The organism is Pseudomonas sp. SORGH_AS_0199, from assembly GCF_031453735.1.
Lineage (GTDB): Bacteria > Pseudomonadota > Gammaproteobacteria > Pseudomonadales > Pseudomonadaceae > Chryseomonas > Chryseomonas aestiva.
On sequence record NZ_JAVJAE010000001.1, the window covers coordinates 676,577 to 732,563 of the forward strand.

Below are 55,987 nucleotides of genomic sequence, written 5' to 3' on the forward strand. Positions count from 1 at the left end.
CCGGTTTACCGCTAGTCGCCGCACGCCTGACGCAACCCTTATCCAACCCCTTTCCCCCTCGCGGAAAGGGGCGTCGTCTGCAGGAGTCTCCAGATGCAACGCTATTCCGGCTTCGGCCTCTTCAAGCACTCCCTGAGCCATCACGAGAACTGGCAGCGGATGTGGCGCACCCCGACGCCCAAGCCGGTGTACGACGTGGTCATCGTCGGTGGCGGCGGTCACGGCCTCGCCACCGCCTACTACCTCGCCAAGCAGTTCGGCGTGAAGAACGTCGCGGTGATCGAGAAAGGCTGGCTGGGCGGCGGCAACACCGCGCGCAACACCACCATCGTCCGCTCCAACTACCTGTGGGACGAGTCGGCGCACCTCTATGAGCACGCCATGAAGCTGTGGGAAGGCCTGTCCCAGGACCTCAACTACAACGTCATGTTCTCCCAGCGCGGCGTCTACAACCTCTGCCACACCCTGCAGGACATGCGCGATTCCGAGCGTCGGGTCAGCGCCAACCGCCTCAATGGCGTCGACGGCGAACTGCTCGATACCCGCCAGGTGGCCGAGGAGATTCCCTACCTGGACTGCAGCAAGAACACCCGCTATCCGATCTTCGGCGCCACCGTGCAGCGTCGCGGCGGCGTGGCCCGTCACGACGCCGTGGCCTGGGGCTTCGCCCGCGCCGCCGACGCCCTGGGCGTCGACCTGATCCAGCAGACCGAGGTCACCGGCTTCCGCAAGCAGGACGGCAAGGTGATCGGCGTGGAAACCAACCGCGGCTTCATCGGCGCCCGTCGCGTCGGCGTGGTCACCGCCGGCAACTCCGGGCACATGGCCAAGCTGGCCGGTTTCCGCCTGCCGCTGGAGTCCCACCCGCTGCAGGCGCTGGTCTCCGAGCCGATCAAGCCCATCATCGACAGCGTCATCATGTCCAACGCGGTGCACGGCTACATCAGCCAGTCCGACAAGGGCGACCTGGTGATCGGCGCCGGCATCGACAGCTGGGTCGGCTACGGCCAGCGCGGCTCCTACCCGGTGATCGAGCACACCCTGCAGGCGATCGTCGAGATGTTCCCGATCCTCTCGCGGGTGCGCATGAACCGCCAGTGGGGCGGCATCGTCGACACCTCGCCCGACGCCTGCCCGATCATTTCCAAGACCCCGGTGGAAAACCTGTTCTTCAACTGCGGCTGGGGTACCGGCGGCTTCAAGGCCACGCCTGGCTCGGGCAACGTCTTCGCGGCGTCCCTCGCCTCCGGCGAGATGCATCCGCTGGCCAAGCCCTTCTCCATCGACCGTTTCCACACCGGCGCGCTGATCGACGAACACGGCGCAGCGGCCGTCGCGCACTAAGGAGCCCGAGCATGTTGTACATCCATTGCCCCCACTGCGGGGAATTGCGCTCCGAAGAAGAATTCCACGCCGCCGGCGAGGCGCACATCCCGCGTCCGCTGGATCCCGAGGCCTGCAGCGACGCGGAGTGGGGCGATTACATGTTCTTCCGCGACAATCCGCGCGGTCTGCGTCACGAGCTGTGGGTTCATGCTTCGGGCTGCCGCCAGTACTTCAACGCGACCCGTAACACCGAGACCTACGAAATTCTCGAAACCTATCCGATCGGCGAGCAACCCCGCTTCACCGCCGAGCGAGGAGAGCGCACATGAGCCAGGTCCATCGACTCACCCAGGGCGGTCGCCTGGACCGCAGCCAGGCCATCACCTTCACCTTCAACGGTCAGACCTACCAGGGCTTCAAGGGTGACACCCTGGCCTCGGCGCTGCTGGCCAACGGCGTGGACGTGATCGGGCGTAGCTTCAAGTACTCCCGCCCCCGCGGCATCGTTGCCGCCGGTGCCGAAGAGCCCAACGCCATCATGCAGATCGGCGCCACCGAGGCCACCCAGGTGCCCAACGTGCGGGCCACGCAGCAGGCGCTGTACCAGGGCCTGGTCTCCGCCAGCACCAACGGCTGGCCAAGCGTCAACAACGACCTCATGGGCATCCTCGGCAAGGTCGGCGGCAAGATGATGCCGCCCGGCTTCTACTACAAGACCTTCATGTATCCGCAGAACCTGTGGATGACCTACGAGAAGTACATCCGCAAGGCCGCCGGCCTCGGCCGTGCGCCGACCCAGGTCGATCCGGATACCTATGACAACTTCAACCAGCACTGCGACGTGCTGGTGGTGGGCGGTGGCGCTGCCGGTCTGGCCGCGGCCCTGGCCGCCGGTCGCAGCGGTGCGCGGGTGATCCTGGCCGACGAACAGGAAGAATTCGGTGGCAGCCTGCTGGATAGCCGCGAGCGTCTCGACGGCGCTCCGGCCGCCGACTGGGCCGCCAAGGCCGTGGCCGAGCTGCAGGGCCTGGACAACGTGGTGCTGCTGCCGCGCGCCACGGTCAACGGCTACCACGACCACAATTTCCTCACCATCCACGAGCGGCTCACCGATCACCTGGGTGATCGCGCGCCCCATGGCCAGGTGCGTCAGCGCCTGCACCGCGTCCGCGCCACCCGCGTGGTACTGGCCACCGGCGCCCACGAGCGGCCGCTGGTGTACGCCAACAACGACCTGCCGGGCAACATGGTGGCCGGCGCCGTGTCCACCTACATCCGTCGCTATGCCGTGGCCCCGGGTCAGCGCCTGGTGCTGTCCACCAACAACGACTACGCCTACCGCGTGGCCCTGGACTGGCTCGAAGCCGGTCGCCAGGTGGTGGCCGTGGCCGATGCGCGGCCCAACCCCCGCGGCGCCTGGGTCGAGGAAGTGCGCAAGCGTGGCGTGCGCGTCATGGGCGGTACCGCCGTGAGCGAAGCCCGCGGCAACACCCGCGTGACGGGCGCCAAGATCGCCACCATCGACCTGACCGCCTTCCGCACCCTGGGTGGCGGCGAGTGGGTCGACTGCGATCTCATCGCCACCTCCGGCGGTTACAGCCCGGTGGTCCACCTGGCTTCGCACCTGGGCGGTCGTCCGCAGTGGCGTGAAGACATCCAGGCCTTCGTGCCTGGTCCGGCGCCGCAGAAGCGCGTCTGCGCCGGCGGCGTGAATGGCGTCTTCGCCCTGGGCGATGTCCTCGCCGACGGTTTCGAAGCGGGCGCGACTGCCGCCGCCGAAGCTGGCGCCAAGGTGGTCAGCGGCGAACTGCCCCAGGCCGAATTCCGCCAGGAAGAGCCGAGTCTGGCGCTGTTCCAGGTGCCCCACGACAAGCCGTCGTCGCGAGCGCCCAAGCAATTCGTCGACCTGCAGAACGATGTGACCGCCGCCGGCATCGAGCTGGCCTGCCGCGAGGGCTTCGAGTCCATCGAGCACGTCAAGCGCTACACCGCCATGGGCTTCGGTACCGACCAGGGCAAGCTGGGCAACATCAATGGTCTGGCCATCGCCGCCCGGGTGCAGAGCAAGGCCATCCCGGAAGTCGGCACCACCATGTTCCGCCCGAACTACACGCCCATCACCTTCGGCGCCATCGCCGGACGGCATTGCGGCCACCTGTTCGAGCCCAAGCGCTACACCGCGCTGCACGCCTGGCACCTCAAGCAGGGCGCGCTGTTCGAGGACGTCGGCCAGTGGAAGCGCCCCTGGTACTTCCCCAAGGCGGGCGAGGACCTGCACGCCGCGGTCAACCGCGAGTGCCTGGCCGTACGCCGCAGCGTCGGCCTGCTCGACGCCTCGACCCTGGGCAAGATCGACATCCAGGGCAAGGATGCGCGGGAATTCCTCAATCGCGTCTATACCAACGCCTGGACCAAGCTGGACATCGGCAAGGCCCGCTACGGCCTGATGTGCAAGGAAGACGGCATGGTCTTCGACGACGGCGTCACCGCCTGTCTCGCCGACAACCACTTCCTGATGACCACCACCACCGGCGGCGCCGCGCGCGTCTTCGAATGGCTGGAGCTCTACCACCAGACCGAATGGCCGGAACTGGAGGTGTACTTCACTTCGGTCACCGATCACTGGGCGACCCTGACCCTGTCCGGTCCCAACAGCCGCAAGCTGCTGGCCAAGCTGACCGACATCGATCTGGACAACGCCGCCTTCCCCTTCATGGCCTGGAAGGAAGGTCAGGTGGGCGGGGTGCCGGCGCGGGTGTTCCGCATCTCCTTCACCGGCGAGCTCTCCTACGAGATCAACGTGCCGGCCAACTACGCCATGGGCGTGCTGGAGCAGGTGGTCGCCGCGGGCAAGGAATTCGACCTGACCCCCTATGGCACCGAGACCATGCACGTGCTGCGGGCGGAGAAGGGCTTCATCATCATCGGTCAGGACACCGATGGTTCGGTCACGCCCCAGGACCTGGGCATGGGCTGGGCGGTGAGCCTGAACAAGAGCTTCTCCTTCATCGGCAAGCGCGGCATGCATCGGGTGGACTGCGTCCGCGAGAATCGCAAGCAACTGGTCGGCCTCAAGCCCCTGGATGCCCGCGACGTCCTGCCGGAAGGCGCGCAACTGGTGTTCGAGCGCAACCAGCCGATCCCCATGGACATGGTCGGTCACGTGACCTCCAGCTACCACAGCGCGACCCTGGGCTACGGCTTCGCCATGGCCATGGTCAAGGGTGGGCTGGGCCGTATGGGCCAGACCGTCTACGCCCCGCTGGCCGATGGCCGCTACATCGCTGCCGAGATCGTCTCGCCGGTGTTCTACGACCCCAAGGGTGAGCGGCAGAACGTCGCCTAACGAGGATAGCGCCCCATGAACAACATCAATGTCTACGACCAATACTCCGCCAAGGCGCGCGCCGAATCCCCGCTGTTCCACGCCGAGTTGAACAAGCTCGTCGGTCGCGGCCCGGCCACCGCCGGGGTGACCCTGCGCGAGCGGGCCCTGCTGGGGCACCTGGTGCTGCGTGGCGACGCCCATGACGAAGGCTTCACCGGCGCCGTGCAGAGCGTGGTCGGCCTGGAAGTGCCCGGTCCGCTGGCGATCACCCATAAGGGCGAGAGCTCGCTGCAGTGGCTCGGCCCGGACGAGTGGCTGCTGGTGGTACCCGGTGGCAGCGAGTTCGCCACCGAGCAGGCCCTGCGCCAGGCCCTGGGCGAGCGCCATGTCGCCATCATCAATGTCGGTGGCGGCCAGACGCTGGTCGAGCTCAAGGGACCCAAGGTGCGTGAAGTGCTGATGAAGTCCACCTCCTACGACGTCCATCCGGACAACTTCCCGGTGGGCAAGGCCGTCGGGACGGTGTTCGCCAAGTCCCAGCTGGTGATCCGCCACACGGCGCCGGACACCTGGGAACTGGTGGTGCGCCGCAGCTTCGCCGACTACGTCTGGCTGTGGCTGCAGGACGCGAGCGCCGAGTACGGACTGCGCATCGAGGCCTGATCGGTCGCTGCGTTCAGACGCTCCATCGAACCCGACCTGCGTTGCGCGCAGGTCGGGTTTTGTGATTCTGGCTTCATCTCCATGCAAAGGAATTCATCATGAGCCGCACGCCCGATACCTGGATTCTCACCGCCCAGAGCCCGAGTCGCCTCGGCACCGTGGACGTGGTCACGCGTTATCTGTTCGAGCAAGGCTGCTATGTCACCCAGCACCACAGCTTCGACGATCGCGAAGCCCAGCGCTTCTTCATCCGGGTGGAATTCCAGGTACCCAGCGACTTCAACGAAGGCCTGTTCCGCGTCGGCCTGGACCTGCGCTTCACGCCCTTCGACATGACCTTCGAACTGACCCCGCCCGGCTATAGAGCCAAGGTCGCCATCATGGTCTCCAAGGCCGACCACTGCCTCAACGACCTGCTCTATCGCCAGCGCATCGGCCAGTTGCCCATGGACGTGGTGGCGGTGATCTCCAACCATCCGGATCTGGAGCCCCTGGCGGCCTGGCACGGCATTCCCTATCACCACTTCCCGCTGGATCCCCAGGACAAGCCGGCCCAGGAGGCCAGGGTCTGGCAGGTGCTGCAGGAGACCGGCGCCGAGCTGGTGATCCTCGCGCGCTACATGCAGGTGCTGTCGCCCGAGCTGTGCCGTCGCCTCGATGGCTGGGCGATCAACATCCACCATTCGCTGCTGCCAGGCTTCAAGGGCGCGCGGCCCTATCACCAGGCCTATGCCAAGGGCGTCAAGCTGGTGGGCGCCACGGCGCACTACATCAACAACGATCTGGACGAAGGCCCCATCATCGCCCAGGGCGTCGAGTCGGTGGACCACGCCCACTACGCCGAAGACCTGGTGGCCCGCGGCCGTGACATCGAGTGCCTGACCCTGTCGCGTGGGGTGGGCTATCACCTGGAGCGCCGCGTCTTCCTCAATGCCGGGCGGACGGTGGTGCTCTAGGCCTTTCCGCTACCTCTCCAGGCAGGCTGCGAGATCGCCAAGGCGCTCGCAGCCTGCCTGTCCTGCGCCACCTCGATCATCTTTCCTATCAGCTCAGCGGCGCCCATCGGGCGCTTGCTTAAAGACGCTCGCGCGTCCCTTGGCCGTACCCAGACGAACAGCGTCGGGCTGGGTGATGGCCGGGATAAAGATGTGGCTATGAATGAGGAGAGGGTGCCGGGATGGGAGCCTGGCTGGCCCTGCCGGCGGGGCAAGCAGGAAAGCGGTACGCACCCGCCTCCGCAGGGAGAGGCGGGTGGCGGGCCAGGCGGTCAGCCCGCTTGGGACAGGGTCGAGCGGACCGCGGGCGGGACGACGTCTTCGCCGGCCTTTTCCAGATTCTTGCCCAGCAGGGCGTGGTAGAGCTCCTTGTCACCGAGGATGCCCACGGCGCGGCCGTCGGTCTCCAGCACCAGCTTGTGCCCGGTGTGGTAGCGGATCTCCAGGGCGTCGCGCATGCGGATATCGGCCGGCGCCAGGGTCGGCTGGCGCTGCAGGCTGGTGACCGGCATGCCCGGGGTCCAGCGTTGCAGGGCCAGGCTCTCGCCGCCGCGGCGCAGGGCCTTGACCGTCTGGTTTTCCAAGGCCAGCCAGATGTCGTGGCTGCGTTCCAGGCAGATCTCGTTGCCCTCGCGGCCGCACTTGTCCAGGCCGCGCATCAGACTGTAGCCGCTGAGCACGTTGAGCGGATTGGTGTGGGCGACGAAGGTGCGTACGTACTCGTCGGCCGGATTGAGCACGATGTCCTCGGGGCGGCCGTGCTGGATGATGCGGCCGTCCTTCATGATGGCGATGTTGGTGCCGATCTTGAGGGCTTCGTCGAGGTCGTGGCTGACGAAGACGATGGTCTTGTTGACCTTGGCCTGCAGCTGCAGCAGTTCGTCCTGCAGTTGCTGGCGGATCAGTGGATCGAGGGCGGAGAAGGGTTCGTCCATCAGCAGGATGTCGGCATCCATGGCCAGGGCGCGGGCCAGGCCGACGCGCTGCTGCATGCCGCCGGAGAGGGAGTCGGGCTTCTTGTTGCGCCACTGGGTCAGGCCGACCAGCTCCAGCTTCTCGTCCACCAGCTTCTTGCGCTCGGCGGCCGAGCGGCCCTGCATTTCCAGGCCGAAGCCGACGTTCTCGGCCACGGTCAGCCAGGGCATCAGCGCGAACTTCTGGAACACCATGGCGATGCGCGTGGTGCGCATGTCCTTGAGCACGGTAGGCGAGCAGTTGGCGATGTCCACTTCACTGCCTTTGTGCTCGATCAGCAGCTTGCCGCGGCTCACGGTGTTGAGGCCGTTGATGCAGCGCAGCAGGCTGGACTTGCCCGAGCCGGACAGGCCCATCAGCACGCAGATCTCGCCCTTCTGGACCTCCAGGCAGGCGTCCTCGACACCCAGCACCTGGCCGGTTTCCTGGAGGATCTCGCTGCGACCCTTGCCCTGGTCGAGCAGCTCCAGGGCACGCTTGTTCTGCTTGCCGAAGATGACGTCGACGTGTTCGAAACGTATGGCGGTCATGACTTATTTAACCTCGCGAGGGGCGGGTTGCTTGCATACCCGGTCGAGCAGGATGGCGATCAGGACGATGGACAGGCCGGCTTCGAAGCCCAGGGCGATGTCCGCGGTGTTGAGGGCGTTCACCACCGGCTTGCCGAGGCCGTCGGCGCCCACCAGGGCGGCGATCACCACCATGGACAGCGACAGCATGATGCACTGGGTGATACCGGCGCCAATGCTGGGCATGGCGTGGGGCAGCTCGATGCGGGTCAGCAGCTGCCAGCGCGAGCAGCCGAAGGCCTTGCCGGCGTCCATCAGCTCGGCGGGAACGTCCTGGATGCCCAGGCAGGTCAGGCGGATCGGCGCGGCCACGGCGAAGACCACCGTGGAAATCAGCCCGGGTACCACGCCCAGGCCGAACAGCGTCAGGGTCGGAATCAGATAGACGAAGGTGGGGACCGTCTGCATCAGGTCCAGGACCGGGCGCAGGCCGGTGTAGAACCAGGGCTTGTGCGCGGCGATGATGCCCAGCGGCACGCCCACGGCGATGCACACCAGGGTGGCGAAGACCACCTGGGCCAGGGTTTCCATGGTTTCCTGCCAATACCCCAGGTTGAGGATCAGCAGCAGGGAGATGAGGGCGAAGATCACCAGGCCGATGCTGCGTTGCAGCAGATAGACCCCTACCGCGACCAGGGCAATGAAGGCCAGCGGGTTGAACCACATCAGGCCGGCGGTGAGGCCGTGGATGAGGCCGGACAGCACATCGGAGATCTTGTCGAAGACGCTGGCGCCATGCAGCGTCAGCCAGTCGATGAAATCGGCGATCTGCTGGCCGAGAGGGAGCTTGTGGTCGGTGATTAACATAACGGTGCCCGTCAGGTAGGAGTGGACAGGTCGAAGCACGAGAACCGCTGATTCGTGCTTCGGCTGTGGCAGTACCCGCCCGAACTGGCGCGGGACAGTCGAATGTTAGTGTTCGCTCAGGGGGCCAGGGCGGTCTTCGCCGCCTCCAGCGCAGGCTTGCCATCGCGGGTGGTCACGCCGGCCAGCCACTGGTCGAGCACCTGCGGATGCGCCTTGAGCCAGGCCTTGGCGGCGGCGCTCGCGGCTTGTTTTTCGTTGAGAACCTTGTCCATCAGCTGGTTTTCCATGTCCAGGGTGAAGGACAGGTTGGTCAGCAGCTTGCCCACGTTGGGGCATTCCTGGACGTAGCCCTTGCGGACGTTGGTGTAGATGGTGGCGCCGCCATAGTTGGGACCGAAGACGTCGTCGCCGCCCTGGAGATAGGCCATCTTGAAGCGGGTGTTCATCGGATGGGGTTCCCAGCCGAGGAAGACCACCCACTGCTGGCGCCGCTCGGCGCGCTGAATCTGCGACAGCATCCCGGCCTCGCTGGACTCCACCAGCTTGAACTTGCCGAGGTCGAAGGTGTTCTTGTCGATCATGCCCTGGATCAGGCGATTGCCATCGTTGCCCGGCTCGATGCCGTAGATCTTGCCGTCGAACTTGTCGGCGTTCTTGGCGATGTCGGCGAAGCTCTTGACCCCGGCGTCATAGACGTACTGGGGGACGGCCAGGGTGTACTTGGCGCCCTCCAGGTTGGCGCGCACGGTCTCGACGCTGCCATTGTCGGCATAGGGCTTGATGTCCGCCGCCATGCTCGGCATCCAGTTGCCGAGGAAGACGTCGATGTCCTTGTTCTGCAGGGACTTGTAGGTAACCGGTACGGAGATCATGTTGGTCGTGGTCTGGTAGCCGAGGGCGTGCAGCACCTCGCTGGTCACGGCCGTGGTCACGGTGATGTCGGTCCAGCCGACGTCAGCAAAGCGCACCTTGGCACAGGAAGCCGGCTCGGCCGCCTGAACAGCGAGCGGCGCCAGCAGGGCGGCACTCAAGAGCCAACGGGAACAACCTTTCATGGACACATCTCCTTGCGTTTGGCGGGGTACCTTTCGGTGCGCCCCACGTGTATTTATCTGTAACCCATCCCCCCAGGCTCGCCTACCGCCTGCGTCGCTACCAGTGTACGCGGCGTCGTAACCAGAAGCGGAAATGTCGTATCCAGCGTGAGCCCCAGGGCACGTCCGCGTCCGGCGCGCGGCGGCCGAGCGAGAGAGGCGGGCAGTTGCGCCCTGCGCCGCGGCGGCCCGCTACCCAGAGGTGTCGGCGACGGCTGGAGCGCTCGCGAATCAGTTGGCCAGACTGGCCTTCACCGCGGCGGTGCCCGGCGCGCCGCTGAGGGTGGCGACACCCTTGAGCCAGGCGTCGAGCCGTTCGGGATTGCGCTTGAGCCAGTTGCGCACGGCGCGGCGCGGATTGTCCTTTTCGTTGAGCACCCGATCCATCAGCTGGTTCTCCATGTCCAGGGAAAACTCCAGGTTGCCCAGCAGCCGGGCCACGTTGGGACACTGCTGGGCATAGCCCTTGCGCACCACCGTGTAGACCGTCGCCCCGCCCTGGTTCGGCCCGAAGTAGTCATCGCCGCCGTCGAGGTAGGCCAGCTTGTGCCGGACGTTCATCGGATGGGGTTCCCAGCCGAGAAAGACGATCCACTGGTGGTCCAGCAGCTCCTTCATCCGCACCTGGGTCAGCATGCCCTGTTCGCTGGATTCGTCGAGCCTGAAGTCGCCCAGGCCGAAGGCGTTGCTGGCGATCATCTTCTTGACCAGGGCGTTGCCATCGTTGCCGGGCTCGATGCCGTAGAGGGTGTGGTCGAAACGGTCGGCGAAGCGGGCGATGTCGGCGACGTTCTTCACCCCGGCGTCATAGACGTACTGGGGCACCGCGAGGGTGTAGCGGGCGCCTTGCAGGTTGGCGTGCAGGCGTTCGACCGCCCCCGCATCGACCAGCGGCTGGCTGAGCTTGGCCTGCGCCGGCATCCAGTTGCCGAGAAAGACATCGGCCTCGCCCGCGGCCAGGGCGTCGTAGGTCTGCGGCAGGGACAGGCGCAGCACCTCGGTCTCGTAACCGAGGGCGCTGAGCAGATAGCGGGCCGTGGCGTTGGTGATATTGAGATCCGACCAGCCGACATCGGCCAGGCGCACCTGCTGACAACTCTCGGCCTCGCCCGCCTGCACGGTCGAGCTCAGCAACAGACCGGACAACCACAGCGCTTGGAAGATTTTCATCCTGAACTCCAGGGTTCGCGAAGGGAAGGGCCCGGGCCACTGCACGTACCGGTCCGTCTGGCCCGGGCCTTGGTGGCTTTTCGCCACAAGTAGCCAGAAGGGCGACAGACGGTTGAAACGCCTGACCTACAACCGTGCCCACTGAGTCGCCATGCCACATTTTGGCGCGCGTCGGTTACGCCCCGGTGTTACCGATGGAATACATCTGGCGAAGTGCCATCGGCAAAAGGTCGGTCTCGGACCTGAAAGGTCGCAAATAAAAACCCTAGCTAATCAACGCCATTGAGCGCTGCTGAATGGGTTATTCGCCCCAGACAGCTTGCCCGTGTCGGGGTTCACCCATTTACGGCATGGGAATTGCGACATGACTTATGCGTCCGCGACACATCTTTCGCCCAACGTTGTCCGCCGCACCTCATTAGAGCCCAGCCAAGGGCCCCAGCCTGCGTGAAGGAGATTCAAACCATGTCGCCCATTCCCACCTCGTCACAGGCCCGTGCGATCCAGTCCATCGGCTTTCTGCTGCTGGACAACTTCACGCTCATTTCCCTGGCGTCGGTGGTGGAGCCGCTGCGCATGGCCAACCAGCTGTCGGGTCGGGAACTCTATCGCTGGTGCACCCTGAGCCTGGACGGTCGTCCGGTGCGCGCCAGCGATGGCCTGCAGATCACCCCGGACAGCGCCGTGAGTGCCGCCCCGGTGATGGACATGGTGATCGTCTGCGGCGGCGTGGGCATCCAGCGCAGCGTGTCCCGCGAGCATTGCACCTGGCTGCAGAGCCAGGCGCGCCAGGGCCGCAAGCTGGGCGCGGTCTGTACCGGCAGCTGGGCCCTGGCCCGGGCCGGCCTGCTCGACGGCTACGACTGCAGCGTGCACTGGGAAACCCTGGCGGCCCTGCAGGAAGCCTATCCGCGCGTGGTGCTCAGCACCCGGCTGTTCACCATCGATCGCAATCGCTGCACCGCTTCGGGCGGTACCGCGCCGATGGACATGATGCTGCACCTGATCGGTCGCGAGCATGGCCGCGAGCTGTCGGCGGCGATCTCGGAAATGTTCATCTACGAACGCATCCGCAACGAGCAGGATCATCAGCGCGTCCCGCTCAAGCACATGCTGGGCACCAATCAGCCCAAGCTGCAGGAAATCGTGGCGCTGATGGAGGCCAACCTCGAAGAGCCCATCGACCTCGACGAACTGGCGGTCTATGTGGACGTGTCCCGGCGCCAGCTGGAACGCCTGTTCCAGAAGTACCTGCATTGCTCGCCGTCGCGCTACTACCTCAAGCTGCGGCTGATCCGCGCCCGGCAGCTGCTCAAGCAGACCACCCTGTCGATCATCGAGGTGGCCTCGGTGTGCGGCTTCGTCTCCACTCCCCACTTCTCCAAGTGCTACCGCGAATACTTCGGCATCCCGCCGCGCGACGAGCGCCAGGGCCCGACCATCCAGCAGCCCATCGCGCTGATGCCGCTGTCCCAGGAGCTGTCGCTGATGCCGGCCTCGTCCGCGCTGGCGGCCCTGAGTCAGGCTCAGGGCGAATCCACCTTCGCCAGTGTGCGGCTGTAAGCCGCCTCCGGCCACCTAGGTTCTGTACGAAGCATCACCGAGCGTAGGCATTTTTCGTACAGAAACTAGCGACCGCTGGGCAGGCTGAGTAGTAGCGCTGCCGTCTGCAAGTCCGGCTGGCCATCGAAACGGCCCGGCCGGTACTTCATCTGGAAGGCGCCGATGACGTCGCGGGTAGCGGCATCGAGCACGCCAGTGCGCGGTACCGCATAACCGATCCGCGCCAGTTGATCCTGGAACCAGGCCGGCGGCGGCAGCACGCCGCCCAGGCTGGTCTGGCGCTGGGCGACCACCGCCGGATCCGGCCAGTTGATCAAGCCTGCTGCGGCCAGGCGCGCCCAGGGAAACAGCGGCCCCGGGTCCTGCTTGCGCCCCGGGGCGATGTCGCTGTGGCCGACGATGGCGCGGCGATCCAGGCCGTGGCGCTGCTCGATGTCCTTGAGCAGCGGAATCAGCGCCTTGATCTGGGCTTCGCTGAAGGGATACCACTGGCGCCCGCCCGGGGTGTCGCGAAAGCCCAGGTTGACCATCTCGATGCCGATGGAGGTGGAGTTGAGCCAGGTGCGGCCTTCCCATTCGCTCACGCCGGCGTGCCAGGCACGGCGATTCTCGTCCACCAGGCGATAGATGGTGCCATCGGTGTCGATCAGGTAGTGGGCGCTGACGCCGGCCTGGGTCAGCAGCTTGAGCGACTGCTGGGAGCCGGCCGCGGTGTAGTGCAGCACGATGTACTGCACCCGGCTGTCCTGATCGCGGGCGGTATAGTCGTCATTGATGCGCGGACCGCTGGAGCAGCCGGCCAGGAGCAGGCCGCAGAGCAGCCAGGGAAGGAGCTTGAAGGGCTTTCGCACGATTACCTCGCGAACGTGGAAGGGGTCAGGCCACGTCCAGGCGATCGCGTCCGGCGCGCTTGGCGCGGTAGAGCGCCTGGTCGGCACGCTCGAATACGGTATCGGCATCCTCGCCCGGCGCAAAGGCCGCGAGACCAGCGGACAGGGTGATCACCACCCGTTCGCCCTTGAAATGGAAGGGGCAGGCGGCGACCGCGGCGCGTAGCTGCTCGATCAGGGTGACCCCGCCGGCGACCGGCGTGGCGCCCAGCAGCATGACGAATTCCTCGCCGCCGAAGCGGGCGATGAAGTCGGTCTTGCGCAGGCGGCGCTGCAATTCGCTGGCGATGATCTTGAGCACCTTGTCACCGGCCAGGTGACCGTAGCCGTCGTTGATGCGCTTGAACAGATCGACGTCGAGCACCGCCAGCAGCAGGTCGCCGCCATGGCGTTGCCAGCGGGCCACCTCCAGCTCCAGGCGCTCGCTCCAGGCGGCGCGATTGGGCAGGCCGGTGAGGGGGTCGCAGAGGGCCTTCTGCCGTTGTTCTTCCAGATGGCCGCGATACTGCTGGGCCTCGCGCTCCATGCCGGCGACGCGCTCGGTCAGGGCGCTGAGTCTTTCGCTGGCTTCCTGCTCGCGGGTCTCGCGTTGGCTCTGCTGGTCGGCCAGACTGGTCAGCAGGCCTTCCAGGCGGCTGTCCAGCGACAGCTTGAGGCTGTCCAGGTCCGTCGCCTCCTGCACCTCGCTCTGCAATTCGCTGACCTGGCCGCGCAGAGCGTCGCCAAAGGCGCGCTCCTGGGTCTGGCCGTCCTGACGCCCGGCGTGGACGTCCTGCAGACCGGTCTGGAAGGCGGCGAGACGCTCATTGAGGCGGCGCAGGTAGAGCTGGAATTCGCTCTGCCCGGAATGGTTGAGGGCCAGAACCAGCACCGACAGGTCATCGAGCACGGGTACCAATTCGTACCAGTTCAGGCTGCCCTGGATGCGTTGGCGCAGGTGTTCGGCCTGGGGCTTGTGGCTGTCCGGCAGCGCCAGGTCGTCGAGCAGCCGCAGCAGGGTGGCTTCCAGATGCGGCGCTATGGCGCTGTAGCCGGGTTCGGGCACCGCGGGCAGGGCATAGGCCGGATCGGCCTGAACTGCCTGGGTCTCTGCTGAGAGCTCAGGCCGCGCGGCGGGCAGACCTTCGACCGGCAGCGGCGCTGGTTCGGGCGTTGCCGGCGTTTCCGCCGCTGGTGCGGCGGCTGTCGCCGGCGAGGCGTCTTCTACTGGCGGACTCGACGTCGCCGTCGGCGCCTCTTCCGCGGTCTCGCCACGACCACCCAGCAGGCGCTGCAGGAAACCGGCGCGGGCGGGCTGTTCAGGGTGCAGCTGACTCAGGGCCTGTTGCTGCAGACGACTGAATTCGCCGAGCAGCGCGGGCAGTTCCCCCGGTTGGTCGGCAGCGGCCTGGGCGCGCTTGGCAAAGCCCTTCAGCGCCTTGCGCTGGTCGCGTGGCAATTCCAGGGTCTGCAGCAACCGGCAGAGTTCGGCGAAGGCCTCGGCCACCTGGCGCGCGCGCAATTCCCGGCGCTGCTCGGAGTCGAGCACGGTGCGTTCCAGGCGCGGGATCAGCTTGGCGAGATCGGCGTCGCTGTCGTCACGGCGGAGGATGTCGCGCAATTCGACCAGGCAGGCGTCCACCGCCGCGTCGTTGCCTTCGGCGGCCAGGCTGCTGCGCACGAGGCCTCGACGCACCAGGTCCAGGCGGTTTTCCCACCGGCTTTCCAGGCGCTCGAGATTCTCGAGGCTCTCCAGGTATTTGCTTTTCCAGCGTTCGACGTCCGCGCGCTCCATCCGCCCGCTCCAGAGGCTTGAGGGTGGCCAGCAGGCAGGCGCGACAAGGCGGCCAGCCCACTTGATAGTCGCTAGGGTATCGGCGGTTACGGGGAAAGTTTGAGCAGGACGACCGGAGGCCGCTTGAGAGGGACGAGCTGAAGAGCCGCCGCCGCGGGGCGCGGCGGCGGGTGACGCTTACTTGGCGGCGCGTTCTTTCTGGATCAGGAAGTCGGCGACCTTCAGGGTCTCGTCCGGGCCACCCGAAGAGCCCAGGTCGAAGCGGTACTTGCCATTGACCACCATGGTCGGCACACCGGTGATCTGGTAGGCCATGGCCAGCTTCTTGTCCTTTTCCACCTGCCCCTTCACGGCGAAGGAGTTGTAGGTGCTGAGGAATTTTTCTCGATCCACGCCTTGGGTGGCAAGGAAGTCGGCCATCTCCTCGGGGGTGGCCAGCTTCTTGTGCTCCTTGTGGATGGCAGCGAAGACGGCGTCATGCACCTTGGCTTCCACGCCCATGGCTTCCAGGGTCACGAACAGCTGACCGTGGACGTTCCAGATGCCGCCGAACATGGCCGGCACGCGCTTGAAGGAGACGTCGTCGGGGAGCTTCTTGGACCAGGCGTTGAGGGTGGGCTCGAAGGCGTAGCAGTGCGGGCAGCCGTACCAGAACAGCTCAACCACTTCGATCTTGCCGGGTTCGGACACCGGAACCGGACTGCTCAGTTCGGTGTACTGCTTGCCGGCCTGGATGTCGTCGGCATGGGCGGCCGCGCCGAACAGACTGGCGGCGGCGAACACGGCGGAGAAAAGCAGGTTGCGCATGGGACTACTCCTGGAAGAAGGCACGCCCACCAACCGGGCATGACGGATTGCGGGCATTGTAGCCGGGTGCATCGCCGCGCCTAGTCGCCGCAGCGCCCGAGGCCGGCCATGTTCAGGCTTCGTTCAGGTTACCAGGGGCGCGGCTCTCGCCCGGCGCATCCGATATACTGCTGGCTTTGCCGCGCGCTCGCGAGTACCCCCATGTCCAGCTTCAAGAATCCCATCGTCGGTCTGTGCCAGCAGGCGTCCTTTCTCATCAGCGCCGCCAAGGTCGATCAGTGCCCGTTCGACAACGGTCGCGAAGTGGCCTTCGCCGGTCGCTCCAATGCCGGCAAGTCCAGTGCGCTGAACACCCTGACCCACGCCAACCTGGCGCGTACCTCGAAGACGCCCGGGCGTACCCAGCTGCTCAACTTCTTCACCCTCGACGACGAGCGGCGCCTGGTGGACCTGCCCGGCTACGGCTACGCCAAGGTGCCGATCCCGCTCAAGCAGCACTGGCAGGAGCACCTGGAGGCCTATCTGAGCAGCCGCAATTCGCTCAGCGGCGTGGTGCTGATGATGGATATCCGCCATCCGCTGACCGAATTCGATCGCCTGATGCTGGACTGGGCCCAGGCCAGTTCCATGCCGCTGCACATCCTGCTGACCAAGGCCGACAAGCTGGCCTTCGGTGCCCAGAAGAACGCCCTGCTCAAGGTGCAGCGCGACGTGCGCCAGGGTTGGGGCGATACCGCCAGCATCCAGCTGTTCTCGGCGCCCAAGCGCCAGGGGATAGAGGATGCCCAGCGCGTGCTGGCCAGCTGGCTGGGCCTCGACGAACCCGCCGCCGAGGCATAAAAAAACTCCGGACTTCCATCGGGGGAGGGGAGAAGTCCGGAGTTCAAGACTGGACCGCCAAAGCAGGGGTCCAGCATCTGCCAACACTAAACAGCAAAGGAGCAGAACGGTTATCCGAACCGTTCAGCAATTCAGACGGGGCGCCTTGAGAAAGGTTCGCCCCGCCAGGGAAGAAAGCCGGCGCCCTGACTAGCGGCCGCTGGCGAGCCCCAGACCCTCGTCGGTGCCCAGGTGCACGTTCATGCACTGGACCGCCGCGCCCGCCGCGCCCTTGCCCAGATTGTCCAGCCGCGCCACCAGCGTCATCCGCTCGGCATTGCCGAAGACGAAGAGATCGGCGCGGTTGGTGTCGTTGCTGGCCTGGACGTCGAAGAAGCCATTGTCCAGTTCCTCCTCGGCGGCCACCGGCGCCACGTGAATGAAGGCTTCGCCGTCATAGTGACGGGCCAGCGCCGCCTGCAGGTCGGCGGCAGTGGTACCCGGGCGCAGCTGGCTGGCGTGCAGCGGAATGGTCACCGCCAGACCCTTGAGGAAGGGGCCGACGATGGGGCTGAACACCGGCGCGGCGGCCAGGCCGCTCTGCACGCGCATTTCCGGCAGGTGCTTGTGGCCCTGGCCCATGGCATAGGGACGCGGACTCAGCAGGCGGGCGTCGCCGCCGGCTTCGTACGCGGCGATCATCTGCTTGCCGCCACCGCTGTAGCCGGTCAGGGAAAAGGCCGACAGCGGGGTATCGGGAGCCAGCAGGCCCGCGTCCACCAGCGGCCGGGCCAGCAGGATGAAGCCGGTGGCGTGGCAGCCGGGATTGGCGATGCGCTTGCTGGCGCGCAGCGCCTCGCGCTGACCGGGCGCCAGTTCCGGCAGGCCGTAGGTCCAGCTGCTGTCGGTGCGGAAGGCGGTGCTGGCGTCGATGATGCAGGTGTTGGGATTGGTCACCAGGCTCACCGCTTCGCGGGAGGCGGCATCGGGCAGGCAGAGAAAGGCCACATCGGCGGCATTGAGGAAGCGCGCGCGCTCGGCCGGGTCCTTGCGCTTGCTCTCGTCGATGCGCAGCAGTTCGATGTCCGAACGACCGGTCAGGTAGTCCAGCAGACGCAGGCCGGTGGTGCCTTCCTGGCCGTCGACGAAAACCTTTGAAGCTCATGGCGGTGCCTCTCGCGGATGGGCGCTGAAAGCCTCGATTGTAGCGATTCACGCCGACCAGGGGTACGTCGCGGCGGGAGATACAGTTCGCTCCCGATGAACCGGTGCAGAGTGGCGTCGCAGAGCGATCACCACGGGCATGTTCAGTACAGATAGACCTGCTATGAAGTTGTACGGGTACAGTATTCTCTGGCTGTAAGTGGTCTGCCTGCGCCGTACGGATGAAGCTTGAGGCTCCCTTGCTGCGCTGGAGATCGCCATGGACAGCCGGTCACTGCTTACCTCACCCACAGAATCATCGGGTTTTCGCTGCCGCTTTCACCCACTGCTCGCGCTGCTGGTCCGCTGGCACTGGCGCCTCGTCACACGCCGGCAGTTGCAGCGCCTGGACGCTCGCGCCCTGGCCGACCTGGGGCTGAATCTCGCCGATCAGTACCGGGAAGGCGGCAAACCCTTCTGGCGGGAGTGAAAATCTGCCTCGGGATGCGACTTCCTCGGGCTGGCGGTAGTCTCAGTCAGGCCTATCCAGACGGGAGTCCCCCATGAAAACCCTGCACCTGGGCGCCGCCGCGGCGCTGTTCTGCCTGTCCACCGCCGCCTCCGCGTCGAGCTTCTATGTCACCACCGACATCATCGTCAACGCCATCGATGCGACCTCGGACACCACCTCGTCCATCACCGGCTCCTTCAAGAACGACAAGCTGGTCCAGGAAGCCCGTGACGATGCGGCCACCTACGTCGGCAGCGCCGGCGACATCCGCGGCGTGCGCCTGGAAGCGGCGCTGGACCACCTGCGCAGCCAGGCGCCCGAACTGCGTCAGGCCAGCGATGACCAACTGGCCCAGGCGATTCTCGCCATCTGACGCGCAACACCGCGATACCCCCCGTACCCCGTGGCTGCTAGCCCGGAACGGGGGGCTGCGTTAGCCTTGGCGACCATCTGCCACCGGAGGGTCGCCATCCATGTATATCCGTCGTTCTGCCGCGCTGTTGCTCGGTCTCTGTCTTGCCACGCCGGTCCTGGCGTTCGACTCCACCACCGAGGGTCTGGTGAAGACCATCTATGGCACCAGCCAGATCACCACGGCGCCGTTCCAGAACAAGCTGGTCCTGGCAGCGCATGACGATGCCGCAGCCTTCGTTGCTACCGATGGCGCCCTGCGCGGCGCCCAGCTGGAGGAAACCTTCCGCGCCCTGCGCGCAGCCGATCCGGCGCTGCAGGCTTCCGACCGGGAACTCGCCGCGGCGATTCTGAGTCAGTAGTCCGTTTCAATTCCGTGACATCCCTGGAGTATCCATGCGCCGTTCCCTGCTTATCGCCGCTGCCCTGACCCTGGGCGTTTCGAGCCTGGCTCAGGCCCAGACCCTGGTGGCCACCAGTAACATCGTGGTGCGGGCGCTGCAGCGCAGCATCGACTTCACCTCCGACACCACCACCTCCATCCGCGACGCCAAGATGATCCAGGCCGCGCGTGGTGATGCCGCCAGCTTTGTCGCCAGCGACGGTGACATCCGTGGCGTCCAGCTGGAAGAAGCCTTCCGCAGCCTGCGCGACCAGTTCCCGGCCGCGCGTCAGGCCAACGACCTGCAGCTGGCCCAGGCCATCCTGGCGCTGTGAACAACCGCGCCGGCCGGCTGCGGCAGTGGCTGGTCGGCCTCGCGGCCGGCCTGGCCCTCGGCGGGGCCCAGGCCGCCCTGCACCTCGAACTCGATACCCAGGGCCTGACGCCCGCGCAGATCCAGGCCACCCAGCAGTTGCTGGATGAGGCCCAGGTGTTGCTGCCACCCAAATTCAAGGCGGCGCTGGACGAGCGCATTCCGGTGCGCTGGAGCAGCGAGCTACTGGAAGAAGCCTATGGCGAGGCGGATCGGCGCAACCTGCTGCTCAATCGTCGCCTGCTGCCCAGTCTGGTGGACGGCAGCGATACCCGCATCCAGACCGGTCGCCCCCACGGCACCCAGCACCGCGAACTGCTGGCCACGGTGCTGCACGAGCTGACCCACTTCTATGACCGCGAGCGCGTCTGGACGCCCGAGCAGCGCCAGCTGATCCTTTCCTGTGGCGGCCTGGGGCTGACCTCCGACCAGCTGCCGCTGAAATGCCAGGGCCAGGCCGGGCGCAGCTATACGCTGTCCGATGATCCGCGGCTGCTGGACCTGGCCGGTTGGCAGGTGAAGACGCGCAAGCACGGCAATCGCGAGTCGAAGAATCTCTTCATCGCGCGCAGTCCCGATCTCTATGAAGTCACCAACCCGAAGGAATTCGTGGCGGTGAACATGGAGTACTTCCTGCTCGACCCGAGCTACGCCTGCCGGCGGCCGGCGCTGCAGCGCTACTTCGCCGAGCACTTCGGCTGGTCGCCGGCGCACGATGCCTGTCCGGGGCGCTATCCCTATCTCAACGCCGGCAACGACTTCGGCGAGGCGCCCCTGGGCTGGCTCGATCCGGAGCGGGTCTATGCGGTCGACTACCTGCTGGCCGAGGGCAACGAGCAGGTCATGAGCCGCTGGGGCCACAGCATGCTGCGCCTGGTGGTCTGCGCCCCTGGTCGGCCGCGCGGCCCGGATTGCCGACTGGATCTGCAATACCATCTGGTGCTGTCGTTCCGCGCCTTCGTCAACGACGTCCAGCTCTCCAGCTGGCGCGGCCTGACCGGTTCCTACCCGTCGCGGCTGTTCGTGCTGCCGCTGGCCCAGGTGGTGGACGAGTACACCAAGGTGGAGCTGCGCGGCCTGCAATCCGTGCCGCTCAAGCTGACCCGTCCGGAGATCGCCGACTTCCTCGAACGGACCGCCCAGGTGCACTGGAGCTATGACGGCCAGTACTACTTCGTCACCAACAACTGCGCGGTGGAGACCTTCAAGCTGCTGCACGACGGGGTGGCGCGCCTGGCCGCTGCCCAGCTCGATGTCATCACCCCGACGGGTCTGATGGACGCCCTGAGGTTCAAGGACCTGGTGGACACCTCGGTACTCGACGATCCGCGCGAGGCCTTGCGCCTGGGCTATCGCTTCGACAGCTTCCGCGAGCGTTTCCAGGCGATGTTCAAGGTGGCCCGGGAGCGCCTCAAGCTGCCCCAGGCGGACGTCGAGGCCTGGCTGGCGCTGACCCCGCAGCAGCGTCGCGAGCAATTCCAGCGCGCCGACCTGCGCGCCAGTGCCGCCCTGCTGCTGCTGGAGCAGGCAGCCTATCGCCGGGCGCTGCTGCAGGCGCAGACCGAGCTCAAGGATCGCTACCTGGGTGAGGACGCGGTGGACAAGGCACGCTTTGGCAAGGCCGGCGGCGCCCTGGAGCAGATCCTCAAGGACAGCGGCTACCTGAGTCGTCCGGCCGAGTTGCTCGGCACCGACGGCTACGGTCTGCCGCAACCGGGGGAGTGGGAGCAGCTGACCGCCGAGAGTCAGAAGCGCCAGGCGCACCTGCGCAGCCTCAGGGACACCCTCAACAACGAGGTCCGCCAGCTGCTTTCGCCAGAGGCCCGCGATGGCCTGGACCTGACCGAAGCCAACCTGGATCTGCTCGGCAAGCACCTGCGCGAGCTGAACAAGGCTAGCGGCGGGTTGGAGTTGAAGTAGGGCGGTCGGGACGTTGTTGGGCTTCGCTGCGCTCAACCCGACCTACGGACCTGCGTAGGTTGGGTTGAGACGGCGCCATCATCGAAGCCCAACAGCCCCGGCAGCCGCTAGCGCTTCGGCGCCTTGCCCTGGGGTTTGGCGGGTGCCGCGGGTTGCGGGCGTTCCAGCAGGGCCAGCAGCTGTTCCGGCGGGACCTCCTGGCCGTTGAGCAGCAGCCGCCCGGCGCTGTAGTTCAGGGTGGCCACCAGATCCTCGCCTTCGGCCTTGAGCAGGCCGCTGTTCAGGCCGATGCCGGCCAGGGCTTCGGCGGTGGCCTGGGCCTGCTGCTGCATGGCTGGCTGGCTGCGCTGGGCGCCCGCCTGGAACAGGACGCCATCCACCAGGCTGCCCCGCGCCACCGACAGGCGCGCCTCGAGACCGGCCAGCAGTTGGGCCGCGAGTTGCTCCGGTGGCAGATCGTAGGTCGCCGGCTTGGCCAGGGTCAGGTCCAGACGCAGGCGGTTGCTGCCGCCGGGGGTGTCGAGACGCAGCTCGTCCACCACCAACTGGGGACGCGCGGCGAGCACATCGCCGAGATGCTGCTGCAGGGTCGCCTGGGTGGTGGGATCGAGACCTTGCTCGGTATCCAGCTGCAGGTGCTGCAACAGCGCATTGAGCTGAGCCAGGGCCGGGCTGTCAAGATTGCTGTAGTGACTGCGCAGGGTCGCCTTGCCCAGGGGCTGGCCGGCGATATCGAGCTGGCCGAGGCTGGCGTTGAGCGTGCCCGTCAGCTGCTGGCCCTGTTGTTGGGTGTCGCCCTGAAGCTGCAGATCCCGCAACTCGACCGCGGGCTTGCCGGGCATGGCCAGCAGCAGGCGGCCGAGGCGCAGCTGACCCGGGCCGAGCCAGAAGCCATCGGCATTGCGGCGATTGTCGCCGGTCAAGGCGAAGCCTTCGGTCTCCAGCTTGGCCCAGCCCTCCGGCGTGCGCACATTGAGGCTGAATTGGCCGACCGTGCTGTCCAGGCGCAGTCGGCTGGCCTCCATGTCGGTAGCGAAGGTGGCAGTCAGGCCGGAGAAGGCCACCGCGCCCTGGGGCTGGTCCAGGTGCAGGGCGGCCAGGGTCAGACCGCCGTCCACCGTGCGGTCGTAGCCCAGGGTGGCGTCGAGCCGCACGGGTTCGGCGCCCTTGGCCAGGGTGAAGAGATCGGCGGTGAGCGGCGTGCGCGCCAGGGTGAAGCGGTTGACCGCCATGACCGGCGCCAGCTGCAGGGATTTGAGGCGGGTCAGGGGGAAGGGGCCGTGCTGGATGTCGTCGAGCACCCGCAGCACTTCCACGGGCGGGCGGTCCTCGCCCTGCACAGTCAGGCTGAAGGTGGCGGTGCTGCTGAAGACACCGCGCTGCAGCTCGACCAGTTGCAGCTGCAAGGGGTACTCGGGCAGTTGCGCCTGCAGGGCCACCTGGGCCTGGCTCGCGGCCTGGCGCAATTCGCCTTCCAGCCGGGTACCGGTGTACCAGGCGCCGCCCACGGCGGTACCGACGACCACCAGGGTCACGCCGGCGAGGGTGGTAAGTAGCGGTTTCTTCATGGCGACCAAATCCCTTTGTATGAGGCACACGGCGGCGCGCGGCCGATTGGAAGCGGAGTGTACGAGAGCTCCGGGTAGATGCCGAGGGGGAGAGGCCGGGATCGGCTCGCCGGGCCGCAGACTGTGATGGCTTTCCGACGACGTCGGCGCCGAGTCGACGACCGCGGCGGTGGGTGCTAGCGTGCCGCGATCCCCACTGCCGGAACCTCCGCCATGACCGCTTTCCCGTGCCTGCCTGCCGTTTCCATCCGTTCACTGCCGGGGGTGCCGGCATGAGCAGTCAGCGTCCGGTCGATGGCCTGCAACTTCCCGCCGAACTCCTGGCCCGCGCCGAGGCGCTGCTGGCCCAGGGTGGACGTCGCCTGCTGGGCATCGCGGGCACTCCGGGCGCGGGCAAGTCGACCGTGGCCGAGTTGCTGGCGGCGGCGCTCGGCGAGCGTGCCGTGGTGGTGCCCATGGACGGCTATCACCTGGCCAATCGCGAGCTGGCGCGTCTGGATCGCGCGCAACGCAAGGGCGCGCCGGACACCTTCGATGCGCGCGGCTATCGCGCCCTGTTGCAGCGCCTGAAGACGCCGGTGGCCGGGGAAACCGTCTATGCGCCGCTGTTCAATCGCGAGATCGAAGAGCCCATTGCCAATGCCATTCCGGTCCACGCCGAGACCCAGCTGGTGATCAGCGAGGGCAACTACCTGCTGCTGACGCAGGCGCCCTGGAGCGATGTCGCCGAGGTGTTCGACGAGTGCTGGTATGTGCGCGTCGATCCCGCGGAGCGTCGCGAGCGGCTGGTCGCCCGCCACATGCATTTCGGCCGCAGCCGCGCGGACGCCGAGGCCTGGGTGGAAAGCACCGACGAGCCCAATGCGCGACTGATCGACGGCGATCGGGCGCGGGCGGATCTGGTGGTGGAGTGGCGGGGCTAGGGCACCGGGGACCCGGCTCCGCCTGCGTGTCGCCCGGGGCGCCCTGAAGGGCGGGTCAGAAACCCCCGCCGGCATCCAGCCAGGCCTGCTCCTCCGGCGTATTGAGCCGCCCCAGCGCCCGGTTGCGGTGCGGGAAGCGACCGAAGCGGGCGATCACCTCCAGGTGGGCCTCGGCATAGCGCCGGTAGTGCTCGATGCCCAGGTCCGCGAACAAGGCGAGCGAGCGCTGCTGATCGGCCAGGACTTCGGAGTGCTCGAACGGCAGATAGAAAAAGGCGCGCAACTCGGCTTCGACCTGCTGATCCAGACCGGCATCGAGCGCCTGTCGCGCCTGCTGCAGGGCCAGGCCGTCGGTGGCGAAGGCGTGGCCGCTGTGGCGGAAGATGTTGCGCGGGATCTGGTCGAGCAGCAGGCACAGGGCCAGGGCGCCTTCGGCACCTTCGATCCAGTCATCGCACTCACGGCGGCTGGCAGCGAAGTGCAAGGCCTCGAAACGCGCGCGGCACTCGGCGTCGAAGGCAGGGCCGCCATTGAACCACTGGCGCCGGCCGGCGGCGCGCCAGAAGGAGACGACTTCGGCTGGATTCATTGCTTGCTCCCTGTCTGATCGGGTTCCACGTGGAACCCCTCAGCCCCGGCCCACATAGGGCATCTTGGTCGCCATCACCGTGAGGGTCTGGACGTTGGCGTCCAGCGGCAGGCTGGCCATGTAGCGGACAGCATTGGCGACGTGCCTGACGTCCATGCGCGGCTCCACCGCGGTGCTGCCATCGGCCTGGAGCACACCGTTGGCCATGCGCTCGGTCATCTCGGTGGCGGCGTTGCCGATATCGATCTGGCCGCAGGCGATATCGAAGGCGCGGCCGTCGAGGGCCAGGGCCTTGGTCAGCCCGGCCACGGCGTGCTTGGTGGCGGTGTAGGGCGCGCTGAAGGGCCTGGGCGTGTGCGCCGAGATGGAGCCGTTGTTGATGATGCGTCCGCCACGGGGTGTCTGCGCGCGCATCAGGGCGAAGGCCGCGCGGCTGCAGAGAAAGACGCCGGTGAGGTTGGTGTTGACCGCCCGGTGCCAGGCGTCCAGATCCAGCTCGTCGATGGGCACCGCCGGGGCACCGACGCCGGCATTGTTGAACAGCAGGTCCAGGCGGCCGTAGGTGTCGCGGATGCGGGCGAACAGCGCCTCGACGCTGGCGGCATCGGTGACGTCGCAGGGTACCGCCAGGGCTTCGCCGCCCTGTTGCCGGGCTTCTTCGGCGAGCGCCTCCAGGGGTTCGGCGCGGCGGGCGGCAAGGACCACGCGGAAGCCGTCCTGCAGCAGACCGAGGGCGACAGCGCGGCCGATGCCCTGGGAGGCACCGGTGACGAGGGCGATGGGGTGGGCGGTGGTCATGGGCGGTCCTTGGGCGGGGGAGGGGCTTCCAAGGCTAGCAGGTAGGGGGGGGTGGGCGGCCCTCACCCTAGCCCTCTCCCGGGGGGAGAGGGGATGGTTGCGGTGGATTGGGAGAGGTGGGTAGTCACCCTGGGCGCGTGGACTCAGCGCAGCCTGAAGTCGGTCGCCACCAGGATCGCCTGGCCGGAGGGTCGCGCGCGCAGGCGGTCGAGGTAGGCGGCGAGGCGGGGCCAAGTCGTCTGCCAGTGGAGGTCCGGCAGGGGCTCCAGGTAGTCGAGCATGGGCGCCAGCAGGGCGTCGGGCAGGCTGAAGTCGGCGCCGCAGAGAAAGCTCTGGTCGCCCAGCTGGCGATCGAGCACGGCCAGGGTTGCGTCGACGTCGGCCAGGGCGCGCTGCTGCTCTTCCAGCGTCCGGAAGGGGGTGGGTCGTGGCCCGGCGACGCGCAGCAGATAGCGGCGGACCAGGCGGGTATCCACGGTGGTGAGCAGGGCGCTGCTCCAGGCGTCCTGCTCCGGATTGCCGCCGCGCTCCGGCGAGAGCCGACGATCGAGATGGCGGCAGATGGCGAGGGTCTCGAAGAGGCGCAGCTCGCCGTCGAGCAGCACCGGTACCTGGCCGAAGGGGTGCAGCGCCAGGTGGGCCTCGCTGTGCCAGGCGATGGCCTGGCCGTCAGGGGCGAGGCCACAGGGGAGCGCCAGGCCCTGTTCCAGGGCATGGAGGCGCACGCTGCGCACCAGGGTGCTGAAGGCGGGACCGAAGAGATAGGGCGTCATGCTGCAGGCTCCTTGCAAAGAAGGCTGCATGCTGGCAAAGGAGACCTTATGTTCAAGAACATAATCTGGAGTAGCCATGGCCTGGCCCCTTGATCAGCGCGAGCAGACCCGCCAGCGCATCCTCGACAGCGCCGCCCGCCTGTTCGCCCTCCGCGGCTTCGATGCGGTCGGACTCGATGACCTGATGGCCGATGCCGGTCTCACCCGCGGCGCCTTCTATCACCACTTCCGCACCAAGACCGAGGTCTATGACCAGGCCATCGCCTATGCTGCCCAGGTCGGCAGCGCCCGGCTCGACGGTCTCGGTAGCGAAGGCCTCGGGCAACTGGTCGAGCATTACCTGAGTCGCGAGCACGCCGAGGGCGAAGCGCTGCGCTGTCCGCTGGCCTTTCTCGCGGCCGACGTCACCCATCGGGAGGCCGCCATCCGTGGTAGCTATACCCGCTTCTTCGCGCGCTTCGTCAGCCGGCTGGAGCGGGATTTGCCAGGACCGCCGGCGCAGCGGCGCGCCCGGGCGCTGCAGCTGGCCACCACCCTGATCGGTGGTGTGGCCCTGGCGCGGGCGCTGGATGACGAGGGCCTGTCCGAGGAACTGCTGGCAGCCTGTCGCCAGGGCGCCCGGGGCCTGCTGGAAGAGGGCGATGATTTGGCAGCGGCGGCCGGCTAGGCGACACTGGCGACTCCTTCGTCCGCCGGAGTCACCCATGCAGATTCGCCCCCTCGCCGCCGCCGATTTCGACCAGGTCTGGCCGCTGATCCAGCAGGTCGCCCAGGCCCGGGAGACCTATGCCTACGACCCGGACATGAGCCGCGACGACGCCTGGCGCCTCTGGGTGGAGCTGCCGCGGGCAACCTTCGTCGCCGAGCGCGATGGCCAGATTCTCGGCAGCTACTACCTCAAGGCCAATGCCATGGGCCCGGGCGATCACGTCTGCAATTGCGGCTACATGGTCGCTCCCGCCGCCCGTGGCCAGGGCGTGGCCGGCGCCCTCTGCGAGCACTCCGTGCAGGTGGCTCGTGAACTGGGCTTCCAGGCCATGCAGTTCAACTCGGTGGTGGCCAGCAACCAGGTGGCGGTGCGGCTCTGGCAGAAGCACGGCTTCGAGATCGTCGGCACCCTGCCCAGGGCCTATCGCCATGCCAGCCTGGGGCTGGTGGATTGCCTGGTGATGTATCGCTGGCTGGCGGACTAGCGCCACTCGCTCAACACGGCCCGCAGCGAGGCCGGCAGCATGGGGCCGTGGCCCAGGCCTTCGAGCACCTCGTAGCGCACCCGGATGCCGGGGAGCTGGCCGAGGCGGTCGGCCAGGCGCCGGGTGGCATCGGCAGGGACCTCGCTCTGGAAGTGCGCGGGCAGCTCGCGTTCGGCGCCGCCCTGCAGCAGCACCAGACGGGCCGGATGGGCCTTGAAACGCTCCTTGAGCTGCTCATCACTCTGAGGTAGCACGGCGGGACTCCACCACAGCGAGGGACTCACGGCGTAGCCCTGGGCGAAGGCGTCGGGGCGGGTGAGCAGGGCGTGGAGGACGAACAGCCCGCCCAGGGAATGCCCCCAGAGCGCACGCTGGCCATGATCCAGGGGCAACTGCCGCGCCACCGCCGGCTCCAGGCGCTCCAGCAGCCAGGCGAGAAAGACGTCGGCGCCACCGGTGGCCAGCTCGCGAAAGCGTTCGCTGGTAGGCGCGGACGGCGTGTAGTCGTAGGCCCGTCCGGGGCCGTCGATGCGCTTGCCGCCCGTGTAGCCCACCGCGACCAGCACGGGCGGATGGGGCCGCCTGGCCAGGGTATCGAGCAACTCGGCGTTCAGCCCGCCCAGGGCGGCGTTGCCGTCGAGCAGGTAGAGCACCGGATAGCCGGCGGCCGGTGCCGGGGTGGCGGGTCGGGCGATCCATACCTGGTAGTGGCGGGCGCCATCGACGGAATCCAGCTGGAGTTCGCTGAAGGCATAGCCGTGGCCCGGCTGCTGCAGCACCTGGGCGTCCATGGGCTGATCGATGGGGCGGGCCTGGCCGGGAGCGGCGAGGGTGAGCAGCAGCGGCAGGGCCAGCCAGGCGCTGTGAGGGACGGAACGGAGCAAAGGCGGCATCGGCGAACAAGACTCATTTCCAATGGAGCGGTCGAGCCTACCGGTCTCTGCCCCCGCTCGCCATACTGGTCAGGATTTCCCGTTGCCAGGACATCCCATGCATCACCCTCATCTACTGTTCGATCTCGATGGCACCCTCACCGATTCGCGCCTGGGCATCACCCGGGCGATCCAGGTGGCGCTGCGCGCCGAGGGGATCGAGGAGCCCGATCTGCGCAGGCTGGAAGTCTTCATTGGCCCGCCGCTGCTGCAGAGCTTCATGACCCATTACGGCTTCGACGAGGCGCGGGCCTGGCGCGCGGTGGAGGCCTATCGGGGATATTTTCGCGCCACCGGTCTCTATGAGAACGAGGTCTATGCGGGCATCCGCGAGTTGCTGGCCGAGTTGCAGGCGGCCGGACGGCGGCTCTATCTGGTGACGGCCAAGCCGCGGGTGTTCGCCGTGGAGATCCTCAGGCACTTCGCCCTGGCGGAATTCTTCACCGCGCTGCATGGCAGCGAGCTGGATGGCACCCGCGCCGACAAGACCGAACTGCTGCGTTTCGTGCTGGAAACCGAAGGCCTGGCGCCGGAAAGCTGCCTGATGCTGGGTGACCGCGAGCACGACCTGATCGCCGCCCAGGCCAACGGCGTGGCGGCGGTGGCGCTGGGCTATGGCTTCGGCAGTCGGGAAGAGCTGGAGCGCCAGCGCCCGGCCTTTCACTTCCACAGCGTGGCGGCCCTGCGCCAGGGCTTCGGCCTCTAGCTGGGCGCACCGACCTGCGCGACGGTGGCCGGCAGGTCGTGGGGCGCGACGGGGATCAGCCGCAGGTGGCGGTCTGCACCACCAGGCTGGCGCTGGTGGTGATGGTCAGGCGCTGGGAATTGAAGTCCATGGTCATGGGGTCCTGTGGACGGACCACCCGGACGACCTGGGCACCGGCGCGCTGCCGGCCTTCCTCGGCCAGGGCCGGGGAGAGGGCCTTGCCGACCAGATCCTGGACCGCATCGGAGTTGCAACGGCCACTGCTGCTGACGGCGCCGCTCGGGGCCGAGGAGGCCGCCGCCGGGCTGCTCTGGGTTTCGTGCGAGCCGCAACCGGCCAGCAGGGTGAAGAGCGCGGCGCCAGCCAGCAGGAGGGGAGTCTTGGAGCTCATGAGTTCGCCTTTTCGATCGTGAGAGAAGGAACCTTAACCCGTACGGGCCTCCTCATGGACCCCTCAAGGGCGGGCATTGTTACAAAGCGCGATACAGAAGACGTTGAGAGACCTCGCTGACCAGTCGTCCTGCAGGGATAAAGTTAATAAAGATAACGTTCGGTAATCGGCCAGATTCAGCCCGGATGGCTTGATCCATTTCTGCCATCGACCATCATCGAGCCAGGGCCAAACCGCCCTCTGGTGACGACAACAACAACAAAGGGACACCCGCCATGTCAGCTCGCTATCCAACCACCCTCCCTCCTGACCGCTACCCGATCCGCGCCCGCTAGGCCCTGATCCGCGCGCCCCGGCGGCGCCTTCCGCTTCCCCAGTCAGGACGGTCATCTCATGTCTTTTTCGCGCTCGCTTCCGGCCCGCGCACGGGCCCGCTCGTGCCTCGCCTTTACCACGCTCGCCTTCTTGCTCGCCAGCCAGGGCCTGCTCGCCGCGCCTTCCACCACCCTGGAAAGCGCCCGGCCCAAGCCGCTCAACAGCCTGGAGACCGCGCGTCCCCTGCCGCCCGGACCGCCACGCTGGGCCGAGGACTATCGCTTTCTCGACGATCCGCAAAAGCGCACCGATCCCTTCGACGAGCTGCGCTACCAGCGCCTCGGCGACTCGGCCTGGCTGCAGACCGGCGGCGAAGCGCGCTATCGCTTCGACAGCATCCGCAATCCGGTCTTTGGCCGGCGCGGGGTGGCCACCGATCACTACATCCAGCAGCGCCTGCAGCTGCACGCCGACCTGCACCTGTTCGACGACGCCGTGCGCGCCTTCGTCCAGCTGGAAAACACCCGCGCCTGGAACAAGGCGCTCTACGGGCCCTACGACCAGAGCCGCACCGAGCTGCACCAGGCCTTCATCGACCTCAACACGCCGCTGGCCGGCGGCAAGCTGATGACCCGCATCGGTCGCCAGGAGCTGGGCTATGGCAACCAGGCCTTCGTCACCTACCGCGACGCCCGCAACATCCGCCTCAACTTCGACGGCCTGCGCCTGGCCTGGAGTCGCCCGGACGGCTACCGGCTGGACGCCTTCGGCCTGAGGCCCGTGGTGACCGGCGAAGACAGCTTCGACGATGGCTCCAACAACGCGGTCAAGTTCTATGGCCTCTACGGCACCCTGCCGCTGGCCGGGCCGCTCAAGCTGGATGTCTACGGCTTTGGCCTGGAGACCGACCAGCGCACCCTGGACGGCCTGACCGGCGCGGAAAAACGCTACACCGCCGGCTTCCGCCTGTTCGGCAACGCCGGTCCCTGGGACTGGAGCTGGGACCTGGCCGGGCAGGGCGGGCATCTGGCCGGCGCCCAGATCCGCGCCTGGGGCCTGAGCAGCGAAACCGGCTATCGCCTGGGCGGCGCCTGGAAGCCGCGGCTGGCCCTGCGGGTGGACGCCGCCAGCGGCGATCACGGGCTGGGCGACGACCGCGTCGGCACCTTCGATCCGCTCTATCCGAAGAACGGCTTCTATGGCGACTCCGGTCTCACCACCCTGGCCAACCTCTATCTGGTCGGCCCGCTGCTGACCCTGGCGCCGCGGCCGACCCTGCAGCTGGAAAGCGGGCTGTTCGGCGTCTGGCGGCAGAGCACCGAAGACGGCGTCTACCTGCCGGGCATGACCACGGTGCCGGGCACCGCGGCCAGCTCGGCGCGCAAGGCCGGCACCCTCTGGCGCAACAACCTGCGCTGGATGCCCACCGCCAACCTGACCCTGGATCTGGAATACAGCTACTTCCAGGCCGGCGCCGCCGTGCGCCAGGCCGATGGCGACGACACCAGCTTCCTGATGGTCGCCACCACCTTCCGCTTCTGAGGAGTCCACCATGCGCCTGCTCTCGACCGTTCCGCCCGGGGCCCGCCTGACCCTGCTGCTGTGCTTCATCGTCGCCCTGCTGGAGGGCATGGACCTCCAGGCCATGGGCATCGCCGCCCCGGCCATGGCCAAGGCCTTTGGCTTCCAGCCGGGGCAGATGGGCCTGGTGTTCAGCGCCAGCATCCTCGGCCTGCTGCCCGGCGCCTTCATCGGCGGCTGGTGCGCCGATCGCATCGGCCGTAAGAAGGTGCTGATCGCCTGCGTGCTGATCTTCGGGGTCTTCTCGGTGGCCACCGCCCATGTCTGGAGTCTGGAGAGCCTGCTACTGGCGCGGCTGCTCACCGGCATCGGCCTGGGCGGCGCCCTGCCCAATCTGATCGCGCTGTCCGCCGAGTCGGTGGACGAGCGCGCCCGCGCCACGGCGGTCAGCCTGATGTACTGCGGCGTGCCCCTGGGTGGCGCCCTGGCGGCGGTGGTGGGGCTGCTGGACGTCGGCCGCTGGCAGACGGTGTTTTATGTCGGCGGCCTGGCGCCGCTGCTGGTGGCGCCGCTGCTCGGACGCTACCTGGCGGAGACCGCCGGCTTTCTGCGCAATCGAGGCGGACCTCAGGCGAGCGGCTCGCGCGGGGCCTGGCTGGGCGCCATCCCGCTGTCGACCACCCTGCTGCTGTGGCTGGGCTATTTCTTCACCCTCACGGTGATGTACATGCTGCTCAACTGGCTGCCGTCGCTGCTGGTGGGCCAGGGCTTCAGCCGCGGCCAGGCGGTGGGGGTGCAGATCCTCTTCAACCTGGGCGGCGGCATCGGCTCGGTGCTGTTCGGCCTGCTCATGGATCGCTGGCGGCCACGGCTGACGGTGCTGGCCATCTACCTGGGCATCCTGCTGGGGCTGGCCGGGCTGGGTCTGGCCAAGGCCTATCCACTGGTGGCCCTGGCCGGTTTCGCCGCCGGGCTGTTCGTGGTGGGTGGCCAATTGGTGCTCTATGCCCTGGCGCCGCAGCTCTATCCGGCGGCGGTGCGGGCAACCGGAACCGGTGCGGCGGTGGCGGTCGGCCGTCTGGGCGCCATGGCCGGACCGCTGCTGGCGGGCCAGGTCCTGGCCCTGGGCGGTGGCGCGGCGACCCTGGTGGTGGCCACCACTCCGGCGGTGCTGGTGGCCGCGGGCGCGGTGCTGGCCCTGCTGCAACGGCGGACGCCGGCGCCCGCGGCGGCGGCCCGCGCCGAGGCGCCTGGTCATGCATAACGGCATGGGGGCGCTCTACGACGATGTCCTGCTGCTGGACGGCGTGCGCACGCCCTGGACCGATCTGAATGGCGCTCTGGGGCAGGTATCGCCCACCGACCTGGGCATCGCCGTGGCGCGGGCGCTGCTGGCGCGCGGGCATGCGGCCGGGGCGGTGGATTCCGTGCTGGCCGGCTCGGTGGCCCAGGCCAGCTTCGATGCCTATCTGCTGCCACGCCATATCGGCCTCTATGCCGGGGTGCCCGAGGCGGTGCCGGCGCTGCAGCTGCAGCGGGTCTGCGGCACCGGCCTGGAGCTGCTGCGCCAGGCCGGCGATCAGTTGCAGAGCGGCCAGGCCAGCCGGGTGCTGTGCGTGGCGGCCGAGTCCATGACCCGCAATCCCATCGCCGCCTATACCCACCGCAGCGGCTTTCGCCTCGGCGCGCCGGTGGAATTCCACGACTTTCTCTGGGAGGCGCTCAAGGACCCGGCGGCCGGGCTGGACATGATCGCCACCGCCGAGCGTCTGGCGCAGCGCCACGGCATCGCCCGCGAGGCCGTGGATGCCTGGGCGCTGCGCAGTTTCGAGCGGGCGCTGGCAGCCCAGCGCCAGGGCTGGTTCGCGGCAGAGATCGTGCCGGTGGCGGCGGCGCGCTTCGAGGCCGCGGGCCTGGCGCCGCGGGAGTTGCGCCTGCCGCGGGGCTGCGCGGTGGTCGAGCATGACAGCCATCCACGGGAGACCTCGCGGGAGGCCCTGGCACGGCTCGCGCCGGTGCATCCGGGCGGGGTCCAGACCGCCGGCAATAGCTGCGCGGTGGCCGACGGCGCCGCCGCCGTGCTGCTGGCGCGGGGCGCGGACGCCGCGTCGGCACGGGCACTGGCCTGGGTGCGCGGCAGTTGCGTGGTAGGCGTGCCGCCGGACGTCATGGGCAGCGGCCCGGTACCGGCCATCCAGGGCCTGCTCGAGCGCGCCGGCCTGGCGCTGGAAGCCATCGACCGCCTGGAGATCAACGAAGCCCAGGGCGCCCAGCTGCTGGCGGTGCAGCGCGCCCTGGAGCTGGATCCGGCGCGACTCAATGTGCACGGCGGCGCCATCGCCCTGGGGCATCCGCTGGCCGCCACCGGCCTGCGCCTGGCCATCACCCTGGCCCGTCAGCTGCGCGCCGAGGGGCTCAGGTACGGGGTAGCGGCGGTGTGCATCGGCGGTGGGCAGGGGATGGCGGTGCTGCTGGAGAATCCGGGGTGGCGGGGGTAGGGCGGAACAGCAGGGTTTCGATCGCGCCGAAGCCTAGCCTCTCCCTCGGGGGAGAGGCTAGGCTTCGGCGTGTTGGGCTTCGCGGGGCTCAGCCCAACCTACCGATGGCGCACGTCGCGCCTGACAGCCCCCTCTCCCTCGGGGAGAGGGTTGGGGTGAGGGTAGCTTTCCACCCAACCTACGAAGGCTCCACCGGCGGCACGACCAGGGGCGGGAAATGGATGGCCACCCGCAGGCCCTGGCCACCTGCCGCGGTCGCCAGTTCGATGCCGGCATCGTGGGCGGTGGCGATGTCGCGGACGATGGCCAGGCCCAGGCCGGTGCCATGGATGCCGCTGTCGAGGCGATAGAAGCGCTCGAAGATGCGTTCGCGCTCCGCCTCGGGAATGCCCGGGCCGTCGTCTTCCACCTCCAGTACCGTGGCCCCGGCCTGGCCACGCAGCCGCACCGTGACCTGACCGCCGCGCGGACTGTATCTGAGGGCGTTGTCGACCAGGTTGTCGAGCAGGTCGCGCAGCTGGAAGGCATTGCCCTGCACGGTCTGCGGCTCCAGTTCGTAGCCCAGGTCGATGCCGTGGCCATCGGCCTGGGACAGCTGGCTGGGCATGGCTGCGCCGATCAGTTCGTCCAGCCGCAGGGGCCCGCGCGGCGGGCTTTCCAGCCGCGCGGTGGCGGCGCGGGCCAGGGTCAGCAACTGGTTGGTCTGGCGGGTCATGCGCTCGGTGGCGGCCTGGAGTTGCGCCAGGGCGGCGGCGCTTTCGGCATCGCCGGCATGGCGCTGGCGCAGCCACTGGGTCAGGGTGCTGATGCCGGCCAGCGGGGTGCGCAGCTGGTGGGCCATGTCGTCGAGAAAGGCGCGCTGGTTGCGCGCGCCCTCGCGGATGCGCAGCAGCAGACCGTTGAGCGCGGTGACGAAGGTGCCCAGTTCGCGCGGCGCGCCCTCTTCGCGCAGCGGCGCCAGGTCATCGTAGTGGCGGCTGTCGAGCTGACGCTCCAGCCGTTCCAGGGGCTTGAGGCCCCGGCGTACCGCCCAGAGCAGCTGGGCGGCGATCAGCAGGGCGACCAGGATCTGCACCGCCACCAGGGTCAGCACCATGCGCTGCAGGGCGGCGGTGTGGCGACTCAGGGTCTGGGCCACGCTGGCCACCACCGGTTGCCCGGCCACCACGCCCAGGCGGCCGACCATGAACACCGAGCGATCGTTGATGCGGGTGCGCAGGGCGGTGGTATGGCCGTCGCGCATCTCGTCGGTGATCTCCTGGACCGGCATGGCGGCATCGCCGAACAGCAGCTGGCCGTCGAGGCTGCGCACTGCCAGCCAGACGTGGTCGTGGCTGTTGTGGCGCAGCAGGTAGTCGGCTTCCGTCGGTAGCCACAGGCGGCCGTTGCCATCCACTTCCAGCTGTTCGAGCAGCAGGATCGCCGCATCGGTGAGATCGCCGTCCAGGGCGCTGAACGCCGGTTTGCGGGCGAACTGGTAGCTGACCACGGCGCCGCCGAGATTGACCAGCAGCACCGGCAGCACCAGCCATTTCAGCAGCCGCCGGCGCAGGCTGGGCGCGGTGGCGGTCATGGCGCGGCTTCTTCCAGGCGATAGCCGAAGCCGCGCACGGTGCGGATGCCGACCCCGGAGTCGGCCAGTTTCAACCGTAGCCGCGAGACGTAGACCTCCACGGCGTTGTGGGTCAGGTCCTCGCTGCCCCAGGGGGCCAGGGCGTCGATGATCTGCTGCTTGGAGACCACCTTGCCGGCCTGGCGCAGCAGGTGTTCGAGCACCGCCCACTCGCGGGCCGAGAGATCCAGCGGGGTGTCGCCGAGGCGCGCCTGGTGGGCGGCGGTGTCCAGGCGCAGGGCGCCGAGGGCGAGGTCGGCGCTGTTCTGGCCACCGGCGCGGCGGACCAGCGCCTTGATCCGCGCCACCAGCTCGGGCACGGCGAAGGGCTTGACCAGGTAGTCGTCGGCGCCCACCTCGAAGCCGTGCACCCGGTCGTCGATGGCGTCGCGGGCGGTGAGCAGCAGCACCGGCTGATCGCTGCCACGCTGGCGCAGGCGGCGGACCACCTCGAAGCCGTCCAGGCCACCGGGCAGGCCGATGTCCAGCACCACCACGGCGAAGCGGGTGGTACGCAGCCAGGCGTCGGCCTCGGCGCCGTTGCGCAGGAGGTCGACCTGCATGCCATGGCCTTCCAGGACGCGGCGGATGCCGTCGGCCAGGGTGGCGTCATCTTCGACGAGCAGGATGTGCATGGGGAGTCCTCGGATTCAACGCGGTTCGGTCGCCGTGCCGCCGATTATGCACAGGCTCTCAGCGGGGCAGGGTGCAGAAATCGCCCAGCGCCCGCACCAGGGCCAGGCGGTGGAGAGCATCGGGGTGTGCGGTGGCGAGATGGGCGGCGAGGGCGCGATCCAGCTGCGCCGGGCAGTCCGCGGCGGCGCGCACTTCGCCGGTGGCGGCGAGACCGCCGAGCAGCCTGGCCTGGAGTTCGTTCAGCTGGGTCCTGAGTGCCGTTAGGTCCGTCGTGCTGGCGGGCAGCGGCTGTTCGTTGCGCCGCCAGGCCTGCAGCAGGCCGTATTGCACCAGCTTGTTGGCTTCCATCTGGGCGGCGAAAAAAATCTGGGCGGTGGCCGGGGAGACGCTGGCAGCGGGCGCGGCCTGGGCGACGTCCTGCAGCACCTGGCGTTCGCGGACTTCGTCCAGCACCGGCTTGCCGCTGTCGTGCTTGCTGCGGGCGACCTGATCGGCCAGCGTCAGGCGCTGGGCCATGGCGTCCAGCAGGGCCGGCAGCGGCACCGCCGCGGCCTGGGCGCCGAGGGCGATACTCAAGAGCGGCAGGAAGAGCCAGCGAGCACCCGACATGACGGACCTCCAGGACAGGGAAAAGGGCACCGAAGCTCGCACGGGGCCGCGGAGTGGTCAAGATGAGAGATGGCAGGGCGGTTGCGCGGGAATGAGGGAGAGGGGTGGCCCTCACCCCAGCCCTCTCCCCGAGGGAGAGGGGGCGGATCGGGCGTCCTGCGTAGGGTGGAAAACCGCGGAGCGTTTTCCACGCGGGTGCCGTGCCTCCGTGGATGAGGCTGCGCCGTCATCCACGCTACGGGATCGACCGCAGGCGGTAGGTTCTGGCGGAGTCGAGCCTATGCCGGTGGCTTCGGGCGGAGCGGTTCCCTCACCCCAACCCTCTCCCAGGGAGAGAGGGGGCGGCGCGGGCGTCCGGCGAGGGTGGAAAACCGCGGAGCGTTTTCCACGCGGGTGCCGTGCCTCCGTGGATGAGGCTGCGCCGTCATCCACGCTACGGGATGGACCGCAGGCGGTAGGTTCTGGCGGAGTCGAGCCTATGCCGGTGGCTTCGGGCGGAGCGGTTCCCTCACTCCAACCTTCTCCCAGGGGGAGAGGGGGCGGAGCGAGCGTCCGACGTAGATACCGTCTTCGCCCCTCAGTGTGCAATCGCTAAAGCAGGGTCGAAAGGCTTGCCCGATTTGAGCACGCCATAGGCGATGGTCAGCAGCTTGCGCATGGCGGCGCAGACGGTTTGTTTACCTTTCTTCCCTCTGGTTTTCAGACGCTCGGCTTGCGCCTTGATAGCCGGGTTGTAGGTCAGCGCCACGACGGCGGGTAGGTATAGCGCACTTCGTAAGCGGACCGATCCCATGCGCGAGATGCCGGTATGGCCGCGGTAAAGACCTGATTCCTGTAGGCGTGGGTTCAAACCGGCAAAGGCGGTCACGGCGCGGGCATCAGCGAAGCGACCGATATCGCCGAGCTCCGCCAGGATCAGGGCGGCGGTCTTGTCGGCGATACCGTCTATGCTCACCAGCAGATCACGTTTGCCGCTCAGGTCCGGGTCATCGTCGATATGCCGTTTGATCTGTTCGAGCGTCCAGGCGATCTGCTCATCGAGCCGCTGCACGACCGCTCGAATCGAGTCCTGGACTTTTTCCGGGCTGACCTCGAGCCGATTGAGCTCCATCTGCCGTAGCGATTGGAGATCCTCCAGGCGCCGGGTCAGCGCGCGAAGCGTGCGGATGGACACAGGCTCCGGGTGCCAGGCCCGCAGGCTGTCTTCATGCCGCTGGCCATAGGTGGCGATCAGCTTGGCGTCGAGTTTGTCCGTCTTGCTGCGCTGCAACTGGCTTTGCGCATAGCGAGCGATCTGTGCCGGATTGAGCACGGCGATTCGGTAGCCCAGCGCATGGAAATGCTCGGCGAGCGCTTCGTGATAGGTGCCCGTGGCCTCCATCACGATCCAAGCGCCTGGCTCGGCATGCTGTTGCAGCCAGTCGGCAAAGACCGCGAAGCCTGACGGATCGTTGCTCAGCCTGCCCTTGGTCCGGTGCTTGCCATTGGATTGCAGGACCGCCAGATCGAAGCTGCGCTTGGCGATATCAACACCGATTACGGCCATGATGTCTCCTCCTTCAGATGCGACACGATCACGTCATCCCGTCCAACCTTGTGCAATACGAGCTCTGGAGGCTCTAGATACCGTTCGGACTCGGGGATGGGTGTGGAGGAGGCAGCCTATCTACGTTGCAAGCTCAAAGGCTTAAGGGTGGACACGGCCTGCCATCCTCCCCCGATGATCAGTCGGGGACTATGCCCCCTGAGGAGGCTGTCGTCGAGATACAAGGGTGGAAAACCGCGGAGCGTTTTCCACGCGGGTGCCGTGCCTCTGTGGATGAGGCTAGGCCTCCTGCGTCGCCCGTACCTCGGCGGTCAGGGCCTGGAGGCGGGCGTCGAGGGCGGTCAGGGCGCCGGCGTCGGCGGCGGTGTCCAGGCTCAGGCGCAGGGCGGCCAGCACCAGCAGCTCGATGGCATCACCGCGGCGGCGATCGCCCTGGATGGCGACCAGTTCGTCGCGCAGGCGGGCGGCGGCCTGTTGCAGGGCGGCGCGGTCGCCTTCGGCCACCTTGAAACGGTAGCGGCGACCAAGCACCTCCACCTCGTCGTCCGCGTTGGCGGTCGTCACTCGACGCTGGCCGCGTGGCGCTGCTCGGCGTCGGCGGCTACCGCCTGCTCGACGGACTGGGCGGAGAGCAGGGCCAGCAGGCCTTCCACGCGCTGGCGGGTGCTGGCGCCGTGTTCTTCCTGCTCCAGCAGACTCAGTTGCAGGGTGTCGTTTTCCTCGCGCGCGGCCAGCAGGGCCTGCTCCAGCTCCTGGGTGCGGGCGGTCAGGCGCTGGTTGTGCTGCAGCAGGCCGCGGATGGCGGTTTCCAGTTCGCTCAGGGTGTTGTCCAGCATGGGCGCGGTCGTCTCTCGTGTCAGGTTCGGGACTGCCAAGGCGGCAGGGGTCAGCATTCTAGGCCTCCCACCGACCACCGGCACCCCCTTCGTCACGGTCTAAGCCCTTGTTTTGCCAAGAGGTTCACGGGGGTGGCGAGCGAGCTGACCGGCTGTCAGGCAGTTGTCAGGTTGCGCTAAGGGGGCCGTAAGGCAAGACGCCTTAGCCTGGGCTCATCGCGTCGGCTGTCCTGTCCCGGCGCCCCTCGCTTCGGATGAGCCGCCATGACCGATCTGTCCCAGAGCACCGCCCCGCGTCAGCTGGACGAGCCTTTCCTGCCGTTCTCGCGGCCCAGCATCGGCGCCGAGGAAGTGGCCGCGGTAAGCAAGGTGCTTACCTCGGGCTGGATCACCACCGGGCCCCAGGCCAACCTGCTGGAAGAGCGCTTCGCCGATTCAGTGGGCGCCGCCCACGCCGTGGCCCTGTGCTCGGCCACGGCCGCCATGCACGTGACCCTGCTGGCGCTGGACATCGGCCCCGGCGACGAGGTGATCACCCCCTCGCTGACCTGGGTCTCCACCGCCAACATGATCACCCTGATCGGCGCCACCCCGGTGTTCGTCGACGTCGACCGCGACACCCTGATGGTCTCCGCCGAGCAGGTGGCCGCCGCCATCACCCCGCGCACCAAGGCCATCGTGCCGGTGCACTACGCCGGCGCCAGCTGCGACCTGACCCCGCTGCGCGCCCTGGCCCGCGAGCATGGCGTGGCCTTGATCGAAGACGCTGCCCACGCCGCCGGCACCCGCTACCAGGGCGAGTCCATCGGCCAGCGCGGCACCGCCATCTTCAGCTTTCACGCCATCAAGAACCTGACCTGCGCCGAAGGCGGCATGCTGGTGACCGACGACGCCACCCTGGCCGAGCGGGTGCGCCGGTTGAAATTCCACGGCCTGGCGGTGGATGCCTTCGACCGTCACGCCCTGGGCCGCAAGCCCCAGGCCCAGGTGCAGGAGCCCGGCTTCAAGTACAACCTCTCGGACATCCACGCCGCCCTGGCACTGGTACAGCTGGATCGCCTGGGCGACATCAACAGCCGCCGCCGGCTGCTGGCCCAGGCCTACACCCAGCGCCTGGCGCACCTGCCGGTCGCCCCTCTTTCGCTGCCCGACTACGCCCAGACCCACGCCTGGCACCTCTACATCCTGCGCATCTGCCCCGAGCGGTGCGGGATGGAGCGCGAAGCCTTCATGGCCGGCCTCAAGGCGCGCGGCATCGGCACCGGCATCCATTTCACCGCCACCCACCTGCACCCCTGGTACCGCGAGCGCTGGCCGGAGCTGGCGCTGCCCAACAGCGAATGGAATTCGGCCCGGCTGTGCTCCATCCCGCTGTTTCCCGACATGACCCTCGCCGACGTCGACCGCGTGGTCGGCGCCATCGAAGACCTGCTGGAGAAAGGTGCATGAAGCCCTACGCCATCGACCGGGTATCCGTGGTGATCCCCGTCTACAACGAAGAAGCCAGCCTGCCGGAACTGCTGCGCCGCACCCGCGCCGCCTGCCGCCTGCTGGATTGCCAGGTGGAGATCATTCTGGTCGACGACGGCAGCCGCGACCGCAGCGCCGAACTCCTGCAGCAGGCCGCCAGCGAGCCGGACAGCCCGGTCGTGGCGGTGCTGCTCAATCGCAACTATGGCCAGCACTCGGCGATCCTCGCCGGCTTCGAGCAGGCCCGGGGCGATCTGATCATCACCCTGGACGCCGATCTGCAGAATCCGCCGGAAGAGATCCCGCGCCTGGTGCACACCGCCGCCCAGGGCTACGACGTAGTGGGCACCGTGCGCCAGCAGCGCCAGGACTCCTATCTGCGCACCCTGCCGTCGCGGCTGATCAATCGCGCCGTGCAGCGTTCCACCGGCGTCGCCATGCGCGACTACGGCTGCATGCTGCGCGCCTATCGCCGCCAGGTGGTGCAGTCGATGCTGGCCTGCCACGAGCGCAGCACCTTCATCCCGATCCTGGCCAACAGCTTCGCCCGCCACACCACCGAGATCGAGGTGGCCCACGCCGAGCGCGAACACGGGGATTCCAAGTACGGCTTCCTCAAGCTGATCAACCTGATGTTCGACCTGCTGACCTGCATGACCACCACCCCGCTGCGCATGCTCAGCCTGTTCGGCGGTGGCCTGGCCATCTTCGGTTTCCTCTTCGCCGCGCTGCTGCTGGTGCTGCGCGTCACCCACGGCGCCGAGTGGGCGGCCGATGGCGTGTTCTCGCTGTTCGCCGTGCTGTTCATCTTTACCGGCGCCCAGTTCGTCGGCCTCGGTCTGCTCGGCGAGTACCTCGGCCGGGTGTACCACGACGTCCGTGCCCGGCCCCGGTTCCACGTGGAACAAGTGATCCGCGCCGCCACCCTTTCTCCTTCGCCGGCGCCGCTGCGCCAGGTCCAGTAACAGGAAAGCCCCTGATGAAAACCGCCATCGTCTTCGCCTACCACGACATCGGCTGCGCCGGCCTCGCCGCGCTGATCCAGGCCGGCTATCCCATCGCCGCCGTCTTCACCCACCCGGATGACCCGAGCGAGAACCGCTTCTTTGGTTCGGTGGCCCAGCTCTGTGCCCGCCACGGTATCCCGGTGCATGCCCCGGAAGACGTCAACCACCCGATCTGGGTCGAGCGCATCCGCGCCCTGGAGCCGGATTTCATCTTCTCCTTCTACTACCGCAACCTGCTGTCCAACGACGTCCTGGCCTGCGCCAAGCGCGGCGCCTACAACCTGCACGGCTCGCTGCTGCCGCGCTATCGCGGTCGCGCCCCGGCCAACTGGGTGCTGGTCAACGGCGAGACCGAGACCGGCGTGACCCTGCACCGCATGGTCCAGCGCGCCGACGCCGGCGCCATCGTCGCCCAGCAGCGCGTCGCCATCGCCGCCGACGACACCGCCCTGACCCTGCACGCCAAGCTGCGCGAAGCCAGCCAGACGCTCCTGCGCGACAGCCTGCCGGCCCTGGCCGAAGGCCGCCTGACCGAGCGCGAGCAGGACGAGAGCCAGGCCACCACCTTTGGCCGCCGCAGCGCCGCCGATGGCGAGCTGGAGTGGAGCCGTCCGGCGGTGGAGCTGGGCAACCTGGTGCGCGCCGTGACCCAACCCTATCCGGGCGCCTTCGGCTGGATCGGTGATCGCAAGCTGATCGTCTGGAGCGCCCAGGCGCGCCAGGAAGCCCATGACCAGGCCCCCGGCAGCGTGCTGAGCCTGGAGCCGCTGCGCATCTCCTGTGGCGAAGGCGTCCTGGAAATCCAGGCCGGCCAGCTGGGTGACAACGGCCTCTATCTGTCCGGTCCGCAACTGGCCCGCGAAGCCGGCCTGGTGGCCGGTGCCCGCCTGCACCGCCAGGATCGCCGCGCCAAGCGCCGTACCCGGGTGCTGATCCTCGGCGTCAACGGCTTCATCGGCAACCACCTCTCCGAACGCCTGCTGGCCGACGGCGAGTACGAGGTCTATGGCCTGGACATCGGCTCCGACGCCATCGAGCGGCTCAAGGCCGATCCGAATTTCCACTATGTGGAAGGCGACATCTCCATCCACACCGAGTGGCTGGAATACCACATCAAGAAGTGCGACGTGGTGCTGCCGCTGGTGGCCATCGCCACCCCCATCGAATACACCCGCAATCCGCTGCGCGTGTTCGAACTGGACTTCGAGGAAAACCTCAAGATCGTTCGCCACTGCGTGAAGTACGGAAAGCGCGTGATCTTCCCGTCCACCTCCGAGGTGTACGGCATGTGCCAGGACGAGCGCTTCGACGAAGACCGCTCCAACCTGGTGGTCGGCCCGATCAACAAGCAGCGCTGGATCTACTCGGTCTCCAAGCAGCTGCTCGACCGGGTCATCTGGGCCTACGGCGCCAAGGGCCTGAAATTCACCCTGTTCCGCCCGTTCAACTGGATGGGTCCGCGTCTGGATCGTCTGGACTCGGCGCGCATCGGCAGCTCCCGCGCCATCACCCAGCTGATCCTCAACCTGGTGGAAGGCACCCCGATCAAGCTGGTCGACGGCGGCGCCCAGAAGCGCTGCTTCACCGACGTCGACGATGGCATCGAGGCGCTGTTCCGCATCATCGAGAACCAGGGCGGTCGCTGCGACGGCCAGATCATCAACATCGGCAACCCGGACAACGAAGCGAGCATCCGCGAGCTGGCCGAAGAGCTGCTGGCCCAGTTCGAGGCCCATCCGCTGCGCCGTGAATTCCCGCCCTTCGCCGGCTTCCGCGAGGTGGAGAGCAAGAGCTTCTATGGCGACGGCTACCAGGACGTGGCCCACCGCAAGCCCAGCGTGGAGAACGCCCGCCGCCTGATCGACTGGCAGCCGAGCACCGCCATGGCCGCCACCGTCGGCAAGACGCTGGACTTCTTCCTGCGCGAAGCCATGGCGCAGCGGGAGGCCTGATGAACACCCTGATCCCGGCCAGCCTGCGCATCGACGTGGACACCTATCGCGGTACCCGCGAAGGGGTACCGCGGCTGCTCGACCTGCTGGACGAAGCCGGGGTCAAGGCCACCTTCTTCTTCAGCGTCGGACCGGACAACATGGGGCGCCACCTCTGGCGCCTGGTGAAGCCCACCTTCCTTTGGAAGATGCTCCGCTCCAAGGCCGCCAGCCTCTACGGCTGGGACATCCTGCTGGCCGGCACCGCCTGGCCGGGTCGGCCGATCGGCCGCGACCTCGGTCACCTGATGCGCGAGACCCGCGCCCGCGGCCACGAGGTCGGGCTGCATGCCTGGGACCACCACGCCTGGCAGGCCCATACCGGCAGCTGGAGCCTGGAGCGCCTGGGCGCCGAATTCGGCCGTGGCCTGCAGGCCCTGGAAGACATCCTCGGTGGCAAGGTGGACTGCTCCGCCGCCGCCGGCTGGCGCGCCGATCCGCGCGTGGTGCTGGCCAAGGAAGCCTTCGGCCTCAGGTACAACAGCGATTGCCGCGGCAGTGCGCTGTTCCGCCCGCGGCTGGGCAACGGCGGCCACGGCACCCCCCAGGTGCCGGTGGACATGCCGACCTTCGACGAGGTGGTCGGTCCGGAGCTGGCCGCCGGTGACTGGAACAACTATCTGCTCAAGCGCTTCCGTCCGGGGGCGCTCAACGTCTACACCCTGCACGCCGAGGTGGAAGGCATCGCCTTCGCCGAGGACTTCCGCGCCCTGCTCAAGGCGGCGCGGGAGGAGGGCGTCCTGTTCCTGACCCTGGGCGACCGCCTGCCGGCCGATCCGCGCCAGTTGCCCGCGGGCAATCTGGTGCGTGGCAGCCTGGCCGGACGCCAGGGCTGGCTGGGCGTGCAGGCATGAGTCGGCGGCGCCTGTGGATGCTGCTGCCGCTGGCGCTGCTGGCCTATGCCTTACCGCTGGCCTGGCGCGGCCTGTGGATTCCGGACGAGTCGCGCTATGCTCAGATCGCCCAGGAACTCTGGCGGCGTGGCGACTGGGTGGTGCCGCACTTCCTCGGCCTGCCGTATTTCGAGAAACCCATCGGCGGCTACTGGACCCAGGCCATCGCCCAGGCCTGGCTCGGTGATTCGCTGTTCAGCGTGCGCCTGGTGCCCTTGCTGGCCAGTCTCGCCACCGCCGCCCTGGTGGCGCGCCTGACCCGGCTGATCTGGCAGGACCGCCCGCTGGCGCTGCTCGCCGGGGTGGTCTATCTGTCCTGCGTGGCCGTGGCGGGGCTGGCCACCTACGTCACCCTCGACGCTCAATTCGCCTTCTGGATGGCGTTGGCGCTGCTCGCCCTCTGGCAGGCCCAGGCCGCCGAAACCCGTAGCGCGGCCCTGGGCCAGTGGGCGCTGCTGGGACTGGCCTGTGGCTGCGGCCTGCTGACCAAGGGCTTTCTCGCCCTGGTGCTGCCGGTGCTGGTGGCCGTGCCCTTCTTCCTCCTGCAGCGGCGCCTGGGCGAGTTGCTCCGCCGCGGCCCCCTGGCGGTGCTGGTGGCGATCCTGGTGGTAGCGCCCTGGGCACTGCTGGTGGCCCGGCGCGACGCGGATTTCTGGAATTTCTTCTTCTGGCACGAGCACATCCAGCGTTTCGCCGGCCAGGATGCCCAGCACGAGCGGCCGTTCTGGTTCTATGGCCCGGTGCTGCTGCTGGCCATCCTGCCCTGGGCCGGCCTCTTGCCGCGTACCCTGGGCCGGACCTGGCAGGAGCGCCGCCATGCCGGTACCGCCTTCCTCGGCATCGCCGTGGTCGGCCAGTTGCTGTTCTTCAGCTTCAGCCGCGGCAAGCTGCCCACCTACCTGCTGCCGACCCTGGCCGCCCTGGTGCCGCTGCTGGCGCGCACCCTGCTGGAGGCGGGCCGGCGCGACGCCACCGGCGCCCTGCGGCTGAACGGTCTGTGCAATCTGCTGCTGGGCCTGGCCGGCGTTGCCGCCCTGCTGATCTATGGCGGTCGCCTCTATGAGAGCGGCGAAGGCCTGACCCGCGCCCTGGCCCTGCTGGCGCCCCCTGGCACTGCTGCTGGCCGGCCTGGCCACACTGGTCTGGCCGCGGCGCACCCTGCTGGCGCCGGCCCTGGCGCTCTGGGTGCTGCTGCCGCTGCTGTCCATCGCCCTGCCCAACAGCCTGGTCGACAACAAGCTGCCGAGCAGCTTCATCCAGGCCCAGCTCGGTCATTTCAAGAATGCCGGCCTGCTGGTCAGCAACGACCTCGGCGTGGCCGCCAGCCTGGCCTGGGCCACTCACCGCGACGACGTGGTGCTGGTGGGCGGTCCGGGCGAGCTCAAGTACGGCTTCGCCCGCGAGCCGGCCAGCGGTCGCCTGATCGAAGAGCGCGACCTGGCCGCCTGGCTCGCCGCCCATCGCGACCAGGGTCCGGTGGCCATCCTGCTGCGGGTCGACGGTCCCAGCGATCGTCAGCTGCTCGACAGCCTGCCCGAGCCCGGCGAAAGCATCGCCAGCGAGCGCCTGGTGCTGCTGGTCTATCCGAGGCCGGCGCCATGACCGCCCTCGACGGCCTGCTGATCGCCGTGGTGATCGGCCTCACCTGCGCCGGCCAACTGGGCCAGAAGCGCGCGGTGACCGCCGGCAATGCCCTGGCCGCGCGACTGCGCTCGCCCTGGCTGTGGGGCGCCCTGGTCTGCCTGGGCCTGGCCCTGCTGGTCTGGTGCGCGGTGCTGCAGCGGGTGCCGGTGGGTGTCGCCTATCCCTTGCTCTCGCTCAACACCCTGGCAGTGACCCTGCTGGCGCGCCTGGTGTTCGGCGAGCGGGTGGATGCCCGCGCCTGGTGCGGCTGCCTGTGCATCGTCGCCGGCGCCGCGCTGCTGGGGGGGCAGCTATGAACGGCCTGTTGCCACTCGGCCTGAGCATCCTGCTCACCACCCTCGCGCAACTGTCTCTGCGCGCCGCCCTGGTGCGGCTGCCGGCGATGGCCACCTGGCTGAGCACGCCGTCGGCGCTGTTCGGCGCGGCCGGGCTGCTGCTGGCCCTGGGCATCCTCTGCTATGGCCTGTCGCTGCTGGCCTGGCTGGCGGCCCTGGCGCGCCTGCCGCTGGGCCGCGCCTATGCGGCGCTCGGCCTCTCCTACGTCTTCGTTCACCTCGGCGCGGCCTGGCTGCCGGGCGCCGCCGAATCCTTCACCCCCTGGAAAACCCTGGGCGTCGCGCTGGTCGTGGCCGGCGTCGCCCTCGTCGGCGGGCCCCGCGCCAGCGCCGCTCCCACCCTGAGGAATACCCTATGAACATCAGCGTTTTCGGCATCGGCTACGTGGGTCTGGTGCAGGCCGCCGTGCTGGCGGAAGTCGGCCACCAGGTGGTGTGCATGGACATCGATCGCGCCAAGATCGACAAGCTCAAGCGCGGCGAGGTGACCCTCTATGAGCCGGGTCTGGAAGAGCTGGTGCGCAGCAACCTGGCCGCCGGGCGCCTGGTGTTCACCCACGAGGCCGCCGAGGCCGTGGCCCATGGCGCCGTGCAGTTCATCGCCGTCGGCACCCCGCCGGCGGCCGACGGCTCGGCCGATCTGTCCGCCGTCTTCGCCGTGGCCGGAACCATCGCCCGCCTGCGGCGCGAGCCGCTGATCGGCCAGCCGGTGTCCCGCGATCCGCTGCTGGTGGTGAACAAGTCCACCGTGCCGGTGGGCACCGGCGACCGCGTCCGCGCGCTGATCCACGAGGTGCTCGCCGAAGAGGGTCGCACCCTGCACGTGGAGGTGGTCTCCAATCCGGAATTCCTCAAGGAAGGCGCCGCCATCGCCGACTGCAAGAAGCCCGATCGCATCGTGGTGGGCACCGATTCGCCGGTGGCCCGCGACGTGATGCGCGAACTCTATGCGCCCTTCAACCGCAACCATGACCGCATCCAGTGCATGGACCTGCGCAGCGCCGAGCTGGCCAAGTACGCCGCCAACAGCCTCTTGGCGGTCAAGATCAGCTTCATCAACCAGATCGCCGAACTGGCCGAGCACGTCGGCGCCGACATCGAGGCCGTGCGCCAGGCCATCGGCGCCGATCCGCGTATCGGCCACCACTTCATCTATCCGGGCTGCGGCTACGGCGGCTCCTGCTTCCCCAAGGACCTGCAGGCGCTGATCCGCACCGGCGAGGAAAACGCCGTGGAGCTGGATCTGCTGCGCGCCGTGGAAGCCATCAACGTGCGCCAGAAGACCAAGCTGTTCGAGCGCATCAACACCTACTTCGACGGTGACCTGCGCGGCCGTACCTTCGCCCTCTGGGGGCTGGCCTTCAAACCCAACACCGACGACATGCGCGATGCGCCAAGCCGGGTGCTGATGGAGGCCCTCTGGGAGGCCGGCGCCAAGGTGCGCGCCTTCGATCCGGTGGCCATGGCCGAGGCCCAGCGCCTCTATGGCCATGACGAGCGCCTGGCACTGATGGGCACCCCCGAAGCCGCCCTGGCCGGGGCCGATGCCCTGGTCATCTGCACCGAATGGCAGCAGTTCAAGGCACCGGACTTCGATCTGATCGCCCGCCAGCTCAACCAGCCGGTGATCTTCGACGGTCGCAACCTGTTCGATCCCGAGCGCATGGAGCGCCGCGGCATCGAATACTTCGCCATCGGGCGTGGCGCCGCCCTGGGCGGTCCCCAGGTCGCCCGCCGCGTGGATGCCGCCTGATGGTCTCGCCCATGCCCCTGACCCCACGCAGCGCGCCCCTCTACGCGCTGCCGGCGGCCAGTCGCCTGCGCCGCGAAAGCCTGCTGCTCGGGGTGGTCGCCACCCTGATGTTCACCCTCGGCATCTGGAACCAGGCGCCCCAGGGCTTCGACGGTCGCTGGGCGGTCTTCCTCGGCGAGATGTTTCGCCATGGCCCGTCCTTTTTCGCAACCACCTACGGCCAGCCCTATCCGGACTATCCCGGCACCGCCACCTGGCTGAGCTGGCTGGCCGCGCGGGTGATCGGCGCGCCCAATCACCTGGCCAACGTCCTGCCTACCGCCCTGGCCTCGGCCGCGGTGCTGGCGCTGACCTATCGCCTGCTGGCCGACACCCGCCGCGCCTGGGCGCTGCTCACGGTGCTGCTGGTGGCCCTGACCCCGCAATGGCTGGAAAAGGCCCGCGCGGTCTGCCTGGACCAACTGGTCGCCCTGGTGGTGCTGCTCTGCTTCTACCTGCTCCATAGCGCCGATCGCGACGGCCGCCCGCTGCGCCGTCTGCTGGTACTGCCGCTGTTCGCCCTGGGCTTCGCCATCCGCGGCCCGCTGGGGCTGATCGAGCCCTGTGGCGTGGTCTGCCTCTACTGGCTGGTGGTCGCCTGGGGCGAGCCGGCGCGGCGCCCCCTCGCCGTGCAGCGCCTGCTGGGCTACGGCCTGGCCGGCCTGGCCTTGCTCGCCCTCGGCTGGTGGACGCTGATCCAGCTGGCCCATCACGAGGGCGGGGCGGACTTCGCCGCCGAGGTCTGGCACATGCAGGTCACTGGCCGACTGGACGAAAGCGGCAAGCCCTTCTGGTTCTATTTGCAGCTGGGGCTGTATCGCTATCTGCCGGTACTGCCGCTGGCGCTGCTGGTGCTGCTGGCCGAGCGCCGTCGTCTGCTGGCCTGGCCGCACACCGCCCAGCGCCGCCTGCTGCTGGGCCTCGCCGGGAGCGGTCTGCTGATCCTGGTCGGGTTGTCCATCCCGCACTTCAAGCGCGCCTACTATGTGGTGCCCATGGTGCCCTTCCTGGCCGCCATCGCCGCCCATGGCCTCCTGCGCGCCGAGGGCTGGTTCCGCCGGGTCGCGCCGCTCTACACAGCGCTGGTGCTGGCGCTGCCCGGGCTGGCGCTGGTGGCCATGCTGGTCTGTCGTCACCTCTGGCAGCGCCATGGCTACTGGCCGGATGTCTCCCTGGCATTGCTGGTACCGGTCTTCGTCGCCCTGCAGCTCGCCGCCCTGGTCAGCTGGCGCCGGCTGCACGGCAACCGCCGCCTGCTCACGCTGAGCGCCCTGGCGCTGGCCGCCCAGTGGCTGATGCTGGTCACGGTGGTGGAGCCGGCCCAGGACCTGCAGTACGACACCCGCGGCTTCGTCCAGCAGGTGGAGGGTCTGCGCCAGCAGCAGCCGGGCCCCCTGGTGTTCTTCGGCCTCGGTCAGGACAGCTGGGCGATCCGCTACATGATGAATCTGGACCACGACGAGCAGCCGATCTTCATCGCCCGGCCGCAGGTCGCGGACCTGGCGCACCTGCCGTCCGGCGCCTGGATCATCCTCGCCCGTGATGACCGTGAATTGCTGGCCAGCACCCCGCTGGCCGATCTCACCCCAGTGCTGGGTCGCCGCCTCAACGGCAATCCCTGTCTGGTGTATCGCCTGCCCTGAGGTACCCGGAGCCGCTCGCCCTAGCGGTCGGCTCCGGCTTCTCGCGACAACTCCAGGATGCGGTTGCGCCCCTGCTCGGCGACCAGGTAATGACCGTCGCCGCGGCGGATCAGGGTCTGCGCCGAGCGCAGGTGTGAGAGCACCGTGACCAGCTGGCCGTCGGGCTGCACCAGCAGCACCCGGGCGCCGTGGGTGGCGTCTTCGGTGATCCACAGGCCGTCGGCCGAGCACTGCACGAAGCCCGGCGCGTCGAGACCCGCGGCGACCAGGGTATCGGTACCCCCGGGCTGCCACTGCTTGACCCAGCCCTTGGCCTTTTCGGTATAGAACAGCCGGCCATCCGGGCAGCGCGCCACCCCTTCGCCTTCTTCCAGGCCGTCGCGCAGCACCGCCAGGCGGCGTTGCAGCGGGTCGTAGCTGAGCAGACGCCCGCGCGGCAGGTCCTCGATGGCATAGAGGGTCTGGCCATCGGTGGCGACGCCCTCGACGTCGTTGCCGTCGAACAGGGCCTGGCGCTGGCCATCGCGCAGGAGAAACACCGGCAGCGGCCCGCCTTCCTGGCTGACCACCAGGCCGCCCTGGAACATGACCAGGCCATCGGGCTTGGACAGTTCGCCCAGCACCGGCTGGCGTTCGCCGCTGGACAGCAGCCGCAGCAGGCTGCCGCGGCGACTGGAGAATTCCTGGGTGACGAACAGGCTGCCATCGGCATCCAGGGCCAGGGCGCTGACCATGGGGATGTCGGCGGCGAATTCCCGATAGCGCCAGCCCTCGGCCGCACTGACCGGATGGAAATGTCGCCAGGCCGGATAGGCAAACCCCGCCGCCAGCACGGCGACGCCCAGCGCCAGACCCTGGCGCCAGCCCAGGCGCGGAACACGTCGCATGGCGACCTCTCGAGGTTGGATAATGACCCTGCAGTCTAGCGGCCCGCACGTGAAGATTCCGTCGCCGGCACCCCGGGTGAGGGTGCCGACGAGGCGGCGCCTCAGACGGTGAGGAAGGCCTCGGTCAGCTTGACCCAGTAACGCGCGCCGACCGGCAGCAGGGCGTCGTTGAAATCGTAGGCCGCGTTGTGCAGGTTGGCGCTCGGGCCATTGCCGACGAACAGGTAGCAACCGGGCACCTGCTGCAGCATGTAGGCGAAGTCCTCGCTGGCCGGGATGGGCGCGAAGGGATGCAGGGCCTCGGCGCCGAAGTGCTCGACCGCCACCTGGCGGGCGAAGGCGGTGGGGCCGTCGTGGTTGACCAGCACCGGATAGCCGCGCTGGTAGTCCAGTTCGGCCGTGGCGCCGAAGCTTTCCGCCTGGGCGCGGACCAGGGCGCCGATACGCTGCTCCAGCAGGTCGCGGGTGCTGTCCTGGAAGGCGCGGATGGTGAGCTTCATCTCCACCGCATCGGGGATGACGTTGGAGGCCTCGCCGCCGTGGATGCTGCCCACGGTGATCACCGCGGTGTCCAGCGGCGCCACGTTGCGCGAGACCACGGTCTGCAGCGCCATCACCGTGGCCGCACTGGCGACGATGGGGTCGACGGCCTTGTCCGGCACCGCGCCGTGGCCGCCCTGGCCGCGGATGCGCAGGAGGGCGGTGTCGGACGAGGCCATGGCGGCGCCGTCGACGAAGCAGAACTTGCCGGTGGGCACACCGGGCATGTTGTGCAGGCCGAACACCTGGTCGCAGGGGAACAGCTCGAAGAGGCCGTCCTGCATCATCTTCAGGGCGCCGCCCAGGCCTTCCTCGGCCGGCTGGAAGATCAGGTGCAGGGTGCCGTCGAAGGCGCGGGTCTCGGCCAGGCAGCGGGCGGCGGTGAGCAGGGTGGTGGTGTGGCCGTCGTGACCGCAGGCATGCATGCGGCCCGGGTGCTGGCTGGCGTAGTCGAGCCCGGTGGTTTCCAGGATCGGCAGGGCGTCCATGTCGGCGCGGATGCCCAGCACCTTGCTGCCGCTGCCGGCGCGCAGGGTGCCAACCACCCCGGTGCCGCCCAGGCCGCGATGGACTTCGTAGCCCCAGCCCGCGAGGGCGGCGGCCACCAGGTCGCTGGTGCGCTGCTCCTGGTAACCCAGTTCGGGATGGCGGTGGATGTCGCGGCGCAGGGCGACCATTTCCGGCAGGTAGCCGGCGATATGACGGGCGGTGGCGTCTTGATCCGCAGCAGTGGCAAGGCTCATGGCGATCTCTCTCAATCCAGGTGGCGTTCGGGATAGCTCAGCAGTGCCAGCCATCCTATCAGCAGCATGACGATCAGGTACCAGGCCGGGGCGAGCGGGCTGCCGGTGGCCTCGATCAGCCAGGTGGCGATGAACTGGGCGGTGCCGCCGAACAGGGTCACCGCCAGGGCGTAGGTCATGGCCAGCCCCGTGGCGCGCACCGGCCGCGGCAGGCCGGCGAGGATCAGCAGCAGCCCGGCGGTCATGTTGACGCTCATGGCGGTGATCACCACGAAGCGGGCGGCGAAGGCCAGGCCCTGGGTGGTGGGGTCATTCAGCCAGACGAAGGCCGGGTAGATGCCCAGCAGGGCCACCGCCAGGCTGACCAGGGCCACCGGCTTGTAGCGCCCGAAGCGATCCAGCAGCAGCCCGGCGGCCAGGGCGGCGGCCATCTGCACGGCGCTGGAGGCCACCCCGGCCAGGTAGGCGCTGGTGGCCGGCAGGCCGACGATGCGGGTCATGTAGGTGGGCATGTAGAACTGCATCAGGTAGGTCAGCAGGGTCGCCGACATCACGATCAGCAGGCCCAGGCCGAAGCGCCGCGGATGCTCGCGCAGAAAGGCGCGCACCGGACCGCCCTCGACCGTGCCGGCGCCGCTCCAGGTCTCGTCCACCTGGCGGCGGATATAGAGGCCGACCGGAATGATCAGCAAGCCGACCAGGAAGGGGATGCGCCAGCCCCAGGCGTGCAGCTCGGTCTCGGACAGGCTGCGGGTGAGCAGGGCGCCCAGGGCGGCGCCGAGCAGGGCACTGCCGCCCTGGCTGATCACCTGCCAGCTGACATGGAAGCCGCGCCGGCCGGGACTGGCCGACTCCAGCAGCAGAGTAGTGGCGGCGCCGATCTCGCCGCCGGCGGAAAAGCCCTGCAGCAGGCGCCCCACGAGCAGGATCAGCGGCGCGGCAAGGCCGATCTGGGCATGGGTCGGGGTAAAGGCGATCAGGGCGCTGCCCAGGCCCATCAGGGTGATGGTCAGCAGCATCGCCTGCTTGCGCCCGTGGCGATCGGCATAGGCGCCCAGCACCATGCTGCCCAGCGGGCGCATGACGAAGCCGACGCCAAACACCCCGACCGCCATCAGCAGCGAGCCATAGGGAGTGTCCGAAGGAAAGTAGAGCTGGCCGATGATGGCGGCGAAAAAGCTGAAGACGGTGAAGTCGAACATCTCCAGGCCGTTGCCGAGACTGGCCGCGGCGATCAGCTTGGCGCGCGAGGGCGTGGCGCCCGCGCTGGCGGGAGTGGCGTCGGCGGGGGAGGAGGACGTCGGAAGAGCCTGGGCCATGGTGCGTTCCTCTGCACTGAGATGAATGCTTAGCTATGCAAATGGTGGTCCGGCCCGCGGAGGCCGCGTGCCTGGGCGGTCGTCGCGGAGCCAGCGGCCAGGTCTGCGCCAGGGTGGTGCAGCGCAGACTCCCTTGCAGCCTAGTCGAACCTGCAGGGGCGGCTGGCGCTGGCTCATAAATCCGTCACAATGCGCGCCTAGAGTGCCGGCTTGCGCCTGAGCGTCGCCGGCCCAGGCCCGTCTCCCATCCTCGCGAGGAATCCGGCATGGACATCAAAGGTCCGCTGACCGCTGTGGCGCTCGCCCTGGCGCTAGGTGGCACAACCGCTCGGGCCGAGGGCGTCGACCCGGCCATCCCCGCCTACCAGAAGGTCAGCGGAATCTCCGGCAATCTGTCGAGCGTGGGCTCCGACACCCTGGCCAACCTGGTCACGCTCTGGGCCGAGAGCTACAAGCGCCAGTATCCCAATCTCAATATCCAGATCCAGGCGGCCGGCTCGTCCACCGCGCCGCCGGCGCTCACCGAGGGCACCGCCGGCATCGGCCCCATGAGTCGCAAGATGAAGGACGCCGAACTCCAGGCCTTCGAGCAGCGCTTCGGCTACCAGCCCACCGCGGTGCCGGTGGCCATCGATGCCCTGGCGATCTTCGTCAACAAGGACAATCCGCTGCGCCAGCTGACCCTGGAACAGGTCGACGCGATCTTTTCCAGCACCCGGCTCTGCGGTGGTCCGCACGAACTCAAGACCTGGGGCGACCTGGGCCTGACCGGCGACTGGGCCAAGCGCCCGATCCAGCGCTTCGGCCGCAATTCGGTGTCGGGCACCTACGGCTACTTCAAGGAAGCGGCGCTGTGCCGTGGCGACTTCCGCGCCAACGTCAACGAACAGCCGGGCTCGGCCTCGGTGGTCCAGGCCATCAGCCAGTCCCTGGGGGGCATCGGCTACTCCGGCATCGGCTACCAGACCGCCAGCGTCCATACCCTAGCGCTGGCCCGCCAGGGCACCACCGACTTCGTCGCGGACAACCAGGAGAACACCCTGTCCGGGCGCTATCCCCTGGCGCGCTATCTCTACGTCTATGTGAACAAGGCGCCCAATCGCCCGCTCAACCCCCTGGAAGGAGAATTCCTGCGGCTGATCCTCTCGCGCAGCGGCCAGGAGGCCGTGGTCAGGGATGGCTATATCCCCTTGCCGGCAGCGGTGGTGCAACAGGCCCTGAAGACCCTGGGCTACTGAGTGCCCAGAGACCCTGCGCCCGCGCCGGGCGTAGCGTCTCTGGCCGCCCATTCGCTGTAACCTTTCTGTCACACGACGTGATTAGGCTCTGCGCCATGATATCCCCGGTACCCCCGTCCCCGCCCGATCCTCGCGGCCCTGCTCGGCTGGACTTCAACACGCCTGCACTACGCCGGCGGCGGCGCTGGCGGGCCCTGCAGGATCGCCTGATACGGGGCTCGGTGCTGGCCGGTGGGCTGGCCGTGCTGGCCACCATCACCCTGATCTTCTTCTATCTGGCCTATGTGGTGCTGCCGCTGCTGCGTGGCGCCAGTCTGGAAGCCCAGCCGCTGCCCCAGCCCGACTGGCTGGCGGCCGCCGGGGCGCCGCTGCTGCTGGGCATCGACGAGCAGAATCGCCTCGGCCTGCATCTTTCCCGGGCCGGCGAGGCCACCTTCTTCACCCTGGCCGACGGCCAGCCGGTCATGCGCGAGCGTCTGCCGCTGCCGTCCGGTGTCACCATCAGCAGCCAGGCCCAGGACGCCCCCCGCGGACTGATCGCCCTGGGCCTGTCCGATGGCCGCGTGCTGGTGGCGCACAAGCGCTATGTCTCCCGCTATCCCCAGGGCACCCGGGTCATCACCCCGGAACTGAACTTTCCCTACGGGCGCGAGCCGCTGGACCTGGGCGCCGCTCGTACGGCCCTGGAGCGGGTCGCCATCGCCGGTGACGAGGACCTGCTGGTGCTGGCCGGCGCCCAGGGCAATCGGGTGACGGCCCTGCGCCTGGCCGGGCTGGCCGCGCCGGTGACCGGTGGCGCGGCCGTTCCCGTGCGTACCTCGCTCACCCTCGGGCCGCTCAACGCCGCGGCCAAGGCGCTCTACCTCGATCCCCGCGGTCGCTGGCTCTATGCCCTCAATGGCCGCGCCCAGGCGGATGTCTTCGACCTGCGCGACGGCAGTCTCAATGGCCACTACAAGCTGCTCGACGCAGCCGACGACGAGGTCACCGCCAGCGCCCAGCTGCTGGGCGGCGTGTCGCTGCTGGTGGGTACCGCCAAGGGTGGCATCGGCCAGTGGTTCATGGTCCGAGGCCAGGACGGCGAACCGGTGCTGAGGCCTATCCGCAGCTTCCAGCTGGGCAGCGCGCCCATCGTCCAGCTGGTGCCGGAGCAGCGGCGCAAGGGCTTCGTGGCGCTGGATGCCACGGGCGAACTGGGGGTCTTCCACAGCACCGCCGGGCGCACCCTGCTGCGCGAGCAGATCGCTCCCGCCGCCGGGGTGCTGGCGCTGTCGCCGCGCGCCGATCGGCTGTTGCTGGAGGAAAATGGCCGGCTGCTCGGCTTCCGCCTGGACAATCCGCACCCGGAAGTCTCCTGGTCGGCGCTGTGGGGCAAGGTCTGGTACGAGAATTACGAAGCGCCGGCGCGGGTCTGGCAGTCCAGCGCCGCCACCGCGGACTTCGAACCCAAGCTGAGCCTGGCGCCGCTGACCTTCGGTACCCTCAAGGCGGCCTTCTACGCCATGCTGTTCGCCGCCCC

Annotated in this window: 52 protein-coding genes and 1 pseudogene (2 of these 53 cut by a window edge); 30 read left to right on the forward strand and 23 right to left on the reverse strand. The window is 68.4% G+C overall.

Annotation, left to right across the window (positions count from 1 at the left end; translation table 11 throughout):
• From glyA to QE444_RS03270, 6 genes are all read left to right on the forward strand, one after another.
• A protein-coding gene (glyA, locus tag QE444_RS03245) for a serine hydroxymethyltransferase (RefSeq protein ID WP_183632297.1) crosses the window boundary here: on the forward strand, positions 1-15 show its end. The gene continues 1,239 nt to the left of window position 1, outside the view; only the last 15 of its 1,254 coding nucleotides appear in the window; its start codon lies off the left edge, out of view; it ends in the stop codon at positions 13-15.
• 78 nt (positions 16-93) lie between these two features.
• Positions 94-1,344: a sarcosine oxidase subunit beta family protein gene (locus QE444_RS03250; protein WP_017639231.1), complete on the forward strand. Its 1,251-nt coding sequence runs from the start codon at positions 94-96 to the stop codon at positions 1,342-1,344.
• A gap of 11 nt (positions 1,345-1,355) precedes the next feature.
• Positions 1,356-1,655 (forward strand): sarcosine oxidase subunit delta, encoded by a 300-nt coding sequence (locus QE444_RS03255; RefSeq protein WP_017639232.1) that lies wholly within the window; start codon positions 1,356-1,358, stop codon positions 1,653-1,655.
• Positions 1,652-4,672 (forward strand): sarcosine oxidase subunit alpha, encoded by a 3,021-nt coding sequence (locus QE444_RS03260; RefSeq protein ID WP_187980813.1) that lies wholly within the window; start codon positions 1,652-1,654, stop codon positions 4,670-4,672. The genes QE444_RS03255 and QE444_RS03260 overlap by 4 nt, the downstream gene beginning before the upstream one ends.
• Before the next feature lie 15 nt (positions 4,673-4,687).
• Positions 4,688-5,317 carry a sarcosine oxidase subunit gamma gene (locus tag QE444_RS03265; protein WP_273863178.1) on the forward strand — a complete coding sequence of 210 codons (630 nt, stop codon included), beginning with the start codon at positions 4,688-4,690 and terminating at the stop codon, positions 5,315-5,317.
• A gap of 98 nt (positions 5,318-5,415) precedes the next feature.
• The gene (locus tag QE444_RS03270; RefSeq protein ID WP_309737343.1) at positions 5,416-6,273 is read left to right on the forward strand and encodes a formyltetrahydrofolate deformylase; all 858 of its coding nucleotides are present in this window, start codon (positions 5,416-5,418) and stop codon (positions 6,271-6,273) included.
• Between the two features lie 311 nt (positions 6,274-6,584).
• Here QE444_RS03270 and choV read toward each other — a convergent pair whose 3' ends face one another.
• The 4 genes from choV to choX form a co-directional block, all read right to left on the reverse strand.
• Complete coding sequence (gene choV, locus QE444_RS03275) at positions 6,585-7,817, reverse strand: choline ABC transporter ATP-binding protein (protein WP_187980816.1); 1,233 nt, start codon at positions 7,815-7,817, stop codon at positions 6,585-6,587.
• A 3-nt stretch (positions 7,818-7,820) separates the two neighbouring features.
• Positions 7,821-8,663 carry a choline ABC transporter permease subunit gene (gene choW / locus QE444_RS03280; RefSeq protein WP_059316705.1) on the reverse strand — a complete coding sequence of 281 codons (843 nt, stop codon included), beginning with the start codon at positions 8,661-8,663 and terminating at the stop codon, positions 7,821-7,823.
• A 116-nt stretch (positions 8,664-8,779) separates the two neighbouring features.
• Complete coding sequence (locus tag QE444_RS03285) at positions 8,780-9,718, reverse strand: choline ABC transporter substrate-binding protein (RefSeq protein WP_017639238.1); 939 nt, start codon at positions 9,716-9,718, stop codon at positions 8,780-8,782.
• A gap of 270 nt (positions 9,719-9,988) precedes the next feature.
• Positions 9,989-10,927 (reverse strand): choline ABC transporter substrate-binding protein, encoded by a 939-nt coding sequence (choX, locus tag QE444_RS03290; RefSeq protein ID WP_187980817.1) that lies wholly within the window; start codon positions 10,925-10,927, stop codon positions 9,989-9,991.
• A 465-nt stretch (positions 10,928-11,392) separates the two neighbouring features.
• On the opposite strand from choX, the gene QE444_RS03295 reads away from it, so the two are divergent.
• A complete protein-coding gene (locus QE444_RS03295; RefSeq protein ID WP_037006569.1) occupies positions 11,393-12,490 on the forward strand; it encodes a GlxA family transcriptional regulator in 1,098 nt (365 codons plus the stop codon).
• 65 nt (positions 12,491-12,555) lie between these two features.
• Here the strand turns inward: QE444_RS03295 and QE444_RS03300 are convergent, their stop codons facing one another.
• From QE444_RS03300 to QE444_RS03310, 3 genes are all read right to left on the reverse strand, one after another.
• Positions 12,556-13,341 (reverse strand): N-acetylmuramoyl-L-alanine amidase, encoded by a 786-nt coding sequence (locus QE444_RS03300; protein ID WP_285388804.1) that lies wholly within the window; start codon positions 13,339-13,341, stop codon positions 12,556-12,558.
• 25 nt (positions 13,342-13,366) lie between these two features.
• Entirely contained in the window at positions 13,367-15,154 is a 1,788-nt protein-coding gene (locus tag QE444_RS03305; protein ID WP_309737344.1) for a GGDEF domain-containing protein, read from the reverse strand.
• Positions 15,155-15,331: 177 nt separating this feature from the next.
• The gene (locus QE444_RS03310) at positions 15,332-15,961 is read right to left on the reverse strand and encodes a thiol:disulfide interchange protein DsbA/DsbL (RefSeq protein ID WP_133860131.1); all 630 of its coding nucleotides are present in this window, start codon (positions 15,959-15,961) and stop codon (positions 15,332-15,334) included.
• Between the two features lie 201 nt (positions 15,962-16,162).
• Between QE444_RS03310 and yihA the strand changes: the two genes are divergently transcribed.
• A complete protein-coding gene (gene yihA, locus QE444_RS03315; protein ID WP_187980820.1) occupies positions 16,163-16,801 on the forward strand; it encodes a ribosome biogenesis GTP-binding protein YihA/YsxC in 639 nt (212 codons plus the stop codon).
• 189 nt (positions 16,802-16,990) lie between these two features.
• On the opposite strand, the pseudogene argC reads toward yihA, so the two are convergent.
• Positions 16,991-17,926: pseudogene (argC, locus tag QE444_RS03320) on the reverse strand (N-acetyl-gamma-glutamyl-phosphate reductase); the annotation flags it as partial.
• A gap of 277 nt (positions 17,927-18,203) precedes the next feature.
• On the opposite strand from argC, the gene QE444_RS03325 reads away from it, so the two are divergent.
• From QE444_RS03325 to QE444_RS03345, 5 genes are all read left to right on the forward strand, one after another.
• Positions 18,204-18,413 (forward strand): DUF1127 domain-containing protein, encoded by a 210-nt coding sequence (locus tag QE444_RS03325; RefSeq protein WP_309737345.1) that lies wholly within the window; start codon positions 18,204-18,206, stop codon positions 18,411-18,413.
• Between the two features lie 73 nt (positions 18,414-18,486).
• Entirely contained in the window at positions 18,487-18,807 is a 321-nt protein-coding gene (locus QE444_RS03330) for a DUF2388 domain-containing protein (protein ID WP_007160027.1), read from the forward strand.
• Positions 18,808-18,907: 100 nt separating this feature from the next.
• A complete protein-coding gene (locus tag QE444_RS03335; protein WP_280310006.1) occupies positions 18,908-19,207 on the forward strand; it encodes a DUF2388 domain-containing protein in 300 nt (99 codons plus the stop codon).
• Positions 19,208-19,241: 34 nt separating this feature from the next.
• Positions 19,242-19,562 carry a DUF2388 domain-containing protein gene (locus QE444_RS03340; RefSeq protein ID WP_133860126.1) on the forward strand — a complete coding sequence of 107 codons (321 nt, stop codon included), beginning with the start codon at positions 19,242-19,244 and terminating at the stop codon, positions 19,560-19,562.
• Positions 19,559-21,520 (forward strand): DUF4105 domain-containing protein, encoded by a 1,962-nt coding sequence (locus tag QE444_RS03345; RefSeq protein ID WP_405046401.1) that lies wholly within the window; start codon positions 19,559-19,561, stop codon positions 21,518-21,520. Before QE444_RS03340 ends, QE444_RS03345 begins: the two co-directional genes overlap by 4 nt.
• Positions 21,521-21,627: 107 nt before the next feature.
• Here QE444_RS03345 and QE444_RS03350 read toward each other — a convergent pair whose 3' ends face one another.
• Positions 21,628-23,088 carry a YdgA family protein gene (locus QE444_RS03350; RefSeq protein WP_309737346.1) on the reverse strand — a complete coding sequence of 487 codons (1,461 nt, stop codon included), beginning with the start codon at positions 23,086-23,088 and terminating at the stop codon, positions 21,628-21,630.
• Between the two features lie 272 nt (positions 23,089-23,360).
• Here QE444_RS03350 and QE444_RS03355 point away from each other — a divergent pair, with 272 nt between their 5' ends.
• Positions 23,361-24,011, forward strand: a complete 651-nt coding sequence (locus tag QE444_RS03355) for a nucleoside/nucleotide kinase family protein (RefSeq protein WP_273863184.1) — start codon at positions 23,361-23,363, stop codon at positions 24,009-24,011.
• A 55-nt stretch (positions 24,012-24,066) separates the two neighbouring features.
• Here the strand turns inward: QE444_RS03355 and QE444_RS03360 are convergent, their stop codons facing one another.
• The 3 genes from QE444_RS03360 to QE444_RS03370 form a co-directional block, all read right to left on the reverse strand.
• Positions 24,067-24,600, reverse strand: a complete 534-nt coding sequence (locus QE444_RS03360) for a DUF924 family protein (protein WP_187980826.1) — start codon at positions 24,598-24,600, stop codon at positions 24,067-24,069.
• A 39-nt stretch (positions 24,601-24,639) separates the two neighbouring features.
• Positions 24,640-25,398, reverse strand: a complete 759-nt coding sequence (locus QE444_RS03365; RefSeq protein ID WP_309737347.1) for an SDR family oxidoreductase — start codon at positions 25,396-25,398, stop codon at positions 24,640-24,642.
• 143 nt (positions 25,399-25,541) lie between these two features.
• Complete coding sequence (locus tag QE444_RS03370) at positions 25,542-26,171, reverse strand: glutathione S-transferase family protein (RefSeq protein ID WP_309737348.1); 630 nt, start codon at positions 26,169-26,171, stop codon at positions 25,542-25,544.
• Between the two features lie 76 nt (positions 26,172-26,247).
• Between QE444_RS03370 and QE444_RS03375 the strand changes: the two genes are divergently transcribed.
• Entirely contained in the window at positions 26,248-26,838 is a 591-nt protein-coding gene (locus QE444_RS03375) for a TetR family transcriptional regulator (protein ID WP_309737349.1), read from the forward strand.
• Between the two features lie 37 nt (positions 26,839-26,875).
• Positions 26,876-27,364 carry a GNAT family N-acetyltransferase gene (locus tag QE444_RS03380; protein WP_133860343.1) on the forward strand — a complete coding sequence of 163 codons (489 nt, stop codon included), beginning with the start codon at positions 26,876-26,878 and terminating at the stop codon, positions 27,362-27,364.
• Here the strand turns inward: QE444_RS03380 and QE444_RS03385 are convergent.
• On the reverse strand, positions 27,361-28,257 hold the full coding sequence (locus tag QE444_RS03385) for an alpha/beta hydrolase-fold protein (RefSeq protein ID WP_309737350.1): 897 nt from the start codon (positions 28,255-28,257) through the stop codon (positions 27,361-27,363). The genes QE444_RS03380 and QE444_RS03385 overlap by 4 nt on opposite strands.
• Positions 28,258-28,354: 97 nt before the next feature.
• On the opposite strand from QE444_RS03385, the gene QE444_RS03390 reads away from it, so the two are divergent.
• A complete protein-coding gene (locus QE444_RS03390) occupies positions 28,355-29,002 on the forward strand; it encodes an HAD hydrolase-like protein (RefSeq protein ID WP_273863189.1) in 648 nt (215 codons plus the stop codon).
• Positions 29,003-29,057: 55 nt separating this feature from the next.
• On the opposite strand, the gene QE444_RS03395 is transcribed toward QE444_RS03390, so the two are convergent.
• Positions 29,058-29,393 carry an I78 family peptidase inhibitor gene (locus QE444_RS03395; RefSeq protein WP_027598593.1) on the reverse strand — a complete coding sequence of 112 codons (336 nt, stop codon included), beginning with the start codon at positions 29,391-29,393 and terminating at the stop codon, positions 29,058-29,060.
• Positions 29,394-29,786: 393 nt separating this feature from the next.
• On the opposite strand from QE444_RS03395, the gene QE444_RS03400 reads away from it, so the two are divergent.
• The 3 genes from QE444_RS03400 to QE444_RS03410 are packed head-to-tail and all read left to right on the forward strand — an operon-like array spanning position 29,787 to position 33,727.
• Complete coding sequence (locus QE444_RS03400) at positions 29,787-31,250, forward strand: alginate export family protein (RefSeq protein ID WP_309737351.1); 1,464 nt, start codon at positions 29,787-29,789, stop codon at positions 31,248-31,250.
• A gap of 10 nt (positions 31,251-31,260) precedes the next feature.
• Entirely contained in the window at positions 31,261-32,493 is a 1,233-nt protein-coding gene (mhpT, locus tag QE444_RS03405) for a 3-(3-hydroxy-phenyl)propionate transporter MhpT (protein ID WP_309737352.1), read from the forward strand.
• A complete protein-coding gene (locus tag QE444_RS03410; RefSeq protein ID WP_309737353.1) occupies positions 32,486-33,727 on the forward strand; it encodes a thiolase family protein in 1,242 nt (413 codons plus the stop codon). Before mhpT ends, QE444_RS03410 begins: the two co-directional genes overlap by 8 nt.
• Before the next feature lie 178 nt (positions 33,728-33,905).
• Here the strand turns inward: QE444_RS03410 and QE444_RS03415 are convergent, their stop codons facing one another.
• From QE444_RS03415 to QE444_RS03440, 6 genes are all read right to left on the reverse strand, one after another.
• Positions 33,906-35,300 carry an ATP-binding protein gene (locus QE444_RS03415; protein ID WP_309737354.1) on the reverse strand — a complete coding sequence of 465 codons (1,395 nt, stop codon included), beginning with the start codon at positions 35,298-35,300 and terminating at the stop codon, positions 33,906-33,908.
• Complete coding sequence (locus QE444_RS03420; protein WP_133860350.1) at positions 35,297-35,974, reverse strand: response regulator transcription factor; 678 nt, start codon at positions 35,972-35,974, stop codon at positions 35,297-35,299. Before QE444_RS03420 ends, QE444_RS03415 begins: the two co-directional genes overlap by 4 nt.
• 58 nt (positions 35,975-36,032) lie before the next feature.
• A complete protein-coding gene (locus tag QE444_RS03425) occupies positions 36,033-36,584 on the reverse strand; it encodes a chorismate mutase (RefSeq protein WP_309737355.1) in 552 nt (183 codons plus the stop codon).
• Between the two features lie 577 nt (positions 36,585-37,161).
• Positions 37,162-38,130, reverse strand: coding sequence for an IS110 family transposase (locus tag QE444_RS03430; protein WP_309737356.1), 969 nt, complete (start codon positions 38,128-38,130; stop codon positions 37,162-37,164).
• A gap of 279 nt (positions 38,131-38,409) precedes the next feature.
• Positions 38,410-38,694, reverse strand: coding sequence for a cell division protein ZapA (gene zapA, locus QE444_RS03435; protein ID WP_158889594.1), 285 nt, complete (start codon positions 38,692-38,694; stop codon positions 38,410-38,412).
• Entirely contained in the window at positions 38,691-38,966 is a 276-nt protein-coding gene (locus QE444_RS03440; protein ID WP_133860353.1) for a hypothetical protein, read from the reverse strand. The genes zapA and QE444_RS03440 overlap by 4 nt, the downstream gene beginning before the upstream one ends.
• Before the next feature lie 300 nt (positions 38,967-39,266).
• On the opposite strand from QE444_RS03440, the gene arnB reads away from it, so the two are divergent.
• From arnB to QE444_RS03480, 8 genes are read left to right on the forward strand one after another with little or no spacing between them, the layout of a single operon-like run.
• Positions 39,267-40,415, forward strand: a complete 1,149-nt coding sequence (gene arnB, locus QE444_RS03445; protein ID WP_187981284.1) for a UDP-4-amino-4-deoxy-L-arabinose aminotransferase — start codon at positions 39,267-39,269, stop codon at positions 40,413-40,415.
• Positions 40,412-41,401, forward strand: a complete 990-nt coding sequence (gene arnC / locus QE444_RS03450) for an undecaprenyl-phosphate 4-deoxy-4-formamido-L-arabinose transferase (RefSeq protein WP_068384540.1) — start codon at positions 40,412-40,414, stop codon at positions 41,399-41,401. The genes arnB and arnC overlap by 4 nt, the downstream gene beginning before the upstream one ends.
• A 14-nt stretch (positions 41,402-41,415) precedes the next feature.
• A complete protein-coding gene (arnA, locus tag QE444_RS03455) occupies positions 41,416-43,395 on the forward strand; it encodes a bifunctional UDP-4-amino-4-deoxy-L-arabinose formyltransferase/UDP-glucuronic acid oxidase ArnA (protein WP_405046402.1) in 1,980 nt (659 codons plus the stop codon).
• Positions 43,396-43,406: 11 nt separating this feature from the next.
• Positions 43,407-44,288, forward strand: coding sequence for a 4-deoxy-4-formamido-L-arabinose-phosphoundecaprenol deformylase (gene arnD / locus QE444_RS03460; RefSeq protein WP_187981286.1), 882 nt, complete (start codon positions 43,407-43,409; stop codon positions 44,286-44,288).
• The gene (locus QE444_RS03465; protein WP_309737357.1) at positions 44,285-46,267 is read left to right on the forward strand and encodes a phospholipid carrier-dependent glycosyltransferase; all 1,983 of its coding nucleotides are present in this window, start codon (positions 44,285-44,287) and stop codon (positions 46,265-46,267) included. Before arnD ends, QE444_RS03465 begins: the two co-directional genes overlap by 4 nt.
• Positions 46,264-46,665: a 4-amino-4-deoxy-L-arabinose-phosphoundecaprenol flippase subunit ArnF gene (gene arnF / locus QE444_RS03470; protein ID WP_017639274.1), complete on the forward strand. Its 402-nt coding sequence runs from the start codon at positions 46,264-46,266 to the stop codon at positions 46,663-46,665. The genes QE444_RS03465 and arnF overlap by 4 nt, the downstream gene beginning before the upstream one ends.
• On the forward strand, positions 46,662-48,059 hold the full coding sequence (locus tag QE444_RS03475) for a UDP-glucose/GDP-mannose dehydrogenase family protein (RefSeq protein WP_280309967.1): 1,398 nt from the start codon (positions 46,662-46,664) through the stop codon (positions 48,057-48,059). The genes arnF and QE444_RS03475 overlap by 4 nt, the downstream gene beginning before the upstream one ends.
• Positions 48,059-49,741 carry a glycosyltransferase family 39 protein gene (locus QE444_RS03480; protein WP_309737358.1) on the forward strand — a complete coding sequence of 561 codons (1,683 nt, stop codon included), beginning with the start codon at positions 48,059-48,061 and terminating at the stop codon, positions 49,739-49,741. The genes QE444_RS03475 and QE444_RS03480 overlap by 1 nt, the downstream gene beginning before the upstream one ends.
• A gap of 20 nt (positions 49,742-49,761) precedes the next feature.
• On the opposite strand, the gene QE444_RS03485 is transcribed toward QE444_RS03480, so the two are convergent.
• The 3 genes from QE444_RS03485 to QE444_RS03495 form a co-directional block, all read right to left on the reverse strand.
• A complete protein-coding gene (locus QE444_RS03485; protein ID WP_187980839.1) occupies positions 49,762-50,628 on the reverse strand; it encodes a hypothetical protein in 867 nt (288 codons plus the stop codon).
• Positions 50,629-50,729: 101 nt separating this feature from the next.
• Complete coding sequence (locus tag QE444_RS03490; protein ID WP_187980840.1) at positions 50,730-51,911, reverse strand: M20 aminoacylase family protein; 1,182 nt, start codon at positions 51,909-51,911, stop codon at positions 50,730-50,732.
• An 11-nt stretch (positions 51,912-51,922) separates the two neighbouring features.
• Positions 51,923-53,230 (reverse strand): MFS transporter, encoded by a 1,308-nt coding sequence (locus QE444_RS03495; protein ID WP_187980841.1) that lies wholly within the window; start codon positions 53,228-53,230, stop codon positions 51,923-51,925.
• A 266-nt stretch (positions 53,231-53,496) separates the two neighbouring features.
• Here QE444_RS03495 and QE444_RS03500 point away from each other — a divergent pair, with 266 nt between their 5' ends.
• A complete protein-coding gene (locus QE444_RS03500; RefSeq protein WP_309737359.1) occupies positions 53,497-54,468 on the forward strand; it encodes a phosphate ABC transporter substrate-binding protein PstS family protein in 972 nt (323 codons plus the stop codon).
• Between the two features lie 95 nt (positions 54,469-54,563).
• Positions 54,564-55,987 carry the 5' portion of an ABC transporter permease subunit gene (locus QE444_RS03505; RefSeq protein ID WP_309737360.1) on the forward strand. It continues 862 nt past the right edge of the window, so only the first 1,424 of its 2,286 coding nucleotides appear in the window; it begins with the start codon at positions 54,564-54,566; its stop codon lies beyond the right edge, outside the window.

Coding starts and splice junctions, on each gene's coding strand:
- QE444_RS03250 (WP_017639231.1), top strand. CDS start 94: ATGCAACGCTATTCCGGCTTCGGCCTCTTCAAGCACTCCCTGAGCCAT.
- QE444_RS03255 (WP_017639232.1), top strand. CDS start 1,356: ATGTTGTACATCCATTGCCCCCACTGCGGGGAATTGCGCTCCGAAGAA.
- QE444_RS03260 (WP_187980813.1), top strand. CDS start 1,652: ATGAGCCAGGTCCATCGACTCACCCAGGGCGGTCGCCTGGACCGCAGC.
- QE444_RS03265 (WP_273863178.1), top strand. CDS start 4,688: ATGAACAACATCAATGTCTACGACCAATACTCCGCCAAGGCGCGCGCC.
- QE444_RS03270 (WP_309737343.1), top strand. CDS start 5,416: ATGAGCCGCACGCCCGATACCTGGATTCTCACCGCCCAGAGCCCGAGT.
- choV (WP_187980816.1), bottom strand. CDS start 7,817: ATGACCGCCATACGTTTCGAACACGTCGACGTCATCTTCGGCAAGCAG.
- choW (WP_059316705.1), bottom strand. CDS start 8,663: ATGTTAATCACCGACCACAAGCTCCCTCTCGGCCAGCAGATCGCCGAT.
- QE444_RS03285 (WP_017639238.1), bottom strand. CDS start 9,718: ATGAAAGGTTGTTCCCGTTGGCTCTTGAGTGCCGCCCTGCTGGCGCCG.
- choX (WP_187980817.1), bottom strand. CDS start 10,927: ATGAAAATCTTCCAAGCGCTGTGGTTGTCCGGTCTGTTGCTGAGCTCG.
- QE444_RS03295 (WP_037006569.1), top strand. CDS start 11,393: ATGTCGCCCATTCCCACCTCGTCACAGGCCCGTGCGATCCAGTCCATC.
- QE444_RS03305 (WP_309737344.1), bottom strand. CDS start 15,154: ATGGAGCGCGCGGACGTCGAACGCTGGAAAAGCAAATACCTGGAGAGC.
- QE444_RS03310 (WP_133860131.1), bottom strand. CDS start 15,961: ATGCGCAACCTGCTTTTCTCCGCCGTGTTCGCCGCCGCCAGTCTGTTC.
- yihA (WP_187980820.1), top strand. CDS start 16,163: ATGTCCAGCTTCAAGAATCCCATCGTCGGTCTGTGCCAGCAGGCGTCC.
- QE444_RS03325 (WP_309737345.1), top strand. CDS start 18,204: ATGGACAGCCGGTCACTGCTTACCTCACCCACAGAATCATCGGGTTTT.
- QE444_RS03330 (WP_007160027.1), top strand. CDS start 18,487: ATGAAAACCCTGCACCTGGGCGCCGCCGCGGCGCTGTTCTGCCTGTCC.
- QE444_RS03335 (WP_280310006.1), top strand. CDS start 18,908: ATGTATATCCGTCGTTCTGCCGCGCTGTTGCTCGGTCTCTGTCTTGCC.
- QE444_RS03340 (WP_133860126.1), top strand. CDS start 19,242: ATGCGCCGTTCCCTGCTTATCGCCGCTGCCCTGACCCTGGGCGTTTCG.
- QE444_RS03350 (WP_309737346.1), bottom strand. CDS start 23,088: ATGAAGAAACCGCTACTTACCACCCTCGCCGGCGTGACCCTGGTGGTC.
- QE444_RS03355 (WP_273863184.1), top strand. CDS start 23,361: ATGAGCAGTCAGCGTCCGGTCGATGGCCTGCAACTTCCCGCCGAACTC.
- QE444_RS03360 (WP_187980826.1), bottom strand. CDS start 24,600: ATGAATCCAGCCGAAGTCGTCTCCTTCTGGCGCGCCGCCGGCCGGCGC.
- QE444_RS03365 (WP_309737347.1), bottom strand. CDS start 25,398: ATGACCACCGCCCACCCCATCGCCCTCGTCACCGGTGCCTCCCAGGGC.
- QE444_RS03370 (WP_309737348.1), bottom strand. CDS start 26,171: ATGACGCCCTATCTCTTCGGTCCCGCCTTCAGCACCCTGGTGCGCAGC.
- QE444_RS03375 (WP_309737349.1), top strand. CDS start 26,248: ATGGCCTGGCCCCTTGATCAGCGCGAGCAGACCCGCCAGCGCATCCTC.
- QE444_RS03380 (WP_133860343.1), top strand. CDS start 26,876: ATGCAGATTCGCCCCCTCGCCGCCGCCGATTTCGACCAGGTCTGGCCG.
- QE444_RS03385 (WP_309737350.1), bottom strand. CDS start 28,257: ATGCCGCCTTTGCTCCGTTCCGTCCCTCACAGCGCCTGGCTGGCCCTG.
- QE444_RS03390 (WP_273863189.1), top strand. CDS start 28,355: ATGCATCACCCTCATCTACTGTTCGATCTCGATGGCACCCTCACCGAT.
- QE444_RS03395 (WP_027598593.1), bottom strand. CDS start 29,393: ATGAGCTCCAAGACTCCCCTCCTGCTGGCTGGCGCCGCGCTCTTCACC.
- QE444_RS03400 (WP_309737351.1), top strand. CDS start 29,787: ATGTCTTTTTCGCGCTCGCTTCCGGCCCGCGCACGGGCCCGCTCGTGC.
- mhpT (WP_309737352.1), top strand. CDS start 31,261: ATGCGCCTGCTCTCGACCGTTCCGCCCGGGGCCCGCCTGACCCTGCTG.
- QE444_RS03410 (WP_309737353.1), top strand. CDS start 32,486: ATGCATAACGGCATGGGGGCGCTCTACGACGATGTCCTGCTGCTGGAC.
- QE444_RS03415 (WP_309737354.1), bottom strand. CDS start 35,300: ATGACCGCCACCGCGCCCAGCCTGCGCCGGCGGCTGCTGAAATGGCTG.
- QE444_RS03420 (WP_133860350.1), bottom strand. CDS start 35,974: ATGCACATCCTGCTCGTCGAAGATGACGCCACCCTGGCCGACGGCATC.
- QE444_RS03425 (WP_309737355.1), bottom strand. CDS start 36,584: ATGTCGGGTGCTCGCTGGCTCTTCCTGCCGCTCTTGAGTATCGCCCTC.
- QE444_RS03430 (WP_309737356.1), bottom strand. CDS start 38,130: ATGGCCGTAATCGGTGTTGATATCGCCAAGCGCAGCTTCGATCTGGCG.
- QE444_RS03440 (WP_133860353.1), bottom strand. CDS start 38,966: ATGCTGGACAACACCCTGAGCGAACTGGAAACCGCCATCCGCGGCCTG.
- arnC (WP_068384540.1), top strand. CDS start 40,412: ATGAAGCCCTACGCCATCGACCGGGTATCCGTGGTGATCCCCGTCTAC.
- arnA (WP_405046402.1), top strand. CDS start 41,416: ATGAAAACCGCCATCGTCTTCGCCTACCACGACATCGGCTGCGCCGGC.
- QE444_RS03465 (WP_309737357.1), top strand. CDS start 44,285: ATGAGTCGGCGGCGCCTGTGGATGCTGCTGCCGCTGGCGCTGCTGGCC.
- arnF (WP_017639274.1), top strand. CDS start 46,264: ATGAACGGCCTGTTGCCACTCGGCCTGAGCATCCTGCTCACCACCCTC.
- QE444_RS03475 (WP_280309967.1), top strand. CDS start 46,662: ATGAACATCAGCGTTTTCGGCATCGGCTACGTGGGTCTGGTGCAGGCC.
- QE444_RS03480 (WP_309737358.1), top strand. CDS start 48,059: ATGGTCTCGCCCATGCCCCTGACCCCACGCAGCGCGCCCCTCTACGCG.
- QE444_RS03485 (WP_187980839.1), bottom strand. CDS start 50,628: ATGCGACGTGTTCCGCGCCTGGGCTGGCGCCAGGGTCTGGCGCTGGGC.
- QE444_RS03490 (WP_187980840.1), bottom strand. CDS start 51,911: ATGAGCCTTGCCACTGCTGCGGATCAAGACGCCACCGCCCGTCATATC.
- QE444_RS03495 (WP_187980841.1), bottom strand. CDS start 53,230: ATGGCCCAGGCTCTTCCGACGTCCTCCTCCCCCGCCGACGCCACTCCC.
- QE444_RS03500 (WP_309737359.1), top strand. CDS start 53,497: ATGGACATCAAAGGTCCGCTGACCGCTGTGGCGCTCGCCCTGGCGCTA.